Source organism: Agathobacter sp. LCP21S3_B2, from assembly GCF_052118705.1.
Taxonomy (GTDB): Bacteria; Bacillota; Clostridia; order Lachnospirales; family Lachnospiraceae; genus Roseburia.
The window spans coordinates 1-57671 of record NZ_JBQKGQ010000007.1 but is presented as its reverse complement, the minus strand read 5'-3'; the positions used below and the strand labels follow the sequence as shown (position 1 = coordinate 57671).

Annotated in this window: 52 protein-coding genes and 1 tRNA gene (1 of these 53 running past the window's edge); 6 read left to right on the top strand and 47 right to left on the bottom strand. The window is 43.2% G+C overall.

Annotation, left to right across the window (positions count from 1 at the left end):
- The 16 genes from ACTQ1L_RS06665 to pdxR form a co-directional block, all read right to left on the bottom strand.
- On the bottom strand, nucleotides 1-1815 hold the 5' portion of the coding sequence (locus tag ACTQ1L_RS06665; protein WP_441366126.1) for a RelA/SpoT family protein. It extends 537 nt beyond the left edge of the window; the window shows 1815 of its 2352 coding nt (coding positions 1-1815); it begins with the start codon at nucleotides 1813-1815; the stop codon falls past the left edge of the window.
- Nucleotides 1816-1890: 75 nt separating this feature from the next.
- Entirely contained in the window at nucleotides 1891-2835 is a 945-nt protein-coding gene (locus ACTQ1L_RS06660; RefSeq protein ID WP_321110478.1) for an ROK family glucokinase, read from the bottom strand.
- A gap of 58 nt (nucleotides 2836-2893) precedes the next feature.
- Nucleotides 2894-3667: a GNAT family N-acetyltransferase gene (locus ACTQ1L_RS06655; protein WP_441366123.1), complete on the bottom strand. Its 774-nt coding sequence runs from the start codon at nucleotides 3665-3667 to the stop codon at nucleotides 2894-2896.
- Complete coding sequence (locus ACTQ1L_RS06650) at nucleotides 3667-4188, bottom strand: peptidylprolyl isomerase (protein WP_012743691.1); 522 nt, start codon at nucleotides 4186-4188, stop codon at nucleotides 3667-3669. The genes ACTQ1L_RS06655 and ACTQ1L_RS06650 overlap by 1 nt, the downstream gene beginning before the upstream one ends.
- Before the next feature lie 106 nt (nucleotides 4189-4294).
- Nucleotides 4295-5689, bottom strand: coding sequence for a UDP-N-acetylmuramoyl-tripeptide--D-alanyl-D-alanine ligase (locus tag ACTQ1L_RS06645; RefSeq protein ID WP_441366121.1), 1395 nt, complete (start codon nucleotides 5687-5689; stop codon nucleotides 4295-4297).
- A 1-nt stretch (nucleotide 5690) separates the two neighbouring features.
- Nucleotides 5691-6746 (bottom strand): D-alanine--D-alanine ligase family protein, encoded by a 1056-nt coding sequence (locus ACTQ1L_RS06640; protein ID WP_441366120.1) that lies wholly within the window; start codon nucleotides 6744-6746, stop codon nucleotides 5691-5693.
- A gap of 167 nt (nucleotides 6747-6913) precedes the next feature.
- A complete protein-coding gene (locus ACTQ1L_RS06635) occupies nucleotides 6914-7177 on the bottom strand; it encodes a hypothetical protein (RefSeq protein WP_321110475.1) in 264 nt (87 codons plus the stop codon).
- 393 nt (nucleotides 7178-7570) lie between these two features.
- Nucleotides 7571-7747 (bottom strand): hypothetical protein, encoded by a 177-nt coding sequence (locus ACTQ1L_RS06630; RefSeq protein WP_321110474.1) that lies wholly within the window; start codon nucleotides 7745-7747, stop codon nucleotides 7571-7573.
- A 580-nt stretch (nucleotides 7748-8327) separates the two neighbouring features.
- Nucleotides 8328-8855 (bottom strand): ribosome hibernation-promoting factor, HPF/YfiA family, encoded by a 528-nt coding sequence (gene hpf, locus ACTQ1L_RS06625; RefSeq protein ID WP_117685942.1) that lies wholly within the window; start codon nucleotides 8853-8855, stop codon nucleotides 8328-8330.
- A 245-nt stretch (nucleotides 8856-9100) separates the two neighbouring features.
- On the bottom strand, nucleotides 9101-11164 hold the full coding sequence (locus tag ACTQ1L_RS06620; RefSeq protein ID WP_441366117.1) for an ATP-binding cassette domain-containing protein: 2064 nt from the start codon (nucleotides 11162-11164) through the stop codon (nucleotides 9101-9103).
- Nucleotides 11165-11194: 30 nt separating this feature from the next.
- Nucleotides 11195-12499, bottom strand: coding sequence for an ATP-binding protein (locus ACTQ1L_RS06615; protein WP_441366115.1), 1305 nt, complete (start codon nucleotides 12497-12499; stop codon nucleotides 11195-11197).
- 547 nt (nucleotides 12500-13046) lie between these two features.
- Nucleotides 13047-14369 carry an ATP-binding protein gene (locus tag ACTQ1L_RS06610; protein ID WP_441366113.1) on the bottom strand — a complete coding sequence of 441 codons (1323 nt, stop codon included), beginning with the start codon at nucleotides 14367-14369 and terminating at the stop codon, nucleotides 13047-13049.
- Between the two features lie 45 nt (nucleotides 14370-14414).
- On the bottom strand, nucleotides 14415-15083 hold the full coding sequence (locus ACTQ1L_RS06605; RefSeq protein ID WP_441366111.1) for a response regulator transcription factor: 669 nt from the start codon (nucleotides 15081-15083) through the stop codon (nucleotides 14415-14417).
- 176 nt (nucleotides 15084-15259) lie between these two features.
- Nucleotides 15260-15910: a phosphate signaling complex protein PhoU gene (gene phoU, locus ACTQ1L_RS06600; RefSeq protein WP_441366110.1), complete on the bottom strand. Its 651-nt coding sequence runs from the start codon at nucleotides 15908-15910 to the stop codon at nucleotides 15260-15262.
- The gene (gene pstB, locus ACTQ1L_RS06595) at nucleotides 15910-16671 is read right to left on the bottom strand and encodes a phosphate ABC transporter ATP-binding protein PstB (protein ID WP_441366108.1); all 762 of its coding nucleotides are present in this window, start codon (nucleotides 16669-16671) and stop codon (nucleotides 15910-15912) included. The genes phoU and pstB overlap by 1 nt, the downstream gene beginning before the upstream one ends.
- A 210-nt stretch (nucleotides 16672-16881) precedes the next feature.
- Nucleotides 16882-18279 carry a MocR-like pyridoxine biosynthesis transcription factor PdxR gene (pdxR, locus tag ACTQ1L_RS06590; protein ID WP_441366107.1) on the bottom strand — a complete coding sequence of 466 codons (1398 nt, stop codon included), beginning with the start codon at nucleotides 18277-18279 and terminating at the stop codon, nucleotides 16882-16884.
- A gap of 488 nt (nucleotides 18280-18767) precedes the next feature.
- Here pdxR and pdxS point away from each other — a divergent pair, with 488 nt between their 5' ends.
- From pdxS to ACTQ1L_RS06570, 4 genes are all read left to right on the top strand, one after another.
- Nucleotides 18768-19652, top strand: coding sequence for a pyridoxal 5'-phosphate synthase lyase subunit PdxS (gene pdxS, locus ACTQ1L_RS06585; protein ID WP_330021869.1), 885 nt, complete (start codon nucleotides 18768-18770; stop codon nucleotides 19650-19652).
- A 1-nt stretch (nucleotide 19653) separates the two neighbouring features.
- On the top strand, nucleotides 19654-20244 hold the full coding sequence (gene pdxT / locus ACTQ1L_RS06580; RefSeq protein ID WP_441366106.1) for a pyridoxal 5'-phosphate synthase glutaminase subunit PdxT: 591 nt from the start codon (nucleotides 19654-19656) through the stop codon (nucleotides 20242-20244).
- A 293-nt stretch (nucleotides 20245-20537) separates the two neighbouring features.
- The gene (locus tag ACTQ1L_RS06575; protein WP_441366105.1) at nucleotides 20538-20879 is read left to right on the top strand and encodes a nucleotidyltransferase domain-containing protein; all 342 of its coding nucleotides are present in this window, start codon (nucleotides 20538-20540) and stop codon (nucleotides 20877-20879) included.
- Nucleotides 20866-21282, top strand: a complete 417-nt coding sequence (locus tag ACTQ1L_RS06570) for a HEPN domain-containing protein (protein WP_441366103.1) — start codon at nucleotides 20866-20868, stop codon at nucleotides 21280-21282. Before ACTQ1L_RS06575 ends, ACTQ1L_RS06570 begins: the two co-directional genes overlap by 14 nt.
- A 76-nt stretch (nucleotides 21283-21358) precedes the next feature.
- Here ACTQ1L_RS06570 and ACTQ1L_RS06565 read toward each other — a convergent pair whose 3' ends face one another.
- From ACTQ1L_RS06565 to ACTQ1L_RS06525, 9 genes are all read right to left on the bottom strand, one after another.
- Nucleotides 21359-23782: a sensor histidine kinase gene (locus tag ACTQ1L_RS06565; RefSeq protein ID WP_441366101.1), complete on the bottom strand. Its 2424-nt coding sequence runs from the start codon at nucleotides 23780-23782 to the stop codon at nucleotides 21359-21361.
- A gap of 56 nt (nucleotides 23783-23838) precedes the next feature.
- Complete coding sequence (locus ACTQ1L_RS06560; RefSeq protein WP_012743710.1) at nucleotides 23839-24528, bottom strand: response regulator transcription factor; 690 nt, start codon at nucleotides 24526-24528, stop codon at nucleotides 23839-23841.
- Between the two features lie 387 nt (nucleotides 24529-24915).
- Entirely contained in the window at nucleotides 24916-25779 is an 864-nt protein-coding gene (pstA, locus tag ACTQ1L_RS06555) for a phosphate ABC transporter permease PstA (protein WP_441366098.1), read from the bottom strand.
- Nucleotides 25772-26674: a phosphate ABC transporter permease subunit PstC gene (gene pstC, locus ACTQ1L_RS06550; RefSeq protein ID WP_441366096.1), complete on the bottom strand. Its 903-nt coding sequence runs from the start codon at nucleotides 26672-26674 to the stop codon at nucleotides 25772-25774. The genes pstA and pstC overlap by 8 nt, the downstream gene beginning before the upstream one ends.
- Nucleotides 26675-26981: 307 nt before the next feature.
- Entirely contained in the window at nucleotides 26982-27875 is an 894-nt protein-coding gene (locus tag ACTQ1L_RS06545; RefSeq protein WP_441366095.1) for a phosphate ABC transporter substrate-binding protein, read from the bottom strand.
- Between the two features lie 144 nt (nucleotides 27876-28019).
- The gene (locus tag ACTQ1L_RS06540; protein ID WP_441366094.1) at nucleotides 28020-28199 is read right to left on the bottom strand and encodes a hypothetical protein; all 180 of its coding nucleotides are present in this window, start codon (nucleotides 28197-28199) and stop codon (nucleotides 28020-28022) included.
- A gap of 121 nt (nucleotides 28200-28320) precedes the next feature.
- Nucleotides 28321-29034, bottom strand: coding sequence for a hypothetical protein (locus ACTQ1L_RS06535; RefSeq protein ID WP_441366092.1), 714 nt, complete (start codon nucleotides 29032-29034; stop codon nucleotides 28321-28323).
- A gap of 944 nt (nucleotides 29035-29978) precedes the next feature.
- Nucleotides 29979-31868 carry an EAL domain-containing protein gene (locus ACTQ1L_RS06530; RefSeq protein WP_441366090.1) on the bottom strand — a complete coding sequence of 630 codons (1890 nt, stop codon included), beginning with the start codon at nucleotides 31866-31868 and terminating at the stop codon, nucleotides 29979-29981.
- Nucleotides 31869-32046: 178 nt separating this feature from the next.
- Nucleotides 32047-32120 (bottom strand) — tRNA-Pro (locus ACTQ1L_RS06525).
- 235 nt (nucleotides 32121-32355) lie between these two features.
- On the opposite strand from ACTQ1L_RS06525, the gene ymfI reads away from it, so the two are divergent.
- The gene (ymfI, locus tag ACTQ1L_RS06520) at nucleotides 32356-33108 is read left to right on the top strand and encodes an elongation factor P 5-aminopentanone reductase (protein WP_441366088.1); all 753 of its coding nucleotides are present in this window, start codon (nucleotides 32356-32358) and stop codon (nucleotides 33106-33108) included.
- Nucleotides 33109-33214: 106 nt separating this feature from the next.
- Complete coding sequence (locus ACTQ1L_RS06515) at nucleotides 33215-33505, top strand: helix-turn-helix domain-containing protein (RefSeq protein WP_321111335.1); 291 nt, start codon at nucleotides 33215-33217, stop codon at nucleotides 33503-33505.
- A 376-nt stretch (nucleotides 33506-33881) separates the two neighbouring features.
- Here the strand turns inward: ACTQ1L_RS06515 and glgX are convergent, their stop codons facing one another.
- The 22 genes from glgX to ACTQ1L_RS06405 form a co-directional block, all read right to left on the bottom strand.
- Nucleotides 33882-36014, bottom strand: coding sequence for a glycogen debranching protein GlgX (gene glgX, locus ACTQ1L_RS06510; RefSeq protein ID WP_441366086.1), 2133 nt, complete (start codon nucleotides 36012-36014; stop codon nucleotides 33882-33884).
- 129 nt (nucleotides 36015-36143) lie between these two features.
- Nucleotides 36144-37358, bottom strand: a complete 1215-nt coding sequence (locus ACTQ1L_RS06505; RefSeq protein WP_441366085.1) for a CapA family protein — start codon at nucleotides 37356-37358, stop codon at nucleotides 36144-36146.
- A gap of 18 nt (nucleotides 37359-37376) precedes the next feature.
- Complete coding sequence (locus tag ACTQ1L_RS06500) at nucleotides 37377-38174, bottom strand: class I SAM-dependent methyltransferase (RefSeq protein WP_441366083.1); 798 nt, start codon at nucleotides 38172-38174, stop codon at nucleotides 37377-37379.
- Between the two features lie 17 nt (nucleotides 38175-38191).
- On the bottom strand, nucleotides 38192-38560 hold the full coding sequence (locus ACTQ1L_RS06495) for an ArsR/SmtB family transcription factor (protein ID WP_012743722.1): 369 nt from the start codon (nucleotides 38558-38560) through the stop codon (nucleotides 38192-38194).
- Nucleotides 38561-39160: 600 nt separating this feature from the next.
- On the bottom strand, nucleotides 39161-41044 hold the full coding sequence (locus ACTQ1L_RS06490) for a heavy metal translocating P-type ATPase (protein WP_441366081.1): 1884 nt from the start codon (nucleotides 41042-41044) through the stop codon (nucleotides 39161-39163).
- A gap of 96 nt (nucleotides 41045-41140) precedes the next feature.
- The gene (locus ACTQ1L_RS06485) at nucleotides 41141-41359 is read right to left on the bottom strand and encodes a cation transporter (RefSeq protein ID WP_441366080.1); all 219 of its coding nucleotides are present in this window, start codon (nucleotides 41357-41359) and stop codon (nucleotides 41141-41143) included.
- A gap of 185 nt (nucleotides 41360-41544) precedes the next feature.
- Complete coding sequence (locus tag ACTQ1L_RS06480; RefSeq protein ID WP_055223291.1) at nucleotides 41545-41742, bottom strand: hypothetical protein; 198 nt, start codon at nucleotides 41740-41742, stop codon at nucleotides 41545-41547.
- A 153-nt stretch (nucleotides 41743-41895) separates the two neighbouring features.
- A complete protein-coding gene (thrH, locus tag ACTQ1L_RS06475; RefSeq protein ID WP_012743726.1) occupies nucleotides 41896-42495 on the bottom strand; it encodes a bifunctional phosphoserine phosphatase/homoserine phosphotransferase ThrH in 600 nt (199 codons plus the stop codon).
- 197 nt (nucleotides 42496-42692) lie between these two features.
- The gene (locus tag ACTQ1L_RS06470; RefSeq protein ID WP_441366079.1) at nucleotides 42693-43361 is read right to left on the bottom strand and encodes an HD domain-containing protein; all 669 of its coding nucleotides are present in this window, start codon (nucleotides 43359-43361) and stop codon (nucleotides 42693-42695) included.
- A 140-nt stretch (nucleotides 43362-43501) separates the two neighbouring features.
- Nucleotides 43502-44269 carry a tryptophan synthase subunit alpha gene (gene trpA / locus ACTQ1L_RS06465; RefSeq protein WP_441366077.1) on the bottom strand — a complete coding sequence of 256 codons (768 nt, stop codon included), beginning with the start codon at nucleotides 44267-44269 and terminating at the stop codon, nucleotides 43502-43504.
- Nucleotides 44262-45452, bottom strand: a complete 1191-nt coding sequence (gene trpB, locus ACTQ1L_RS06460) for a tryptophan synthase subunit beta (protein WP_441366076.1) — start codon at nucleotides 45450-45452, stop codon at nucleotides 44262-44264. The genes trpA and trpB overlap by 8 nt, the downstream gene beginning before the upstream one ends.
- Before the next feature lie 98 nt (nucleotides 45453-45550).
- Entirely contained in the window at nucleotides 45551-46339 is a 789-nt protein-coding gene (gene trpC / locus ACTQ1L_RS06455) for an indole-3-glycerol phosphate synthase TrpC (protein WP_441366074.1), read from the bottom strand.
- Between the two features lie 26 nt (nucleotides 46340-46365).
- Entirely contained in the window at nucleotides 46366-47382 is a 1017-nt protein-coding gene (trpD, locus tag ACTQ1L_RS06450) for an anthranilate phosphoribosyltransferase (RefSeq protein ID WP_441366072.1), read from the bottom strand.
- Nucleotides 47383-47502: 120 nt separating this feature from the next.
- On the bottom strand, nucleotides 47503-48069 hold the full coding sequence (locus ACTQ1L_RS06445; protein WP_012743734.1) for an anthranilate synthase component II: 567 nt from the start codon (nucleotides 48067-48069) through the stop codon (nucleotides 47503-47505).
- Entirely contained in the window at nucleotides 48066-49532 is a 1467-nt protein-coding gene (gene trpE / locus ACTQ1L_RS06440; RefSeq protein ID WP_441366071.1) for an anthranilate synthase component I, read from the bottom strand. Before trpE ends, ACTQ1L_RS06445 begins: the two co-directional genes overlap by 4 nt.
- Before the next feature lie 596 nt (nucleotides 49533-50128).
- Complete coding sequence (locus ACTQ1L_RS06435; RefSeq protein WP_441366069.1) at nucleotides 50129-50425, bottom strand: PDDEXK nuclease domain-containing protein; 297 nt, start codon at nucleotides 50423-50425, stop codon at nucleotides 50129-50131.
- A 906-nt stretch (nucleotides 50426-51331) separates the two neighbouring features.
- The gene (locus ACTQ1L_RS06430) at nucleotides 51332-51802 is read right to left on the bottom strand and encodes a GNAT family N-acetyltransferase (protein ID WP_118326971.1); all 471 of its coding nucleotides are present in this window, start codon (nucleotides 51800-51802) and stop codon (nucleotides 51332-51334) included.
- 185 nt (nucleotides 51803-51987) lie between these two features.
- Complete coding sequence (locus ACTQ1L_RS06425; RefSeq protein WP_441366067.1) at nucleotides 51988-52899, bottom strand: hypothetical protein; 912 nt, start codon at nucleotides 52897-52899, stop codon at nucleotides 51988-51990.
- A 486-nt stretch (nucleotides 52900-53385) separates the two neighbouring features.
- A complete protein-coding gene (locus tag ACTQ1L_RS06420; RefSeq protein ID WP_109258729.1) occupies nucleotides 53386-54312 on the bottom strand; it encodes a SufB/SufD family protein in 927 nt (308 codons plus the stop codon).
- A gap of 1 nt (nucleotide 54313) precedes the next feature.
- Nucleotides 54314-55048: an ABC transporter ATP-binding protein gene (locus tag ACTQ1L_RS06415; RefSeq protein WP_441366065.1), complete on the bottom strand. Its 735-nt coding sequence runs from the start codon at nucleotides 55046-55048 to the stop codon at nucleotides 54314-54316.
- A gap of 468 nt (nucleotides 55049-55516) precedes the next feature.
- A complete protein-coding gene (trxA, locus tag ACTQ1L_RS06410; RefSeq protein WP_441366063.1) occupies nucleotides 55517-55825 on the bottom strand; it encodes a thioredoxin in 309 nt (102 codons plus the stop codon).
- 204 nt (nucleotides 55826-56029) lie between these two features.
- Complete coding sequence (locus ACTQ1L_RS06405; protein WP_306783262.1) at nucleotides 56030-57283, bottom strand: aminopeptidase P N-terminal domain-containing protein; 1254 nt, start codon at nucleotides 57281-57283, stop codon at nucleotides 56030-56032.
- Nucleotides 57284-57671: the final 388 nt, after the last annotated feature.

Sequence of the window (57671 nt, the reverse complement as noted above, 5' to 3'; positions counted from 1 at the left end):
CACCGGCACCACATGATCCTTCTTGTACTCGTCGTACATCCTGTTGACTATCTGGCTCTCCTTGAGTCCGCCGTGGCCGACGGTTGCAAGGCATGAGTTCCAGTCGTGGAAGCCGTATTTGCGACGTATTTTCTCCTGATACTCAGGCTTGTTTATCTCAGCAAAGTTGATACCCTTTGCCTTGGCATAGGCTGCTATCAGATCCTTGCCGTGCTGTATATTCTCCTCCTTGAGCTCACTTCTGAACCACTGGTTGATCTTGTTCTTGGCCTGTGTGCTCTTTACGACCTTGAGCCAGTCACGGCTTGGTCCCTTGGAGTTCTGTGAGGTGATTATCTCTATCTGGTCACCGTTTTTGATGACATAGTCTATCGGCACCAGCTTGCCGTTTACCTTGGCTCCGACCATCTTGTTGCCGACCGCAGAGTGTATGCTGTAGGCAAAGTCTATAGGTGTGGAGCCCTTTGGCAGGTTCTTTACATCGCCGGACGGTGTGAATGCAAATACATTGTCGGAGAATAAATTTAAATCACTCTTTAATAAAGTCATAAACTCCTTATTATCCGACATGTCCTGCTGCCACTCGAGTATCTGGCGCAGCCAGCTGAGCTTTTCCTCCTCTGTGACAGTGGTGGTAGTGGCATTGCCGTTGTTTGCTTCCTTGTACTTCCAGTGCGCTGCGATACCGTACTCAGCTGTACGATGCATCTCATAGGTACGTATCTGTATCTCAAACGGCTGTCCGCTCGGGCCTATGAGTGTCGTGTGAAGCGACTGGTACATGTTCTGCTTCGGCATGGCAATATAGTCCTTGAATCGGCCCGGTATAGGCTTATACTTCTCATGTATGATACCCAGCACTGCGTAGCAGTCCGGTATGGTATCCACCAGAATTCTGATGGCAAATAGATCATATATCTGGTCTATCGTCTTATCCTGATTGACCATCTTCTTATATATGCTGAAGAAATGCTTTGCCCTGCCGTATATCTCTGCCTTGATACCGGCATCTGAAACATACTTCTTGACATCGTTTACTAAGCCCTGGATGTAGGTGTCGCGCTCTGCCTTTCTGAGGGCTACCTTCTCTACCAGATCATAGTATGCATCAGTATAGAGGTACTTCATACAAAGATCCTCGAGCTCTATCTTTATCTTGCTGATACCAAGTCGCTGCGCGATAGGGCAATAGATATCCTGTGTCTCTCTGGCGATACGCTGCTGTGCCTCCTTGGACTGGTACTTGAGTGTACGCATATTGTGCAGTCTGTCTGCCAGCTTTATGAGGATGACTCTGATATCCTTTGCCATGGCGAGAAACATCTTGCGCAGATTCTCAGCCTGCATCTCAAGCCTGTCCGCGTTCTTTTCCTTCGGATCCTTGGTGCTGTCTGTCAGATGCAGCTGCTTTAACTTCGTGACACCATCCACCAGATGTGCGACATCGTCTCCAAACTCCGCACGCATCTCATCCAGGGTCATGATGGTGTCCTCCAGCACATCATGGAGCAGTCCTGCTGCAATGGTTTCCTTATCCAGCTCGAGCTCGGCGAGTACTATGGCAACACACAGCGGATGTATGATATAAGGCTCTCCTGACTTACGCACCTGACCCTTATGGGCATCATAAGCTACCCTGTAGGCTTTGTCCACAAGGCTCGTGTCATCCGACGGATGGTACTTTTTGATTTCCTTTTTAAGCTCATCGTAAAGCTCCTCGGGACTCGTAAAATCCTTTATTCCCCTTATGCCGCTGGTATCTGAGCGAAATTTGTCCGCTATTTTTTCTAATTCTTCTGTTGAGTAATCTGCCAATAGTCTCACCTCGATTGTAGTGTATCTTTAGTAGCCATTATATTTTATTTCTTTAAAAATTGCAATCTTATGTTGTTAGCCGATAACCATCTTTACTCCGCCATACATGCCTGCTGAGTTGCCGAGTGTGGCAAGCTTGATTTCTGTCTCGCGGCTTGCATGGAAAGCATACTCTTTATAGTACTTTGCTGCTGTATCTATGATGATATTGCCTGCCTTTGAAAGGCCTCCGCCTACAACAAATACCTCAGGGTCCATAACGCATGCTACTGCTGCCATTGCCTTGCCGAGAAGCTTCATAGACTGCTCTACTGCCGCAATGCCCGCTGCATCTCCTGCCTTTGCCGCATCGCATACATCCTTGGCTGTGAAGCCTGCATTTAAATCAAGCTTTGTTGCCACATCCCTGTGTGCTGCAATGTATCTCTCTGCTACTCTTACAAGTCCGTTTGCTGATGCATACTGCTCTAAACAGCCCTTCTTGCCGCAGCCACAGCACTCTGACTCATCATCTACCATAGGCATATGTCCTATCTCTCCGCCTGCTCCGTTTACTCCGGCTACGATTCTGCCCTCGCGGATGATTCCTCCGCCTACGCCTGTGCCGAGTGTGAGCATGACTACATCCTGATGACCCTTTCCGCCACCCTGCCACATCTCACCGAGTGCAGCTACGTTGGCATCGTTTCCGGCCTTTACCTTGATGCCGCCGCACAGCACTGAGAGTGACTGTGCCACGTTGAACACGCCCCAGCCGAGGTTGACACATCTTAATACTGTTCCGTCATCCTTTACAGGTCCCGGCACTCCCATGCCTATACCCTCGATGTCACCCATCTCGATGCCATGCTTCTCGTTATTCTCCTTGATGGATGCTGCGATATCAGGCAGGATGAGCTCGCCGGAATTCTCTGTGCGTGTAGGAATCTCCCATGTATCGACAAGCTTTCCTGTGGTCTCGAAAAAGCCTATCTTTACAGTTGTTCCACCTATATCTACTCCGTATGCATATTGCTTCATTTTTCGTCCTCCAAATCGTTAAACTATGTTTATATTTTATTGCCTAATTGCATATTTTTCAATGTTTTTCATTGTTTTTTATATTTTTTCTATATATAGAAGCGTTTATATCATCATCCATATGCCCGCTATTTGTAAATCCAAGCCTTTTTGCAAGACGCACCGATGCCACATTTTTCTCATCTATCCGGCAGTAGAGCTCCTCAAAGTCTGTGTTTTTCCTCGCATAGTCTACGATAAAGCGGCACACCTCCGTGGCATAGCCCAGGCCCTGAAATTCCGGTGCTATCATATAACCCATTTCATTGTGCTCAAGTCCCGCCCGTCCTATCAGCTCCCCTGTTTCCTTTGAAAACACAAGCCACATGCCATACTCGTAAAAGCCATACATGTTCTCTATGTATGCTTTCTGGTATTCAAGCTCTGTCTCATAGTCATACAGCGGCTCCACAAAATCTGTCATGCCGGGCTTGTCATAAAGCTCATAGAGCGCCGGAAGGTCTGACAGTGAAAGCTCACGTATCAGGCATCTGTCTGTCTCGCCAATATCCCATGGGATATGATTATACCGCCTGCGCACCCGATCCAGATACTCAATATCAAGCTCTGCAAGGCTTTCCACTGCATAGCGCGTGCCACACTGCGGTTCTCCTACTGATGCTATGCCGAGTGAGTCAGCTATTTGCTTCTGCTGCCTGTTTGATACTATCCAGATGCAGTTGGCAGGAGCAGATGTCATCTCTACTGCACGCTTCCACTGTGGCTTAAATATCTCGTCATGATAGTAAAAAGAGGCAAGTTTTGCGCTTGCCTCATCGATAATTATTATCATCAAACTGTCTCCGGCTCCGGATAGTCCACTCCGAAGGTCTCAACTGTAACTGTCTTCATGACCTGGGCCTCAAGTGGTTTGTCCATGTAGTCTGTGCGCACCTCTGCGATCTTGTTTACCACATCCATGCCCTCGATTACCTTGCCGAATGCCGCATACTCACCATCGAGATGTGGTGCATCCTGATGCATGATGAAGAACTGGCTGCCTGCTGAGTCAGGTATCATGGTACGTGCCATTGAAAGTACACCGGCTGTGTGCTTTAAGTCATTTTTGAAGCCGTTGTGTGTGAACTCACCCTTGATTTCATAGCCAGGGCCGCCTGTGCCGTTTCCGTCCGGATCTCCGCCCTGGAGCATGAAGCCCTTGATTACACGGTGGAAGCATACTCCGTCATAGAAGTTGTGATTGATTAAGCTGATAAAGTTGTTTACTGTGTTTGGTGCGATTTCCGGATAAAGCTCCGCCTTGATTACATCGCCGTTTTCCATTGTGATTGTTACGATTGGATTCTGTGCCATTATTTTTTCTCTCTTTCTTTTATAATATTATGAGGCCTGGAGAATATCCATTCCTCGCAATTATTAAATATAGACTTAATTTCTACCCGATTGATTTTACCTGATTTTACTTACTCAGAGCCTCTACCACCTTCGGAAACTCCATAAAATGTGACGCCTTCACCAGTATGGTGTCGCCCTCCTTCACATATGAAAGAAGCTCCTGTGTCATGGTCTCCCTATCCTCGAAATAGTGGATGTCTACATCGAATGATTTCTCTGCGGCTCCGGCTGCATATTCCTTTGCAAGCTCTCCTGCGGCGAATAGTGTATGGATATGATTCTCTCCAACTGCTTCGCCTACCTCATGGTGCAGCTTTTTCTCATCGCTTCCCAGCTCGCCCATGTCGCCTAGCACTGCTATTGTCCTGCCCTTTGCATGTGAAAGTACCTCGATAGAGGATTTCATGGATACAGGGTTTGCATTATAGCAGTCATCTATCACTGTCATGCCGTGTGTTTTGATGAAATTGGTACGGCCTGCGATTGTCTCTGCTTTCTCGATTCCTGACTTTATCTCAGCTATTGTGAGGCCAAGCTGCAATCCGACAGCCGCTGCCGCCATGGCATTGTATACATTGTGCTCACCCGGGATGTGAATGTGTGCATCGAACTCGCCCTTTTGTGTGACAAAATGAGCCTTCATGCCGTCGAAGCCCAGGTTTTCAATATTTGTGGTATATACTGATTTATGAACGCCTGAAGCTGATTCCTTGCCATAGTATATGGCAGGCTTTCCATTTACCGTCTGCACTGTGGCCAGCTTGTCGTCATCTGCATTCAGCACTGCGACCGCATCCGGCATCATATGCTCAAAGCACTCTGTCTTTGCTTTAAGCACACCATCCCTGTCGCCCAAAAACTCCAGATGGCAGTAGCCGATATTGGTGATGACCATGACATCCGGGCAAGACATAGTAGAAAGTCTGTGCATCTCGCCAAAATCAGATATGCCCATCTCAAGCACTGCTACCTGATGGCTTTCCCTGATTCCGAAAATGGTGAGTGGCAGGCCTATCTCATTGTTGAAATTGCCTGCGGTCTTGTGGACGCTGTATTTCTGCTCAAGGACTGATGATATCATCTCCTTGGTGCTGGTCTTGCCGACACTTCCAGTGATGCCCACCACCTTGATATCAAGGCTTTTTCTGTAAAATGCCGCGAGCTTTTTCATGGCATCGGTGGTTGATTCAACAAGCACATATGGGCCTGCCGGATCTGTAAGCTCATGCTCAGAGAGCACAATTGCCGCCCCCTGCTCAAACACAGTCGGAATGAATTTGTGTCCGTCCACCCTTTCTCCCTTTATCGGGATAAAAAGATAGCCCTCCTTCACCTGTCTGCTGTCTATGACGGCGCCGGTGATTGTCGTATCAAGCTGTGTCTCATCGCCTATGTATGTGCCCCCGCAGGCCTTTGCGATATTTGCAAATGTAAGATTCTTCATGTACTTATCAGACATGCTACACCTCATATTTTTTCAAAGATATGTCAATCAGATGCTCACAGAGCTGATTAAAGCTCATACCGATAACCGCTGCCTCCTGTGGCAGAAGACTGGTCGGAGTCATGCCCGGCAGTGTGTTTGCCTCGAGGCAGAACATCTCATTTTTTTCATTGAGCAAAAAGTCTGAGCGTGAATATGTGTCAAGCCCGATAACACGCGCAACCTCCTCGGCATAGTGCTGCATATCCTTTGTCACCTGCTCAGGAAGCTCGGCCGGACATGTCTCTACTGTACTGCCCGCCTTGTATTTATTCTTATAATCGTAGAAGCCCTCCTTCGGTGCAATCTCTATAATAGGAAGAGCCTTGCCCTCGATAACGCCGACAGAGAACTCCCTGCCCTGTACAAATTCCTCGATAACCAGCTCATTTTCCCACTTGAAGGCATCGTCAAGTGCCGCCTTGAACTCTGCCGCATCCCTAACGACGGTGACACCGATGCTTGAACCACCGCAGCATGGCTTTACCACACATGGAAGTGTCAGGTCAAGCTTTGTGATATCGTCCTGTCTGGTCGCTCTTGTCATGGAAATACCCTTTGGAGTAGGTATACCATTTGCAAGGAAGAACTGCTTTGATGTCTCCTTGTTCATGGCGATGGCTGAGCTTAAATAATCGCTGCCTGTATATTTGACACCGAAGAGATCAAATGCTGCCTGTATCTTTCCGTTCTCTCCGTTTTCTCCGTGAAGAGCCATGAAAACAATGTCCGCCATCTGACACATTTTGATGACATTTGGTCCGAAGAAGCAAGGTGACTGGTCCTTTCTGGAAGCCTTTACCTTTGCGAGGTCAGGTGCCTCTGTCGGAATATCGCTGACCTGCACACTTATCTCGTCCGCGCGGTCAAATATACCTGTCAGGTCCTCCTCCCTGTCACTATATCCCATAAATACATCCAATAATATAACTTTGTGGCCGTTCTCTTTGAGTGCCTTAGCTACCATGCTTCCTGTCTTGAAGGAAACATCTCTCTCTGTGCTGAGCCCTCCGGCAAGTACTACGATGTTCATTTTTGTCCTCTTTTCACATTAACTATATTTCTGATAACACTCCTAAATCCAATCAAATATATCGGCTCCGGTAAGTTATCAATTTCTAAAATTATAACACCATTTATATAAAAAAGAAAGACCGGTTAAACCGGTCAAAAAAGAAATTCCCTTATTTTTCATATATCTTATATAACGTCTCGGCTATCCAACAGCATAACCATTCTTACAAAAAGCTTCCTACCCTGTAAATCCTTCTGGTTCAACGTCTCTCCATACTTAAAAACCAATTGCCGGCACTGCCCTACTGTAAGGTCAGGATTGCCAAACAACAGAATCTTAAGTGCCTCGTTTTCAAGATATTTTTGTACGTTTGATACCTCAGCTAAAATATCTATGATATCTTCGTAATTAATTAGTCCCCTCTGCTCTCGAAATACCGTACTATACAAATATTCATAACCCTCCTTGTGCTCATTATTTTGATATTATAATTCTCGAGAACTTCTTTTTTTGCTTTCTTTCCCCTATTGCAAGACTCATTTTATTGCAATATTATTTTTCCATATCTTTCGTAAAATTTCTAGGTGCGTTTCGCGCCTATGAATGGTATTATGTTAATTTCTGTAATATTTTTGCAACTTTTTAGTAATTTTTGACATATTTCGACAAAAACTATGTGTGTATCAGCTTTTTTATGTTTAAATTTGCAAGTTTTACTTACGAAATTTTGGAATGATGATTTCGTACTATTTTTTCTTTAATCACTATTCTACTCATAAAAATTAGTAAATCCTGGAATGTCTGTCTTGTCGTATTCATATTCCCAAGAAGTACTGTCTTCATTACGACCTATGCCTATATACATAAGCTGCCACAATTGCTACTGCTTTGTGACTTATAACTGCGGTTTTAGCTCCTGCACTTTTTACTGCTGATGATTTCGATATATTATTTTTGCCTGCAGAATTTTTCATATCTTCTATTTCATTACCTACACGCTGTGTAACTTCATTTCTCATGCTTGCTGATACAGAAATTTTCTTTGAATAAAGCATGTATATAAAAAGCAAGACTGATTATCATGCGACTTAGTTTGAAAAAATATTTGAAAATAATTTTGACATGATTAGAAATGAATGTTAAAATATAGATAACAAAAAGGTGCTACCTATAACAACGGTTCGCCTGATCATTTACTTAGTTAAAATAACCGTTCAGTTTCCAGGCTGGGGCGGTTATTTTTTTGTGGTCTTACTGCCATTGAAACCAATCGCATATCCAAGACCAAATGAGGTTAAACAGAGACTGAGCACTGCAATCAAGGTATCGACTGTAAGCATAAGCGAAGTCCTCCTTCCATCAGATTTCTCGAATGAGAGCATATCTATGTAAACGGAGCTATAGACTCCCCGCAAAAAGCGAACCGCCATCTACACGTCTACGTGTGGTAGCACCTATAATAATTATATCGAATATTTGTTCTATTTTCAAGATAATTAACTATAAATTTTATATAAATGGTTAATATCGAAAACCGGCAGCCAACGGCTGCCGGTTTTCGATGAAAGAAAGGTTAAATTATGATGAAAAACAAGAGTTCTAACATTCCGGTTCAATAAGTCCGTATGTATGTCCTTTTCTCTTGTAGACTACATTTACTTCGTCATTCTCTGCATTTCTGAATACGAAGAAATCGTGGCCTGAGAGCTCCATCTGGATGCATGCATCCTCAGGATACATAGGCTTCATACCAAATCTCTTTGTACGGACAATCTTGATTTCCTCGTCCTCTGCATCGTCTGCCTCCACGAAATCATCCTGGAATATCGCCGGTGCATACTTCTTTGCGGAAATCTTGGTTCTGTATTTGCGAAGTTGTCTCTCGATTACTTCCTCTACCAGGTCAATTGATACGTACATATCATTGCTGACCTGCTCTGAACGGATAACATGTCCCTTTGCCGGGATAGTAACCTCGATTTTCTGTCTATCCTTTTCTACGCTGAGCGTAACATATACATCTGTGTCCGGTTTAAAAAACTTCTCCAGCTTTGACAGCTTCTCCTCTACTGCCTGCTTAAGCCCCTCTGTTAATTCGATGTTTCTTCCTGAAATTGTTATTCTCATGATGTCCAACCCCTTTGTCGTTTATTTGATACGTTGTCTGTATCATGTAAATATTATACCATAAATTTCTTTTTCATCAATCATTTTTATGCATTTTATATAAAAAATCAAGATTATATTTATGATTCGACGCGAAATCACTTGATTTCGTTATAATTAGGAATTTCATCAAGATAAAAAACATCAAGTCAGATGATTTTTTATACACTATCGTAGCGTCTCTATACTATCACAGCGCCTATGTTTTACCCAAGCGCCTCAAGCTGAGAGGAAAGCTCCTCCCACGCCTCCATATCTATAAGGATTTCTTCCTCGAGAGCGTCTATTTCGTTCTGGATTTCCGTGAGCTTTGAGTAGCTTGACTGATACTCCGGCTTCATAAGCTCAGCCTTGAGCTCATCCAGCTTTGCTTCCTTGACCGCCAGGTCCTCCTCGGCCTTTTTGACCTTTTTTTGTATCTTTGAGCGCTCCTTGCCCGGGTTGTAGTATGCCTTGCCAGTTGATGAGACAGCCATTCCGCCTGCCTGGGCTGCGCTATTTGCATTGGTGCTTTCGCCCACATTACCTGCTGCAGCGTTTTGTGACGTGCTCCGGTTTGCATCACTGCCGGTCTGACTGCCGCCGGTCTGACTGCTGCCGTTCTGGCTTATCGCGCCGCCAAATATCGCATTACCTCTGTATACATTTTTGCTCTCCGAATCCTCCCTGTCGAGCTTTTCCTGATACTGCTCATAGCCAAACTGATAGAGATTGGTCGTGCCATCCTCGAACACAAGCAGCTGTGTGGCTACCTTTTTCACAAAATATCTGTCGTGTGATACAAAAATCAGTGTACCCTTGTAGTCCTTAAGCATGCTCTCTAGCGTTTCCTTGCCTACGATATCCATATGGTTAGTTGGCTCATCGAGCACGAGCACGTTCGGTCTGGTCTTTAAAATCTTGCAAAGCGCCAATCTGACCTTTTCTCCTCCGGAGAGCATATTTACGTTCTTGAACACGTCCTCCCCGGAAAAAAGGAAGGCTCCGAGTGCATTTCTGGCCTCGGTTTCTGTAAGATTCGGATACTCATCCCAAAAATCATCGAGCACAGTCTTGTTGCTTGTATACATGGCCATCTGCTGGTCGAAATATCCTATCTGCACGTTGGTTCCAAAGCGGTACTCGCCTGAAAGTGCAGGGATCTTACCCACGATAGTCTTTAAAAATGTCGATTTTCCAAGTCCGTTTCCGCCGAGTATGCCAAGCTTTTCGCCTCTTTTCAAATCAAGCGACACTACGGAGAGCGGATGGTCATAGCCGATTGCAAGCTCTGATGTATACAGCACATCGTTTCCGGTCTCCTTTTCGGGCTGGAAATTGGCATGGAAGGTCTTGTTGTCGTACTTGTCCGGTGCCTCGATAATCACCATGCGGTCGATAGCCTTCTGCTTTGACTGCGCCATGGCTGTCTTGGTCGGCTTGCCCTTGAAGCGCGTAACCATACGCTGCAAACGCTCTATCTCCTTCTGCTGGGCGATGTGATCCTTCATCTGCTTGTCGTAGTTTTCCTTTTTGCGGGCGATAAAATTGGTATAATTGCCCGGATAGCGCCTTGCTGTGCTGTACTCTATCTCGTATACCACATCTACCACATTGTCGAGAAACATACGGTCATGGGATACGACAACCACTGCCTTCGGGTACGACTTCAGATAGCCCTCAAGCCACTCAATCGTCGTGACATCGAGGTGGTTGGTCGGCTCGTCCAAAAGCAGTATGTCAGGCTTTGACAAAAGCAGCTTTATGAATGCTATCTTGGTCTGCTGACCTCCGGAAAAGTCACGGATTGGCTTTTTGCGCTCATCATCTGAGAAGCCGAACTTGCGGATCATGACCTCATATTCCTTCTCATAATAGTAGCCGCCATCATCCTTGAAGGCTTCCTCCATCGCGGTATATCTGGCTACCTTTTCATCGGAATAATCATGCTCGAGCTCTGCCGCCGCGCGCGCAAGCTCTGCCTTTCGCTCGTCCATTTTCACGAAGCATTTGCGCACCTCCTGCTCGAGTGTCACATCAGGATCATCAAACGCAATCTGCTTCAGATACCCTATCTCAGGGTTTCCTGCCTTTGCAATAAAGGCGCTCTCATCGCTGTCGAGCTTTTCCATCTCAACCTCGCCTGAAATGAGCTTTAAAAGTGTTGTCTTGCCACAGCCGTTTCTGCCGACTATCGCTATCTTTTCTGTGTTTCTGATTTCAAAATCTATACTATGCAAAATGACGTCGTCGCCAAATGCGACAGCGCCATTACTTATCTGGTAGAGCATATACTATCCTTTCATGCTTATGCCTGCTGCTTAATTGTTAGCCATAATGTAGTTGACAAACTGTGTTGCAGTACGTCCCGAAATACCACCGTGGCTGAGCTCCCACTTGTTTGCCTCCCTGCACAGCTCCTCGTCTGAAAGTGTGCAGCCGCTCTTTCTCGCAAGCTCTGTTACAATGTTGAAGAACTCCTTCTGCGATGGCTTTGAGTAGCTGATTGTCACACCAAAACGGTTTACAAGTGACAGTTTCTCCTCAACCGTATCTGAGTGATGCTTGTCATTGCTGTTGTCCTGGTCATTGCGGTCATTCCATGTCTCCTTGATCAGGTGACGGCGGTTAGAGGTTGCATAAATCAGTATGTTGTCAGGCTTTGTCTCCACGCCGCCCTCGATAACTGCCTTTAGGAACTTGTACTCAATCTCGTGCTCCTCGAATGAGAGGTCATCCATATATATGATAAATCTGTAGTTTCTGTTTTTAATTGCTGCGATAATCTTTGACAGATATTTAAACTGATGCTTGTATATCTCAATCATGCGCAGTCCGTCATCATAATACTGATTGACAATGGCCTTGATGCTTGTTGATTTTCCGGTTCCGCTGTCTCCGAAAAGCAGCACATTGTTGGCCTTTTTGCCCTGTACAAACGCTTCTGTATTGTCTGTGAGCTTTTTCTTCTGGATTTCATAACCGATCAGGTCATCGAGCATGACCGCATCCATATTGTTGATTGGCATGAAGGAGAAGCCACCGTCCAGATGCTCCTCAATCCTGAATGCCTTGTTGAGACCAAACATGCCGACTCCGTATGCCTTGTAAAAGCCTGTTACCACATCAAAGAACTCCTGCTCATCCTTAGCTGCCTCAAGCTTCTTGCTCAGCGCCCTTACCTTCTCGCTGACATTGTGATTGTACATAAGGTCCTTTTTCACAATAGCCTTATAATTGCTGATCTGTGTGAAGCAGTCGATTCCGAGTGCTGACTCGATTGGCTTGAAATCATAATCGAAAAGCTTCTTAAAAATCCTGAAATCGTTTGCCACAAGCCCGTTTACGCTGCCATCGCTGGCTCCGACCTTCTCACAGGTGATGGAAAACGGATTCTCACTCATCATAAGGTAGAAAGTGAGATAGTTGTGCCACAGATTGTCATCAAAGCCATAGTCTGTCGCTACCTTTAAGATTCTCTTGACCTGTGTATTGATGTCGCGCACAAGCTCTGTCTTGTTGTACTCGCCCACCTCAAACTGCTCAAAGAGCTGTCCCAATTTATAAAGTATCTCGTCCTGAGATAAATCTCCGTACATAAGTAATTTTGATATTTCCTGATACATGGCTGTTCCTCCTGGTTTTGCCTTGTTTTCGCTGCTAACATATGATTATAAACACTGCGCCTCGATTTTGCAAGAGCTTGTGTGCCTGGTTTTCTTATTACTACGGACTGAAATATGTGGAGCCAGTATGGCGCGGCGGAGGCTCTCATTCGAGCTAACGCTACGCAGCTAAGATACTGTACGAATTATGCTTTTTATGTTTTCTATGCCTGACGAAACCGTCGCTACTCGCCTTCCATGGCTCGATAGCTCCTTGACTTGCCCTCCATGGCAAGTCATTTCTGTACTTTAAAGCATAATTCTAAAGTATCTAACCTGCTTCGCTAGACGCTCTCACGAGAGCCTCCCCCCGCGCCATACTGGCTCCACATATTTCAGTCCTAACACTACGACAATAATCCACCAAAAATTGTACCACAACGTAAGTGACGTAAGCACCGGGCAGTGGGACGTACATCGTACTCCCGCTGGAGCGCATAGCGAAGTGTCTTAGAGTCTGTTGAATTATGCCTCAATAAACAGAAATGCCAAGCCATGGACGGCGGAGCTAAAACTCCACCTTTATTGTTGTGCCACGCCCCACCTCGCTGTCGAGCGTCAGCCCTGCATCATGCAGCTCCACTATATGCTTTACTATCGCAAGCCCAAGGCCTGTGCCGCCGGTCTCCTTCGAGCGGCTCTTATCCACTCTGTAGAAGCGCTCAAAGACGCGCTCCTGCTGGTCCTTTGGGATGCCTATACCGTTGTCCTCGACCGTGAGAACTGTCTTTCCACCTAGCTTGTGTACCGTCACATTTACGGTGCCGCCCTCATTGTTGTAGCGGATAGCATTCTGGCAGAGATTCTCAACGAGCTCCGTGAGAAGCTGCCTATTGCCTCGCACCATACAGTCAGTACCGTCAAAATTGAGTGCTACGTTTCTCTGCTCGGCATTCACCTGTAGATTTTCCATGCAGTCCTTGACCAGACCGTACAGGTTAAGCTGCTCAAAGCCCTGCTGTGCCTCGCTTGAATCAAGCTCCGAGAGCTTTATGATATCATTGATTAAGGAAAGCAGGCGCTGTGCATTTCTTCTGATTTCAGTGGCAAAATGAATCTGCTGTTTCTTTTCGACCATGCCGTTTTCTATGAGCTCTGCGTAGCCGGAGATGGCTGTGAGCGGAGTCTTTAGCTCGTGTGACACATTGGCTGTGAAGTCCTGTCTGCTCTTTGCCGCGGCAAGCACGCCCTCATGCTGTATCCTTATCGCATTCATGAACGGCACGAGCTCCTTGTACTCTGTCTTTTTCTGGATGACAGAGGCCTGCTCCAGGTTTCCTGCGAGTGTCTCGATTGGCTTCATGAGCTTTCTGGTCAGGCTCTTGGCGAGAACCACACATATTCCTACTATGATAATCGTCACTATAAGCATGGCAGGTATACTGCTTGCAAACATGTTCCAGATACTTCTCGCTGCAATAGAAACACGCAGTACCGTTCCATCATTGAGCTTTATGGCATGATAGAAGGTATTGCTGTTCATGGTGGCTGATGTTCTCACGCTGTCTCCCGTACCTTTATCAAATGCTGATTCAACTTCCGGTCTATCGCCATGATTTTCAAGGTTTTTCACGTCATTTTGATTGTCATACAGCACTGTGCCGTCCTTGTCAATCCAGGTGACACGAATCCCCTCCACATCAATCTGCGGGATTTCATTTATATCCTGTTTTAGTATTCCTGTGCTTTCTATTGTCTCTGCCATGACCTGCAGGTCTTCCTTTACCTGCTTCTGAAAGAGGTAATAGTTGATTACTGTCATGGAAACCATAGTGGCAATTGCTACAAAAAGTGCTGTTGCTACCAGATAATAGTTAATCTTCTTTTTCATGCTATACGCTCCGCTTATGTATATTAGAAATCATTATAACAGCTATTATTCTATAACATAGCCCACATTTCTGACTGTCTTTATCCTGCTGCCATAGTCACCCAGCTTGTGGCGGAGTGTCTTTATGTGCATGTCCACTGTACGTGTCTCGCCCTCAAAGTCAGTATCCCAGACGCTTCTCATGATGACCTCCCTGGTCATGACTATGCCCTGACTGCCCATCAGAAGCCTTAAAAGCTCGTACTCCTTGTATGTAAGGTCAACCTGCTCATTGTTCACTGTAACCACATGGCGCTCATGGTCAATCACCAGGTCATCCAGCTTTAAAAGCTTCGGCTCCTCCTTCGCTGTTCTCCTGAGCAGTGCCTTTACTCTTGTGATAAGCTCCATGATTGAGAAAGGCTTTTTGATGTAATCATCTGCACCTCCGTCAAGCCCTTTTATCATATCCATCTCTGTGGTCTTGGCTGTGACCATTATAATAGGAATATCCTGTGTAGCCGGACGTTTTCTGAGCTTTCTCACGATATCGTAGCCACTCTCATCCGGAAGCATCACATCAAGCAGTATGAGGTCCGGTACGAGCTCATCCAGCTTCTTGTAAAATTCCTTTGCGTTTTCAAATGCACTGACGATGTAATTACTGTTTTTTAAAGCAATAGTCTCTATCTCACGTATGCTCTCGTCGTCCTCTACAATATAAATAAGTGCCATAGCTTTCTCCATTTCAAAAAATCCTATGTAAAATTTTTACCTGCTTTTTACTTTCGATTATACATTACTAATGTAAAACAGACGATGGTTTTATGTAAAATTTATGTAAAATCCATCGTCTGTATCAATTTTGTCTGTATATAACTATGATTTAATTTTTCAGTTTAAAGATTAAATCATGATTTGTGAACCTTGTCATCAAGCGCAAACTCAACCCACTCAGCAATATTTGTCGCATGGTCTCCGATACGCTCAAAGTATTTTGCAACCATGAGAAGATCCTCTGCCTGCTCACCATCCTCCGGATGCTCCCTGATGAAATCAATAAGCTCAGCCTTTACCTTATCAAAAAGCTCATCAATCACATCATCCTGCTTCATCACTATGTGAGCCTTGTCATTGTTCTTCTCAACATATGCCTCGATTGCCCTGATAAGCATAAGCATTGTCTCTGAAGCCATGCTTTTGACATGCTCTATATTGACCCTGTATGGCTTGTCACTGCTCATCAAAATGGTCATCTCGCTGATATCGGCTGCGTGGTCTCCTATACGCTCCATATCAGTAACCATCTTCATCGCTGCAGAAATTGTTCTAAGGTCTCTTGCTACAGGCTGCTGCTGCATGAGCAGATTAAAGCACAGGCTCTCTATCTTTTTCTGTTCTCTGTCTATCTCTGAATCGCCCTCCATGATGGCTTTGGCGCTATCGGCATCCTGATGTATAAATGCCTCGATTGCTTTCTGGATTGACTCCTCAATCATGCTTCCCATGTGCATCATTTCTTCATTCAGCGTCTTAAGCTGCTCGTCGAATTTCGATCTCATTAACCAAACCTCCCTGTGATGTAATCCTCTGTTCTCTTGTCCTGTGGATATGAGAAAATTGTCTTTGTGTCATCAAACTCAACCATATCTCCCACAAGGAAGAAGGCTGTATCGTCTGACACACGCACTGCCTGCTGCATGTTATGTGTTACAACCACAACTGTGTACTTTTTCTTTAAATCCTCCATGAGCTCCTCTATCTTTGAAGTAGAGATAGGGTCGAGCGCTGATGTTGGCTCATCCATCAAAAGCACCTCCGGCTGTACGGCAAGCGCTCTCGCAATACACAGTCTCTGCTGCTGTCCACCCGAAAGTCCCATAGCAGATTTCTTTAATCTATCTTTAACTTCATTGAATATCGCAGCACCCTGAAGACTTTCCTCAACTATCTGGTCGAGTGTCTTTTTATCCTTGATGCCATGCACCCTCGGGCCATATGCGATATTGTCATATATGCTCATCGGGAACGGATTCGGCTGTTGGAAAACCATGCCGACCTTTTTGCGAAGTACGGTTGTATCAACTGATGGTGCATATATATTCTCACCATCTATCTCTATGCTTCCATCGATTCTGACGTTGTCAACCAGATCATTCATTCTGTTGATGCACTTTAAAAATGTAGACTTACCACATCCTGACGGTCCGATCAGCGCTGTCACACTGTTTTCTTTTATGTCCATATTGACACCATGCAGTGCATGATTCTGGCCATAATACAGATTCAGGTCGCGAACCTGAATTTTGATTTTTTTCTCCATTTGTATCTCCTGCAACATGTAATAAATTTCTTGTCTTCGAGAATACATTATATGGATGCTTTGTAAAATGCTCTATCAGATGTATGTAAAATCTATGTCAAATTTTTACACACATAAATTATTCACACTGTTTGTATTTATTGTTTGTATTTATTATTTGTATACACTATTTATATGCTTTATAGTCGGCTTTATTAAAGTACTGTCTGGTTAAAGTATTGTATCTTTAATAATTAGTAGCTTTTCCATTATCCTGTCTGCATCAATATTTGAATAATTGATAATAAACTGATGCCTGTCTTCCTTTGGCTTACTCAGATTGAAATATGTAATCGCCTGAAGCTTTATACCTTTTTTCAATAGCAGCTCTTCAACTGTTTTGTCCGGAAGGTTCGTGTCAAACTGTATGATAAAATGCAGTCCGGAGTCATTTTCTATTACCCTGCATTCCTTTTCAGTGAAGCAGCCTTTTATGGACGCAAGCACGCTCTGGCGCTTTCTGCCGTAGTGCAGTCTCATCCTGTTTATGTGCTTTTCAAAATAGCCCTCGCTGATAAATCGTGCCAGCGTATACTGCTCGAAGGTGGATACCGTACATGAGTAAAATGAAAGCCTCCTGTAAAACTCATTTGCCAGATGCTCCGGCAGTACCATGTAGCTGATTCGGATGGTGGATGTGAGAGATTTTGAAAATGTATTTATATAGATGACCTTTTCACACGCATCTATCGAGAGGATGGGCGGTATCGGGTGTCCGTTCATGCGAAACTCACTGTCATAATCATCCTCTATGATGTATCTGTCGCTGCTCTCGTTGGCCCATGCCAAAAGCTCATAGCGGCGGTTCACAGGCATCGTGATTCCCGTCGGAAAATGGTGTGTCGGGCTGATATGTGCTATCTGCGCGTTCGCTTTCTTTATAAGCTCCACGCTGATGCCCTGCTCATCCATCTGCACCGGCAGGCATTTTGCATTGTTACACTCGTATATCTGGCTGATTTTCTTATAGCCCGGATCCTCCACGCAGTATACCTTGTCCGTACCCAAAAGCTTCACAAGCAGTCCGTACAGATACTCTGTTCCCGCTCCGACTATTATCTGGTCCGGGTCCACATTCATACCGCGAAACGATGACAGATGGCTTGCTATCGCTTCCCGAAGCTCTCTCACTCCGCCACACGGCGACACCGACAAAAGCTCCTGTTCCCTAAGGGAAATCGTCTCTCGCATGAGCTTTGCCCATATGGAAAACGGAAAGTTACCCGAGTCTGTCCTGTTTGATGAGAAGTCAAATATGCTTTCATCCTGCTCAGGCGGCAGCTTTATGCTAAGCTCCTTCTGCACCGGTGCCTTGATTACCCTGATATCTGACACATCGGCTATGAAATAGCCCCTCTTTGGTCTTGCAAACATATAGCCCTCGCCTATCAACTGGTCATATGCATTTTCAACCGTAATGGTACTAACCCCCAGATTCTTTGCGAGGGCACGCTTTGATGGCATTTTCTCCCCGGAGCTTAATTTTCCCTGTGATATATCGTTTTTGATGCACTCATAAAGGCATTTGTAGAGTGGTCCGTCTGTTTTTGTGAGGTCGTAGGTCAGCATTTGATTCACCGCTTTCTGGCATTTTTATTTTCCTTATTTTGAATATTTTAATATTACCAGATGTGGCGTATTATTGCAACCATGATATGCGGTTGGTGTGAGCAAATGTATCGCGGTGGCGCAGGTGGCGAGTACACTCTCGTGTTCGCTACGCTTTGCTGCCAAGATACTGTAAGAATTATGCCTTATAGGTTTTCTATGGCAGACGAAACCGTCGCTACTCGCCCTCCATGGCTCGATAGCTCCTTGCCCCGGCTTCCATGCCGGTGCATTTCTGGTTTTCTTGGGCATAATTCAACAGTATCTAAGCAGCTCCGCTATGCGCTCTCACGAGAGTGTACTCGCCGCCTGCGCCACCTAAACATATCTGCTTACGCCTGACTACTTTCGTCATATAAATGATTAAAGGGGCAAAATACCTTTTGACCCTCATATCATATAAATTGATGCAAAAATACAAATGCAAAAAACAAAAGGAGATTTAACAAATGGAGAACAATAAGAATACTCAATACGAACTCAACAAAGGTCTTGCGCAGATGCTAAAAGGCGGTGTCATCATGGATGTCACGACTCCGGAGCAGGCAAAGATTGCCGAGGCTGCCGGTGCATGTGCTGTCATGGCACTTGAAAGAATCCCTGCTGATATAAGAGCCGCAGGCGGTGTTTCGAGAATGAGCGATCCTAAGATGATTAAAGGCATTCAGGAGGCTGTCAGCATCCCCGTCATGGCAAAGTGCCGTATCGGTCACTTCGTGGAGGCTCAGATACTTGAAGCTATCGAGATTGACTATATTGACGAGTCTGAGGTGCTTTCACCTGCTGATGATGTGTACCATATCAATAAGAGAGATTTCAAGGTGCCTTTCGTATGTGGTGCAAGAGATCTCGGTGAGGCTCTCCGCCGTATCAACGAGGGAGCTTCCATGATTCGTACAAAGGGTGAGCCCGGTACAGGTGATATCGTGCAGGCTGTCAGACATATGAGAAAGATGAATTCTGAGATTGCAAAACTTACTTCCATGCGTGAGGATGAGCTTTTCGAGGCAGCTAAAAATCTTCAGGTGCCTTTCGAGCTGGTCAAATTCGTTCATGACAACGGCAAACTTCCGGTTGTAAACTTTGCGGCCGGTGGTGTAGCCACTCCAGCCGATGCGGCTCTTATGATGCAGCTCGGTGCTGAGGGTGTGTTCGTCGGTTCAGGTATCTTCAAATCAGGCGATCCTGCCAAGAGAGCTGCCGCTATCGTAAAAGCTGTGACAAACTTTACTGATGCAAAGCTCATCGCAGAGCTTTCTGAGGATCTCGGTGAGGCTATGGTCGGAATCAACGAAAGCGAGATTAAAATCATCATGGAAGAAAGAGGCAAATAAAATGAAATCAGGACTTAAGATTGGTGTTTTAGCCGTTCAGGGAGCGTTTATTGAGCACAAGCGCATGCTTGAGTCTCTCGGGTGCGAATGTGTAGAGCTGCGCCAGAAATCAGATATCTGTGACTTAGACGGACTCGTGCTGCCTGGAGGTGAGAGCACTGTGCAGGGCAAACTGCTACGTGAGCTTGATATGTTTGATGAGCTTAAGGGAAGAATCGCAAACGGACTTCCGGTGCTTGCAACCTGCGCCGGTCTTATCCTTTTAGCTTCACATATCAGCAACGATGACAACGTATATTTCGGCACTTTGCCTGTCACTGTTAAAAGAAATGCCTACGGCAGACAGCTCGGAAGCTTCGAGGCTACAGCAAGGTTTGACAATAGCTTCGACTTTACCATGACATTTATCAGGGCGCCTTACGTGGAAGCTATTGATGCTTCAGCAAAGAATGATGTGCGTGTACTCGCAGAGTATGACGGCAAAATTGTCGGTGTGCAGTATAAGAACCAGATTGGGCTGGCTTTTCATCCGGAGCTTAATGATGATACACGGATTCATGAGAGGTTTTTGGAGATGATATCGGTAAATTAAATCACGTCTATATTATGATTAAAGGGTCAAAATATCTTTTGACCCTCATATCATATTATTGAATGTCTATATGTGATATTACACATCTAATATGAAACATGTGATATAGAGCATAGATGAAAAGCATAATAATATTACGCTTACACAATTGAAATGTTTGCGTGTAAAGGCCGGGGCAGATGCCTCGGCCTTTTTATACCGACTTTTTGTGGTAAAATATAAAATGCATTTTTTTTAATATATGGTATAATAAAATAGTAGAGTGAAAATTATTTTTTAAGGAGGGGTAGCATATGACAAAAGCTATGTATAATCTTATTGGACAATACATTGAAGAAATCAAAAAAATTTATGGTTCACATGTCAGACAGATTATTTTATATGGTTCGTATGCCAGAGGCGATTTCAGACCCGACTCAGATATAGATATTATGATTTTGGTTGATATGTCAGATATTGATCTTAAATCTTATGGTGAGAAGCTTTCCTATATGACATATGACTTTAATCTGGATCATGACATTGACATAAAACCAATTGCCAAAAGTGAAGAGATTTTTAATAAGTGGGTAGTAAATTATCCATTTTATTCAAATATTCATAAAGAGGGGGTTATACTATATGGAGCCGCATGATGTAGAAATTGGTACAAGAAGAGATCTTGTTCTATATAGAATTGAAACCTCAAAGAATGACTTAAAATCCGCAAAGGTGCTATTGTCTATTGATGATTATAAAGGAGCTAATAACAGAGCCTACTATGCAATTTTTCATGCTATAAATGCAGTACATGCTACTAGTGGAAAAGCATATAAGAGACACAAGGATGCAATAGCTAATTTTAATAAAGACTATGTTAAAACAGAAATTTTTCCCAGAGAAATAGGAAGAAAAATTGGAATGGCAGAGGAAATTCGTCATGCAAGCGATTATGATGATTTTTATATTGCAAGCAGAGAAGAAGCAGAGCGGCAAATTACAGTTGCAGAAGAATTTATAAATCTTGTCGAAAAATATTGTGAGAAACAGCTCGATTAAAATCCGGGGCATCTGCCCCGGATTTTGTTGTTTCTTATGTCGTATAAGTTCAATATATAATATAGTTTTAAAAAGGTTAAAACTCCAAAGTCACCTTAAATAGATCACCATCCACAGTCAGCTCCAAAGTACCATTCATAAGCTTCATGAGGCTTTCTGCAATAGACAATCCCAGTCCGCTGCCCTCGGTATTTCGTGAGCTGTCTCCTCTGACAAAACGCTCCTTAAGCTCATCGCTTGAAATATTAAGCGGTGTAGCTGATACATTCTTGAAGGTTATGATGGCTCCGCTGTCCTTTGGAATGATGTCAATGTACACTCTCGTGCCCGGCTGGGCATATTTGTTGATGTTGTTCATCAGATTATCAAACACTCTCCACAGATGTCGTCCGTCTGCCTGAATCATGACAGGTGTAACGTCATTTTTAATAATTAAATCAAGATTATTTTTCTCGAATTTTTCTTTGTATTCCCCTGCTACCTGTGACAGCATAACAGCCGCATCCAGTTCCTCCAGCTCTACGTTTATGCTGCCCGTAGATGCCTTTGACGCTTCGAGTAAATCCTGAATTAATTTTTTCAGACGTGATGACTGTCTGTCGAGAACGTCAAGATATTCGCGTACCTTCTCGTTATCTATATCCTCCTTCTGCAACAGGTCCACATAATTGATAATGGAGGTGAGCGGTGTCTTGATATCATGCGACACATTTGTGATGAGCTCCGTCCTGAAGCGCTCGCTCTTCATTTTTTCAGAGACCGCCGCCTCTATTCCATTGCTCACATTATTCAAATCCTCGCCATGCTTTCTGAAAAACAGCATAAGCCTTGATGTATCAACCGGCTGTGAAAAATCACCGTTTGCTATAGCCTTTGCGGCGCATCTTATCCTGTCATACTGCATGATAAATGCGATAAGCAGTGCAAGCTCTATAAGCTTTATAATAAATACAAAGCCAATAAGCTCCATGCAAAAGCCTATAAGCTCAAGCAGACATAAAAGGCCGAATGCCAGCATACTAATCAGAAACAGCGGTACATTTCTTTCTATCCATGAAAAGCCGTATCTGATTGGGGCAAATACCATCCTGCATAGCTTTTTGACAGGCTTTAAGAAAAAACTCACAACATAGTAGCACAATGTATGCTTCCAGAACTCATGTGCCCTGATTCTTACGTATGTTGACAGGATTGCTTCAAGCGAAACCATGGTTGCTGCCAGACAAATGAGTGCCACCACCGGAAGCTGCTTTATAAGCAAAAAGCATGCCGGAAATACCATAAAGTCTGCAAGCATTGTCACTCCAAGCATCACCTCATACGGCATCCTGTCATATAATCGTAATTTAATTTCCTCTGACTCTGCACGTTTTCCGGCAACTGCCAGCAGATATCCCGCTGTAATCACAAAACCAAGTATAAATACGACAAACAATACACTCAAATGAGCCTCTGTAAATTCCATGACGTCAAGTAAGCTGTCTGCCTGATTGAAGTAATCGCCCTTTGCCTGAAGCTGCTGCGGAAGCTTTGCATACACATAATAGTACTCAGGCTGCTCTTCCGTTGGGGTGTATGGATAGTACACAATTCCGGTATCCGATATATTAAATGTATCCGGTAAAAGCTCATAGCTCTCATTCACCTGCTCCACAACTTTTATGATTTCATAACGGTCATAATAAATATCCTCATTATAATTGTAGTAAGAGCCGTCACTATCAAAGCGTGAATCATCGTTAACACTCAGATTCATGCCGCACTTTATATGATTTCCTTTTTCATCGTAGCACTTTACATTTTTCCACTCGGCAAAGCCTGTAATATCGAGTAACTGGCCTGTAAACATCTCCTCGTAGGCAAAGTAATTATTTCCATTCTCATCAGTTTTCTCAACTGCCTTATATAAGCCAAGCGAGCTGTTATCGTTAGAGCCTGTCATCACCCTCACCTTTGGAATGACATAAGCTGTACCATCATTCAGGCACAGATAAAAGAGCCCATTTGTCCTGGAATACATGATTGAGCTGATTCTCTCACTGTTCATATCGTTTGATGCATCGTCTGACTCTTCATAGCTGCCACTCATTGCATCCCACAGATTTGATAGCCTGTTCCGCGTTAAGTCCTTTGCCTTGTAGCTAAAAATAAAATCCGGATTTGATATTTTATCCACGCTTGAATACACCTTTGCAGCATCAGATTTCACATCCACCTTGTCCTCTGATGTTTCATTGCTCTTTACCACTGCGGCCTGCAGATTGGTATCATTAGTCATCTGCGAAAATGCAGTGTCATCACCGGATTCATAATTGTACACCATCTGTCTGCTATAGGCTGATGCAATATTCGCATGAATCTCATCCCTTAGCTGTGCTGTACTTTCATAATTGTTTGTATACACTGCAACTAACGTTGTTACAACAAGCCCTGCCGCCATGACCGAGCAGACTATAAATGCCGCAAGCTTAAGCCACAGATTCCTTGATATTTTTTTCATATCATTCACCTTCCATTTTATAGTGCTTCACCTGACAAACTTTATCAAGCATGCACCTATTCAGCGTCAATTTTGTATCCGCGACCCCAGATGACCTTTAAGTACCTTGGCTCAGCCGGATTTATCTCAACCTTTTCTCTGAGATGACGGATATGTACCGCCACCGTGTTTTCTGTCCCATACGGCTCATCCTTCCAGACCTTTGCATATATCTGATTCGGCGAATACACCTCGCCCGGATGCTCCATGAGAAGCTTCAAAATATCGTACTCTGTACGTGTGAGATTTGCTGCCTCGCCATCAACTGTCACTGTCTTTGATTTGTCATCCAGCTCGATGCCGCCGATTACCAGCTTTCCTGCGCTTGTATTGCCTGCGCCGAGAAGCATGTATCTCCTGATCTGCGACTTCACCCTTGCCTGCAGCTCTACCGGGTTAAACGGTTTCGTCACATAGTCGTCTGCTCCGACCGTGAGTCCGAGTACCTTGTCAGTGTCCTCACTTTTGGCAGTGAGCAGTATGACCGGCACATTAGATATTTTTCTGATTTCCACCATCGCCTCTATGCCGTCCATGACAGGCATCATGATGTCCATCAGGACAAGATGCACATCATTGTGTTTTACTATATCGAGCGCCTCCAGTCCGTTTCGCGCCGGGATTACCTCGTAGCCATCGCTGGTCAAATAAATGCTGATTGCTGATACAATGTCTTTCTCATCATCACATACTAATACTTTATACATAATTGCCTCCGGAAGTTTTATGTTGGTCTTATTGTATCAATTGTAACATTAAAATCCAATTATGTAACACATTAAGATTTGTTTAAGAAATAATCTTAATGAAACTAAAAAGAAGCTCCGATTTACTGATATCAAATCGAAGCTTCTTTTCTTAGTTTGATTATTATATTGGTTATTTACTACATACGTTAATTTATTATTATGATTAAAGGGGTAAAATACCTTTTGGCCCTCATATCATTATAATAACCGGTTGATTTGTTTACTAATTTTGCTGTGCCAAATTTACTTTCATTGTCCGGCCGTCTTAGATTACCTTACCGGGCTTACTTTGCTTTATTTACTTTGCTTTATTTACTTTACTTAGCTTTATCTGCTTTACTTAGCTTACTTCGCCTGGAATTTCTTTGCCAGCACCTTTGTCAGTATATTGATAAGGAATACGATTACGAGAAGCACAACCGCAATTCCAAATGCCTGGTCGAATTTTCCCTCACTTGTCGCTGCAAGGTAGAGCTTGATGGTAAGTGTTCCACCCGACTGCATTATCTTTGAGAAATAACCGCTGGCAACCTTTGGAAGCATTCCTGCACTTCCTGCTGTAAAGAGGAGTGCTGCTGACTCACCTACTATTCGGCCGATTGCAAGGATAACACCTGTGATGATTCCCGGCATGGCTGACGGCAGCAGAATGGTGCGGATGGTGTACCATTTTCCGGCTCCAAGTCCGACTGCTCCGTGTCTGTAGCTGTCCGGTACAGTTTTAAGCGCCTCCTGTGTATTTCTTGTGATGAGAGGCAGCACCATGAGTGTCAGTGTCAATGAACCTGTCAGGATACTGTAGCCAAAGCCAATTGTCTGTCCGAAAAACATCATTCCGAAGAGGCCAAAGATGATTGACGGTATTCCTGCAAGTGTCTCTGTGGCAAACTCTATTGTGGATACGAGCTTACCCGGCTTTGCATACTCATTCAAGTACACGGCTGCTCCCACTCCGACAGGAGTTGCTATGAGCATGGTGATAATTATGATGTAAAGTGTATTGAGCAAGTTGCCCGCTATTCCGACAGTGCCTCTTAAGACAGATGTCTCGCTGGTCAGAAACTGCCAATTTACCTGGCCGATTCCCCTGACAAATACATATATGATGATTCCCGCAAGCAGCACTACCGATAATGCTGCACACAGATATATGAAAAAGTATACTACATCATCGCCTATTCTGCGGCGTTTTCCATTTATACTAGTCATTTTCCACAGCTCCTTTCTTTTTGAGTTTCATAAGGGTGAGGTTGATTATCATGATAAACACAAAAAGCACTAGACCTACTGAGAAAAGCACCTGTCTGTGAAGTCCGCTGGCATATCCCATCTCGCTGACGAGCTGTGTGGTAAGGAAACGCACTGAGTTGAACGGAAGTGGAAAGCTTACCGTTCCACCGGCTACCATGTTGATAGCCATCGCTTCTCCGAGCGCACGACCTATTCCGAGTACAATTCCTGTCATGATTCCTGACTTTGCTGCAGGAACCGTCACTTTAAATATTGTCTGTATCTTTGTTGCTCCAAGAGCAAGGGATGCCGCTCTCATCTGCTGCGGTACTGCCTGTATTGATGATACGCTCATGTTGATTACCGTAGGAAGAATCATGATTGCAAGCACTATGATTGCTGCAAACAGATTTGATCCGCCGGTAAACTGATGTGTTGCTGAGTTTGCAAAAATATGTTTCTCCAGCTTGTATAATACCGGATTAAGTATCATAAGTCCCAAAAGTCCATAGATTACTGATGGAATGGCTGCAAGCAGCTCTACTGCCGGCTGCACTACTGCTGAGAGCTTTTTGTTTGACACCTCAGTGAGAAATACTGCCGTAAGAAGAGCAATCGGTACTCCTATGAGTATAGATACTGCTGTTCCTATAATGGATGTGAGGATTATGTACAATATTCCGTAGTTTGGGTCTGCCGCAGTCGGCGCCCATTTTGTTCCGAATAAGAGATTTAACACTCCGACCTTGAAAAATGCCGGTGCGCCTTTAAGGAACATATAAATTGTTATTGATAATACTGCGAATATTGCCACAACCGCACATATCGTGAATATTATTTTGGCAACATTCTCTACTATGGATTTATGTTTCATTTGATACTCCTTGTTTCAAAAATTCCCCAGGAAACCTGCCATTTCCTGAGGAAACCCTGTATCTTATCGATATGTATTAATACTGATGTCTAATATCGATGTCTGTATTTTGTATTATTTTTTATACTTATACTTACTAGCGATGTCTCGTATCGATGTCTGTATTTTTGTATTATTTTTATACTTATACTTACTAGTTATGTCTCGTATCAATGTCTGTATTTCGTATCATTTTTTATACTTATACTTACTAGCGATGTCTCGTATCGATGTCTGTATTTTGTATCATTACTATGACCGATAATTTCTACTGTGGGAGGATAAGGCCTACCTTCTTGATAACTGCCTGTCCCTCATCTGAGTTTACATAGTCAAACCAAGCTTTAACAATATCGTTCTGCTCGTCAATCTTGCCCTTTGTAGCCATTACGAATGGACGAGAAAGGAGATATTTGCCTGCTACAATGTTTTCCTCTGTTGCCTCTACTCCGTCAATTTTCATTGCTGTTACTGTATCATCAAGCACGTCAAGTGAAACATATCCGATTGCTCCCGGTGTTGAGCCTACCTTTGCAAGAACTGCTCCTGTTGAGTCAAGCTCCTGTGCATATTTGCACTGATCCTTTACATCAAGAAGCTCCTCGAAGGCTCCTCTTGTACCTGAAGCTGCCTCACGGCCGATTGCTACGATTGCCTCATCTTTTCCACCAAGGTCTTTCCAGTTTGAAATCTCACCTGTGTAGATTTTCTTTAAGTCATCTGATGTAAGCTCTGTTACTGAGTTGTCCTTGTCTGTGATTACTGCGATTCCGTCGATTGCTACGATGTTTTCCTCAACGCCGTTTGCTTTCTCATCATCTGTAAGTGCTCTTGATGAATCTCCGATATCTACGCTTCCTGCTGTTACTGACTCGATTCCTGAACCAGAGCCTGTATACTCAACTGTTACTGTTACTCCAGGGGTTTTCTCCATGAATGACTCCTTGAGTGCCTCACAAAGCTTCTCCATTGAAGTACTTCCTGCAAGTGAAAGTGAACCGCTTAAGTTCTCATTTGATGCACCTTCATCTGCGCTCTTATCTGCGCTTGTATCTGCATTGTTGTCTGCTCCGTCTGAGCTTGAGCCACATCCTGTAAATGCTGCTGTCATCATTGTTGCAGCAGTTGCTAAAACTAAAAGTTTTTTCATACGATTTTTCATTTTAATTTCCTCTTTCATTTCTTTCTTGAATTTATTTCTTTGTTTGTTACAACTCATATAGTAATGGGGAAATGTAAAATGCAAAATCATTAGTGTGTAAAATGCATGTAAAAAAATATTTTAATCTACAATACAATTATAAATTCATATCCTCCGGTGGCTATACATCTGTTCTGCCGGATGGTGGCTCTTTGAGCGTGGAAGTCCCTTTATTTGTACTTTCATCTGCTGTATTGCCGAATGTATCTGTGTTTGCGTTTTCTGTTCTAAAAGATCCGGGAATGTTCCTCCGTTTCCGGCAATCAGCTTAAGACGTGCATCCAACGCCTCGTTTGTACTTATATAGTTTGCGATGTTTATCGTGCCTACAATTGCAATAAGAACAATTGAAACTCATAACATTGCTATGGCTATAAATTTTCTTCGTAATTTTTTGAGCATTTTATCATCTGCACATTTTTTCTATTTCATGTTCTACATCCATTGGGTCCAATGGACTTTCCGCTGTTTCATATGTCAATATAAGATTTTTTCCCTGATAATATCCATTTTCGTTATATTTCAATATCTTTCGATAAGCTTTATTTCGATAATCAGGATTGTCTATCAAGCCAAGATGCTCCCATAGAATTATGTCGCCATTTTTCTTCTCAACCGTAAAATCGGGATAATAAATAACATCTGAGATTTTAATCGCCTTCTCGTACTCAAACTTTATATTATTATCATACAAGGCTGTCGCAATAATTACTTCTGATTTTGACCGCACTATAATTCCCATTTTAGTATAAAACTTGAGAGCTTCAGGGTTAGGAACCTGTGTCTCTTCATTTTCCTTCTTATCAACCGCTAAAAGTATACTGCTATAATGTTTTTGCTTTAACATTTTCTGGGCATAATCCGTTTTATATTTTTTCCGAGCCTTCCTGTTTGTCTCAAGTAGTCTGAGCTCATTTATTGTGTCCTTCAGATAAAGCTCCAGATATTTTTTATTGACAAGATTTTTGATTTCTTTATCATTTTTCTTTGATAAATACTCTCTTCTGCCATTTTTCCAAACATACCATTTAACATTTCCATCCTTTTGTGTTGAATAGATTGTCCCTTCCTCAGTGATGGTCTCCAGCCTTTCCTGAATCTCTAATATCTCACCTTCCAACCATTGGATTCTATTATCTATTGAACTTATTTTATTTTCCTCCTAACTCTTTGCATCATGTGATGCCATATATGTGATTCTAACAGTAATTCAATTGTTTTTGTGGGGAATATGATAAATGAAAGCTTTCATTTATCTTCAAAAGTGGAGATTATGGTCTCCATTTGTTTGATAGCACCATATAAATATAGAAACCGACTATAGTTTGGAGCTGTTTTGCGGATTTCTGCGGTTTCAGCTACTTTTTTCTGCTTTTTTCCGGATTTTTGGGCGGGTTTGGGGTGCTGTTTCGGGGATTTCTGCGGTTTCAGCTACTTTTTCCTGCTTTTTTCCGGATTTTTGGCTGGGTTTGGGGTGCTGTTTGGGAAATTTCTACGGTTTCAGCTACTTTTTTCTGCTTTTTTCCGGATTTTTGGGCGGGTTTGGGGTGCTGTTTGGGGAATTTCTGCGGTTTCAGCTCCACAAGACCCGCTTTCTATGCTATCAACCTATGGCTATTGTACATTATGATAATTTAAAAATCCAGCATTTTCTAAATAAAAAGACAAAAAAGTGAATTTTCAGAAAAAATAAAAATAATTACTGCTCAAGATTCATAGATGCCCCTGCCATATGGAAACATTTCTACCCAAATATTATGATTAAAGGGTCAAAAGGTATCATCGATGCCCGCTTGCATGCAATTCGATGTATACCTTAGTGACCCGCACTACACAGAGAAAATAACAGTTTGCTGCGGGGACGCAGAAAATTAGCGGATTTCGAGGTGTAGTCAGATTACGGGAATGCGTAACATGTAGTAATCTGATTAATCATAAATGAGGGGCAAAATACCTTTTGCCCCTCATATCATTATTATCTTGTATGAATAAAATAAACCATGCATTATTGCTTTCTATGAATGAAATAAACTATGCATTATTGCTTTCTATGAATGAAATAAACTATGCATTATTGCTTTCTATGAATGAAATAAACTCAGCAGCATTTCTCGGTTTTGAGAAATAATAGCCTTGAATGTAATCTATTCCAAGCTCATCCAGCTTTGCAAACTGCTCCTTCTCCTCAATTCCCTCAGAAACAATCTCAAGCTTTAGCTTTTGAATCATGCCCATTGCGGCATCCATAACCGGCTTGCCCTTTCCGTTGTCAAAATATGCATTTGTCATGCCTCTGTCAAACTTGACAATGTCAATCGGCATATCAACAATATAGCTTAAGTTTGACTGACCTGTGCCAAAATCATCCAGCGCAAACCTCACTCCCACCTTACGCAGGGCATTCATATTATCAAGCAGTATCTTTTTTTCAGTGATAGATGCAGACTCTGTAATCTCAAGCACAATATCTTTTGCATCCACATGATATTTCTCCATAATTGCAATGAAATCCTGTGCTAAATGGTCATAGGCACACTGCACCACTGACAGATTGCATTCAATATACTCAAGCCCCATTGCATGTATATCATGCTGTACAATAAATCTGCACACCATCTCAAACACGCGCTCTCCAAGCCGTAGAATGATTCCCCGCTTCTCAGCCACAGAAATAAATCTGCCCGGAGGTATGATATTTCCCTCACGCGACCTTATTCTGACAAGTGCCTCCGCAGAAGTGAATTTATGTGTTTTAGTATTATAAATAGGCTGGTAAAATACTTCAACACGATTATCGCGCAATGCCTCTATTATCTCATTCTCAATCGAATTTTCATCATATATGTGCTCAATAACCGCATTATTAATTAGCATCACGCCACGCCCTGTAAACTCAGCTCTGTTACGCTTGGCATATTGAAAAAGCCCCAGTATATCCGATGGTCTCCGCACAATCTCAGTAGACCTTAGATAATATATCTCCCCAAACAGCATCGTCATATTGTCACCGCCCCATGGCTTGTCGAACCTGCGTTCCAATATTCCGATTGTTTTTTCTGCACAATCAATATTCTCAAAAACCAGCAGATACTCGTTTGCCGAGCTCCTAAAAACATAATTATCAGGTATATTTTTTATAAATGAAACAACCTCAAAAAAAATACTGTTTTCCATCTTGCTGGAAAAAACCTCATTTCCGTTGCTGCCGTAACGAACACACACTATCGATACGTCCTTTCCCTGTCCATATACCTCCTTCATGTATTCAAAAAAAGCATTGAGGTTGAAAAAGCCTGTATCTCTGTCAATATTTGCCATCGGATTCTCAAGCATAATAAAAATTACAAGCACACCTATCATACTTGCAAAGCCAACAATCAATAATTTATTATTAATAAACTGAATAACCGCCGCCGAAAACATAAGGGTCACCCAGACCAGCATACTCTTTCTTCTTCTTGAGTTTATAACCTGCCTGTATTTTTTGGTCAGCAGTAAAATAAGCCCCAACAGAGTTACTGTTACCGCATATGTTATAAGAACTGCCGGACCATACGTATAAACTATATTATCGGAATCATAAATTTTAATCGGTACAACCATTATCAGAATGTCGGTTAAAATTCCAAATATCCACAACCACTTTCTCCACTTGCACTCAAGCTCTTTTTTTCTGAAAATATCCACACAAATATACCAGAATGCCACTATGGCAACCCATGTAATCGTCAAGAGGTACAATTTGCAAATAAAATTTGTAACTGCGAGAGGATATCCGTCCCTTTTTTCAATTGCAACAAGTGAAAAAATATCGAAGAAAAGTGACAGCATGCCTGCAATCCATACCTCAACAAATACCCGCGATGTGTGTAATATAATCTTTTTCTGTGAAACATAAAAATATATTATAACAAACATTACCGCTATGGCACACATTTGTGAAACAATATTCATATCCCCCTATTTCCTGTCCCTTTCTTAAAACAAACCAATACGTTGGTACTATATTACCACCATTTTATCAATAATACAATATATTACTTTGATTTTCAAAGAACTAAAATAAAAACACGCTATGCGCGTGTTCTAAAATGAAATAGCCGGTAACTATTCAGATATATTCATAAATAAATCGGCGTGACAAGATTCGAACTTGCGACCTCTACGTCCCGAACGTAGCGCTCTACCAAACTGAGCCACACGCCGTCTGCAATTTGTTTTGCAACTATTAAATAATATCACAATGTAATAATTTTGTCTACCCCATAATATATATTTGTGATATTATTTATGCTGTAATTTGTTAAAAGTTTTGCAATAATTTACACTGATGTGCCCAGCCTAACAACGGGGTGTCATGCCTGTAGCTAAACTGTAATTTAATCACGTAATTATTTGTAACTATTCAGAACCAGGGTATGAAAATCATAAGGAGAATGTCATGACAAATCAGACAAATCATATAAATAAAACTGCTATAATAACCGGAGCTTCCCGCGGTATCGGTGCTGCGATTGCCAAAAAGTTTGCTTCCTGTGGCTATAATCTCTCGCTTTGTTGCCGCAGTTCATCCGATACACTAAAAGAGCTTGCAGGAGAGCTGCACGGTAATTACGGAGTCGATGTGCTCTGCTACACGGGAAATGTGGGAGACTTTTGCTTTGCCCAGGATATGATTACAAAAACCATTTCCCATTTCGGTCATATAGATGTACTCGTCAACAATGCCGGCATATCGCATATCGGTCTGCTCAGTGATATGACACCTGAAGAATGGAGCAATATCGTGTCCGTAAATCTGACCGGTGTTTTTAACTTTTCAAAGCTCATCATCCCTCACATGGTTGCAGAAAAAAGTGGCCGCATACTACAGATTTCATCTGTCTGGGGCAATGTCGGAGCCTCCTGTGAGGTGGCATACTCTGCCTGCAAGGGCGGTATAAATGCATTTACCAAGGCACTCGGCAAGGAGCTTGCGCCATCGCACATTCCGGTAAATGCCATTGCCTGTGGTGTCATAGATACAGACATGAACCGCTGCTTTGACGAGGCAGAAAGAGCTGAGCTTGCCGATGAAATTCCTGCCGGACGCTTTGCCACAGCCGATGAGGTCGCAGATATGGCTTACTCTGTCATCACTGCGTCTGATTATCTGACAGGACAGATAATCACCTTCGATGGTGGATGGATTTAGATTGCATAGCCGGAATATATAGAATCTTATCATTTATTTTGTAATATTGTCTTATTTTAAAAGAACTATAACGCGTTTCGCGCTTTTTAGGTGCTATACGCACTTCATGGGCTACAATCAGCTCATGAGAGAATTACATAAACCATTAACCAAAAAGGAATTATCAAAAATCCATGAAACACTTCCGGAAAGACTTGACTACCTGATGAGACTTCACGCTTTGACCAATAAGTCTCTTGCCGAAATCTTATGCTGCTCTGAATCAGCCATATCAGGCTACCGAACCGGCAGACGGACACCGGACTATCTGATTATATGCAATTTGTGCACAGTTTTCGGTGTCACTCCCGATTATCTTCTCGGATTCATCGACGAAATTTGTCCAACTCACAACTGATTATGTGATATATACAAGGCCTTCCGGTATCACTTCACAACCATCACCGGCTGCTGCCACAACTGTCACATAAAATATATTAAAATGAAAGGAGGAATGTTACTGTCTAAGCCAAAACAGTAACGAAAAACAGCCCGGTGCACATATCACAATGTGTGCCGGGCTGTTTTTACTATATATATGATATGAGGGGCAAAAACTATTTTGCCCCTCATTTATGATTAATCAGATTACTACATGCTACGTATTCCCGTAATCTGACTACACCTCGAAATCCGCAAATTTCCTGCGTCCTCGTAGCAAATTGCTACTTTCTCGGTGTAGTGCGGGTCAATAAGGTATACATCGAATTGTATGCAGGCCGCAGATTTTATTGTTATTCTGCCACAAGTATTATCGTGGTCCTCGCAGGAACTCTTATGGTGTTGACACCCAAAAGCTCTGTCTTTGCCGTGAAGTCCTCTCCGTCAAAATACTCTGCATTGGTGTTGGTGTCCACATGCCAGTGTTTTCCGTTCGGAAGCACCGGAAGCTGCGTCACAAGTGGCTCCCAATATGCATTCATGCAATAGAATACAATATCATCCTCCGTGTCCTCCTCATTTCTTCCGGCATACATGATGCCGATAAGCTTTGTCTTGTAATCCGTTGAGGCATTGAACGGTGTACCGTTGTGCACACTGATTTCCGGGAACTGGCAGGATGAAGGCTTTGTCATCTTTCTGAGTATAGGATGCTCTTTCCTGAACTGAATCATATGACGCACGAAATCATGGATTTCCTTGAATTCCTCAAGCCTGCTCCAGTCGAGCCATGAAATGATATTGTCCTGACAATACGCATTGTTGTTTCCAAACTGGGTGTTGCAGAACTCATCGCCCGCAAAAAACATTGCCGGACCACGGCTGCACAAAAGCGCTGCAAATGCATTCTTTATAAGGCGCCTTCTAAGTCCGTTTACATTTGGATCGTCTGTCTCACCCTCTGCGCCACAGTTCCAGCTATGTCCGTTGTTGTCTCCGTCTGTGTTATTCCAGCCGTTTTTCTCATTGTGCTTTTCATTGTATGAATAAAGATCATACAGTGTAAAGCCATCATGACAGGTCATGAAATTGACTGATGCCTTGTGTCCTCTGCTCTCCGGGCTGTAAAGGTCGCGTGAGCCGGTGATACGTGCGATGGCATTTCCCGCCATACCGTCATCGCCCTTTAAAAAGCTTCTCATGTCATCCCTGTATCTGCCGTTCCACTCAGCCCATCTGTTCCATGACGGGAAACTTCCCACCTGATACAGTCCGCCTGCATCCCAGGCCTCTGCGATGAGCTTCATCTTGCCAAGTACCGGGTCGAATGCCAGCGACTCAAGAATCGGCGGATTGGCCATAGGTGCACCGTTTTGGTCTCTTCCGAGAATGGAAGCCAGGTCAAATCTGAAGCCATCCACTCTGTACTCAATGGCCCAGTGTCTCAGACAGTCTATGATAAAGCTGCGCACAACAGGATGATTACAGTTCATAACGTTTCCACAGCCACTGAAATTGTAGTAGTGTGCATCCGGTGTCAGCATATAGTACACGTTATTGTCTATTCCCTTGAAGGAGAAGCACGGTCCCATCTCATTTCCCTCAGCGGTATGGTTGAACACCACATCAAGAATGACCTCTATGCCATTTTCCTTTAAAGCCTTTATCAGCGATTTCAGCTCATCTCCCTCGTGGTTGTGCTCCTCGTTGAAGGCATAGCTGGTATTCGGTGCAAAAAATGATACTGTGTTGTAGCCCCAGTAATTGTAAAGCTGCACACCATCGACCACTCTCGCGCTCTCCATCTCATCAAACTCAAAAATCGGCATGAGCTCCACTGCATTTATTCCAAGGTCCTTAAGATACGGAATCTTTTCCTTCAAACCGGCAAATGTGCCCGGTGCGCTGACTCCAGAGGACTTATCCTTTGTATAGCCCCTCACATGTGTCTCATAAATCACAAGATCCTCAAAGGGCTGCTCAAGCTGCTTTATGTTGCCCCAGTCAAAGCTGCTTTTTACAACTCTGGCTCTGTACTCAAAATCCTTGCCACCCTCCGGCTTTTCTCCCCATTTTCGCTGTCCAGTGACCGCTCTGGAATATGGGTCTAAAAGGACATTTTCCTCGTTAAACAAAAGTCCCTTTGCCGGCTCATAAGGTCCGTCAAATGAAAATGCATACTCAAATTCATCCGGCTTTATGTCGTAAACTAGCATGGAGTAGGTATCTCCTATCCTATATGAATCAGGAAACGGAATCCTCGCATACGGCTTTGGTGCCTGTGGCTTGAACAATAAAAGAGTGCACCTTGTTGCTCCATGGGAATTGATGGTAAAGCTCACTCCGTTCGATGCCACGCACGCTCCGTACATTCTGAAAAAGCCCGGACGTATCTTAAATCCCTCTACCACATCAAGCGGCTGCAGGCCTGTATTTACTACATCCTCATGCTTTTCTTCTTTACTGCGCTCTCTCCACATATACATATTGCTCTTTGCTCCCTTACTATATTTGTATGATGGTACATGCCATTTGTTGCATGACTGCTTTTTATCTTAATTCGTTAAAAATCGTAACTAATCTGTTCAGTACCTTCACAGTTGCAAAATCTGCTATTAATTTACATGCAGATTTCCAAGCTCATCAATCTCTATATTACTACAATTTTGTGAATATGTGTTCATTAAACTGCATATCTCCTGAGCTTTTTCGCCAGAAGCCACTGTCGGTCTGAAATCATTGTATGCGCTCGTGCTGCTTAAGGTGCATGGAATAATCTGCGCTTCTATGCCCGGCTGCAATTCACCGTTTATCAGAGTAAATGCCTGCTGATAAATTGCCGTATTCTTGTCTGCCGGATTTTTATTGCCTCCGAAGCAGAAATTTCCAAGGCTGTAGCATATCATTTTGCCGTTATAGACCTCCATCCCCTGCAGTACATGAGGGTGGTTTCCGACTACCAGGTCTGCTCCCCAGTCGATGATACGGTGTGCCGCCGCCTGCTGATAGTCATTAGGGTAATGGTCACCCTCTATGCCCCAGTGGCAGCATGCGATAACTATCGCCGCTCCCTGCTCGCGAAGCTGCGCTATACCGTTTTGGATATATGCCTCTCGGTCACCGTTTTGTGACAAAAGGCTGACCGACACTATTCCAATCCTTGTCCCATCAGCAGTCTCATAAATACCGGTATGATCATTGAAGCCGTACACTATCCCGGCATTATCGAGCACATTTCTCGTATCGTCCAGTCCCGCCTGACCATAGTCGTATGTGTGATTGTTTCCAAGACTGCAGGCCTCGATGGAGCTGCCCGTCATAATTCCAATGTACTCAGGCTTTCCCTTAAGGTTCCAGCGCTTTTCGACGCGCTCCGTGGCATCCGACAGCACACACTCCAGATTGATGAGTGTCATATCGTCAGCCTCAAAAATATCTCTCACGCCGCCGAAAAAGTAGTCCTGTCCCTTTGAGTCATAATAAGAATTAAAGCTGCCGTCATAGCTTTGCTCCTGATTGTTGCCGAGTGTACAGTCTCCTGTAGCCGTAATCACTATGGTTGACATCTGTGGCTGCTGTGTATCCGCTTCTGTTGCCTCAGCTTCGGCTGCATCAGACTGTGTATTCGCTGTGCCTTCTGCCATACTGTCAACTGCGTTATCCCCTGCTTTTCCGGCATCCGATGTGTCTTTAACTACATCCACACCATTCCGGTTAGAGGCTTCCTTTATATTATCTCCAATATATTCTTTTCCTATGAGTGCTCCCGCCATAATGATGCATAAAACCAAAAGCACAGATAATAGAATTTTTAATCCCTTGTTTTTCATAATTTCTCCTCATATTCCTCACACCCTTAGAATGTCAACCGTGTGCGCACTTGCTCCCATCAGGTCTGCTCTCTCACATGTTGAAAGATGATACTGTACAAACATATCAAACTCTTCCTCGTCAAGAGCATTCAAAAATGGCCTGATATAATTTGCCGCGCCATCGGCTGCTATTATCTTTTCGCGTGTAAGCGCTGCCTGTGCGTTTAATGCCTCTATATCTTCTAATCGGACAAAACTGTACAAATCATTAGCTTTTTCTGTACAATGGAAGCTCTCATCGAGCATTCCGCCCTCTATGCCCTCTTTTATATGCTTCTCCTTTATGGCATAGGTTATCACGCTGTACTCATTCATAATGTATGCTACAAGTATGTAACCGCCCGGTTTTGTCACTCTTTTTGCCTCATTCAATGCGGTAAGCTTTTCCTCCGCCGATTTAAGATGATACATAGGTCCGAATACGAGTGTGAGGTCAAATTCATCGTTTCCAAACTTTTTAAGCCTTGTGGCATTGCCCTGGTATGCCTTTACTTTATCGCTCTTTTGCTTCAGTCTGCCGAGGTTATGCTTAACTAACTCGAGTGCTGTCACATCATAGCCTTCCTCGGCAAGAGGCACTGAATATCTGCCTGTTCCCGCACCTACATCCAGTATTTTGATTTGTGAGTGAAGATCAAGCTGCTTCTCATTCATCAGGCTGCCAAGACAATCGTGTATATACTTCATGGAGGTGATAAACTCTACCCTGCCGTGACGGCTGTTCAGGCGCTTTTCCTCGTTGAATTTGTTATAGTATTCTTCTAATTCTGTCACGTATATTCCTCCCTGTATTATTCCTCGATATGCTCACGTCCCTGCGCAATGATTGTGCGCACATGTCCGTCGGCAAGTGAATAAAACACTGATTTGCCCTCACGTCTGCTGTTTACAAGCTTGTTTGCCTTTAATATCCTAAGCTGGTGTGATATGGCGGACTGTGTCATGTTGAGCACCTTTGCAAGGTCGCAGACGCATACCTCCGCTTCAAACAACACAAAGAGGATTCTGATACGGGTGGAATCGCCAAATACCTTAAAAAGCTCTGCAAGGTCGTAGAGCTCGGTTTCCTCCGGCATTGTATCATTTACTATTTTCAGAAGGTCTTCGTGGATTTCGTTGCAGTCGCAGCATTCTATCTGTTCATTTATGTTTTCGCTCATGGTGGTGTCCTTTCTACGTTATTCTTTCATTATTTTTGCGTTATTTTTACTTTATTGGCTATGGGGCGGGTGCTTGCAGAAATTGCATGTGCCCTCGCTCAGTATTTCGATATTAAGACTCTGTAGGAATTATGATTTAGGTTTTGGCTATAGGACGCAACCGGCTTTTAGCGCCGTCCGTGGCGCTAACGCCTTGTCCGTGCGTCCATGCACGGACATTGCTGCGTTGTGACATAATTCCAACAGACTCTAAATATCTCCATATTCGCGATGTCTCATGCAATTTCTGCAAGCCCCCTTAGGTTTTGGCTCATTGAAGGGTGTTGACGCGTCGTATTGGCGGGAGCGTAACTGCTCAGTGCCTTCGCAGTTACGGGGCTGGTCCGGATGCGTGTAAGGGCACTGCAGGAATTTACTTAGCTTTTGTTTATTAGCTATTGCCGTTTAATTGTCTTTTGTTACTGTCACACTTTCGTGTGAACAGTAACTTCTTTTATTATACGCGAAAGACAGAGTGCACCTCTTGGGTGCATTCTGTCTGGTATTTTTTATATAGTAGTTTCATCATGCTTTGATATCTGCTTTTTGGGCTCTATGCATTTAGAGCTTGTGTACGAATAATGCGCGGATTGCATTTAGCACTGCGATCACCATTACTCCTACATCTGCAAATATTGCGAGCCACATATTGGCTATTCCGACTGCTCCGAGCACGAGGCAGATCAGCTTGATGCCTATTGCGAAGTATGTGTTTTCATATACTATTCGCAGGCATTTGCGCGATATTTTTATTGCTTTTGCTATCTTTAGCGGATCATCATCCATGAGGACGATATCTGCGGCTTCGATTGCTGCATCTGAGCCCATGGCGCCCATTGCAATTCCGATATCTGCTCTTGAGAGCACCGGTGCATCGTTGATTCCGTCTCCGACGAAGGCGAGCTTTTCTTTGCTGCCCTTTCTTGCAAGCAGTTCTTCTACCTTTGCCACTTTATCGCCCGGTAAAAGCTCACTGTAGACTTCATCAATTCCCAGCTCTGCCGCTACTGAGTCGGCTACTGTCCTTGAATCGCCTGTAAGCATTATTGTACCTTTTATTCCGGCTTTTTTCAATGCCTTTATTGCTGCCGCTGAGGTTGGCTTTATCTTATCTGAGATAAGGATATAGCCCTCATATCTGCCGTCTATTGCGATATGGACTATGGTGCCGACCTTGTCAGTTTCACTGTAGCTTAAGCCCAGCTTTTTCATAAGCTTATAGTTTCCTGCCGCTACAGATACGCCATCTACCTTTGCAGTGATTCCGTGGCCACTGATTTCCTCAACGTCTGTCACGCGGGTTCTGTCGATTTCCTTTCCATATGCCTTCTGTAAGCTCCTGCTGATTGGATGCGATGAGCTGCTCTCTGCAAGTGCTGCGTACTCGAGCACCTTTTTTCTATCGAGCGTATTGTCGTAGACTCCTGCCACCTCGAAAACGCCCTCTGTCATGGTGCCGGTCTTGTCAAATACAACGTATCTGGTCTGTGATAAGGTCTCAAGATAGTTTGAGCCCTTTACAAGAACACCCTCGCGGCTGGCGCCTCCGATTCCTGCAAAAAAGCTGAGCGGAATACTGATGACCAGCGCGCACGGACAGCTTATTACAAGGAAGGTAAGTGCCCTGTATATCCAGCTGCCCCACTGTGGTGCGGCTGACATGAAAAGTATTCTGACAAGCGGTGGCAGTATCGCAAGTGCAAGTGCACTGTAGCAGACTGCCGGAGTGTAATACCTGGCAAATTTTGATATGAAGTTTTCTGATTTTGATTTCTTTGAGCTTGAATTTTCAACGAGGTCAAGTATCTTTGAAACCGTTGATTCGCCAAACTCTTTGGTGGTTTTAATCTTTAAAACACCGGACATATTGATGCATCCGCTGATTATCTCATCACCGCATTTTGCATCCCTCGGCACGCTCTCACCTGTAAGCACGCTGGTGTTTAATGTAGATGAACCCTCAACTATCACGCCATCAATAGGAACCTTTTCTCCGGGCTGTACCACGATTACTGAGCCGATAGCAACCTCATCAGGGTCAACCCGGGTGAGCTTTCCGTCCACCTCAATATTGGCATAGTCGGGTCTGATGTCCATGAGCTCGCTGATATTCTTACGGCTCTTTCCGACTGCATAGCTCTGAAACAGCTCTCCTATCTGGTAGAAGAGCATAACGGCTATAGCCTCTGTATAGTCACCATTCTCATAAAGTGCAACCGCTATCGCACCTACAGTGGCAACCGCCATCAGGAAGTTTTCATCAAATACCTGCTTGTTTTTGATTCCCTTAAATGCTTTTTTCAGGATATCGTATCCTATAACCAGATAAGGCACCATGTAAAGCAGGAACCTGATAATTCCCTTAACCGGTATGAAATGTAATATAATCATGAGTACCGCTGCGATTATGATACGCGCAAGTACTTTTTTCTGCTTTTTATTCATACGCCATAGCTCCATTCATTATAATCTCTTAATAATCACCCTTACTATAGCGCAGGCATTGAAATAATATCGTTTGTCATTCCTGCGCCCGGCAATTTATAAGAAAATCTCGCAGTCGTCCTCTACCTTTTTACAGTTCTTAAGAACCTCCTGCATAACAGCCTTTGCATCCTGTCCCTCTTCAAACTCAACGCTCATCTTGAGTGTCATGAAATTGACTGTAGCATCCTTTACACCTGCTGTATTCTTTGCGGCATCCTCCATCTTGTTGGCGCAGTTAGCGCAGTCTACATCGATTTTGTAAGTCTTCCTCATAGTGGTGTTCTCCTTATTTTCATGAATTATTTGTTTTACTGTACGTTTTTTATTGAACATATGAATGATTGTTCATATGTTGATTTTATTATAGCACCTTTTGCACGGTTGTCAATACACAATGTGCATCTACACAAAATTTATTCACATACTCTAATCACATAATTAATCTCATAGTTTATGATTCAGGCTTCATCTGTGATATTTTCTTTCCAGCTGCTTCCCTCTTCTATCCCATTTGCCGTAAGCCATTCATCCTCAACCTCTACATGACGCTGTCTGCCGTTTTCGTCCTCGAGATAAACCACGCATTTTGCTTTTGCGCCGTCTGCTCTTTCCTCACAGCCAAAATCAGCCTCATATATGTGTGTTACCGTATACATCTTCACTCTACCTTCTTTCATATGATTTTGCATGACATAAATATATAGAAACTTCCCACATGTACAGGTGGATGTATCCACTCCAAAATATCATGTGGGAAGCTGTTTATCAACTATATTTATTACTTTCCGAACAAATAATTATCCGGTTTATTATAATGCTGCTTTAATCGCTGCAAGCAGCTCATCATATGTCTCATATGCAGGAAGCTCAGGGTAGTCCTTCTTGATGGCATCTGTGCTTCTGAAAAGGAAACCTGCCTTGCTGGCCTGTATCATACCTAAATCGTTGTGGCTGTCACCGCTTGCGATGGTATCGTATCCGATAGACTGCAGTGCCTTTACAGTTGTAAGCTTTGACTGCTCACATCTCATTCTAAAGCCTGTAATCTCGCCATCTTCAGCAACCTCAAGCTCGTTACAAAAGATTGTCGGCCAGCCGAGCTTCTTCATGAGCGGACCTGCAAACTGTGAAAATGTATCACTGATGATGATTACCTGTGTGATTGAACGAAGCTCATCCAAAAACTCCTTTGCGCCAGGCATTGGATCTATCTTTGCGATTGTCTCCTGGATTTCTTTTAATCCGAGTCCGTGCTCCTTTAAAATATTTATTCTATAGTTCATGAGCTTATCATAATCAGGCTCATCTCTTGTTGTCTTTTCAAGCTCAGGAATGCCTGTCTCCTTTGCAAATGCAATCCAGATTTCAGGTACCAATACTCCCTCAAGGTCTAAGCATACAATATTCATTTTGATTCCTCCGTGTGTTTTATTCTGTGGATTTCGATGAAGCTCAATATAATTGTCATGTAACAATTCGAGCCACCTTGAATAATTACATTTGATTTATAGTTCACCGATTTAATCCAATAAAGTATATCATACAAGACGACTGTCTACAATAGAATTATACGTGATTTTTCAAAGGATTTTTCAGTAAATCATTATTACCGTCCATTACGCTCGCCGGCTTTTGCACACGCACCGGCTTCCACAGAGAAGACGCCCTCATCATCTATGATGTTTCCGCTCTCAACATGCTTTTTCAGTATATTGTTAAACGCATAATCCCATATTTTCTCTGAGCCAAGTGCTGTGCACTTATTTCTGCCGAGTATCTGCGACAGCTTTACACTGTGCTCACGCCATGAAAGCCCGCCCGATGCATCGTTTAGGAGCATTGGCTGGATATTGTCCATGGTGTGGGCAAATCTGGCTTCCGGTGTCTGCTGCGCCTCAAATTCCTCCCACAGCTTTAAAAGCGGCTCGCCCTGTTCCTTTGGCAAGAGTCCGTATATACGCTCCGCTGCCTTCTGCTCACGCTCATGCTGTGTGGCCTTGCCTGCCTCATCATAGGCATATGTGTCTCCTGCGTCAATCTCTACTATGTCGTGTATCAAAAGCATTCCTACTGTCTTTAGCACGTCTATCTTCTCATTGGCATACTCGCTCAAGAGCATGGTCATGATAGCCATATGCCAGGCATGCTCCGCATCATTTTCCTTGCGGCTTGCATCGGCTAAATAAGTCTGGCGGAATATCTCTTTTTCCTTGTCGATTTCTCTGATGAAATCAAGCTGTTTTTCTAATCTTTTGTCTTTCTCATTTTCCTGCATTATTGTATCTCCACGTTAATTCTCATCATATTTGCAAATCTGCATCTTTTTACTATTATGATTAAAGGGTCAAAATACCTTTTGACCCTCATATCACTATTATGAATTAACCAATAATTTTGTCAAGCGGTCAATACAAATTACAGCGCATCCTTCATTGCTTTAACATACTCACCGACATACTTTGGTGAAGCCTCACCATACTCATCGATTATCTTGATGATGGCAGAGCCCACAATGGCACCATCCGAGATATCAGCCATCTTCTTTGCCTGCTTGGGTGTTGAAATACCAAAGCCTATAGCACATGGCACATCTGTGTTTTCTCTGATTACCTTGACTATTGAAGCCAAATCTGTCTTAATCTCGCTTCTTGTACCGGTGACTCCGAGGCTTGAAATCACATAAATGAAGCCGGTTGCCTCCTTTGCTATCATCGCAATGCGATCCTTTGATGTAGGTGCGATAAATGAAATAAGGTCCACATCATATTTCTCGCAGAGTGGTAAAAACTCTTCCTTTTCCTCATATGGGATATCCGGCAGAATGAGTCCGTCAATGCCTATTTCCTTACATGTACTGATAAAATTTTCTGCGCCGTAAGAGTAAACCACGTTTGCATATGTCATGAAAACCATAGGAATTGTGACATCTTTTCTCAAATCTCTCACAAGGTCAAAAACCTTGTCTGTTGTAACTCCGGCTGCAAGCGCCTTTATGTTGGCGCCCTGGATTACAGGTCCCTCTGCTGTAGGATCAGAGAATGGAATTCCAAGCTCTATAAGGTCTGCTCCGTTTGCAACTGCTTCTCTTACGATTTTTGCAGTTGTCTCTAAATTTGGATCACCACAGGTGATAAATGGTATAAATGCCTTGCCGTTTTCAAACGCACTTCTTATCTTACTCATAAATATTCTCCCCTCTGTATCTTGCTATTGCCGCGCAGTCCTTGTCTCCTCTGCCTGAAACAGTAACAACGATTATCTTGTCCTTGTCCATTGTAGGCGCCAGCTTCATGGCATATGCCACTGCATGTGAGGACTCGATTGCAGGGATGATTCCCTCTGTCTTTGCGAGGTATTCAAAAGCATTTACCGCTTCATCATCTGTTACCGGTACATATTTTGCTCTTCCGATATCGTGCAGATATGCGTGCTCCGGTCCGACTCCCGGATAGTCAAGTCCTGCAGAAATTGAATAAACCGGAGCAATCTGTCCGTATTTATCCTGACAGAAATATGACTTCATGCCGTGGAAGATACCAAGACGGCCTGTATTTACTGTAGCTGCAGTCTCAAAGGTATCTATTCCTCTTCCTGCTGCCTCGCAGCCGATGAGCTCAACTCCCTCATCCTCTATGAAGTTGTAAAAGCTTCCAATGGCATTTGAGCCGCCGCCCACACATGCGATAACCGCATCAGGCAGTCTGTGCTCCCTTTCAAGCATCTGCTCCTTGATTTCCTTTGAGATGACCGCCTGGAAATCTCTTACGATGGTAGGGAACGGATGTGGTCCCATAACTGAGCCAAGGCAGTAATGTGTGTCTGAAATTCTCTTGGTCCACTCTCTCATTGCCTCCGATACGGCATCCTTTAACGTGGCTGTGCCTGATGTAACAGGGATAACCTCTGCTCCGAGCAGACGCATGCGGTATACATTGAGCGCCTGACGCTTTGTGTCCTCCTCGCCCATGAATACAACACATTCCATACCCATAAGGGCTGCGGCCGTTGCTGTTGCCACGCCGTGCTGACCGGCTCCGGTCTCAGCTATCAGTCGGGTTTTGCCCATTTTCTTTGCAAGAAGTGCCTGACCTAATACGTTGTTGATCTTGTGGGCTCCTGTATGGTTTAAATCCTCTCTCTTAAGGTATATTTTTGCTCCTCCGAGATCCTTTGTCATCTTTTCTGCGTAGTACAGTCTCGATGGTCTTCCTGCATAATCGTTGAGAAGCTCTGTAAGCTCTCTGTTAAATTCAGGATCGTTTTTGTAATAATTGTATGCTTCTTCTAATTCTTTAACGGCATTCATGAGGGTTTCAGGAATGTACTGTCCTCCGTGAATACCAAATCTTCCGTTTGGATTTGTCATGATGTTTTCCCTTCTGATGTATATTTGTAAATATTTTGTTTTCTGTACTGAATAGTTACAGATATTCTTAAAACCATGAAGATACTTATATATCTCTATTAGCTTAATCGCAATTCATCAAGCTTAGCCTTTTTGTCGTCCGCTCTCATCAGCGTCTCTCCGATAAGCACTGCGTCAGCTCCGATTTCACGTATTGCCCTGATATCGTCTGTGCTCTTTACACCACTTTCCGATACAAATATGATGTCATCGGGAATCAGGTCGCGCAGCTTTTTGCTGTTAGCTGTATCAACTGTAAAATCCTTCAGATTGCGGTTGTTGACACCTATTATTCTGGCACCGGCTCTTACCGCCATCCCTGCCTCTTTTTCATTGTGTATCTCCACAAGGGCGCTTATGCCAAGGCTGTCACAGATTTTTATGTATTCACCAAGCTGCACATCTGACAGTATAGAGCAGATTAAAAGCACCGCAGCGGCACTGAGTGTCTTTGCCTGATATATCTGATATTCATCGACCGTAAAATCTTTTCGGATGCACGGAATCGAAACCGTTTTTGCAATCTCCTTAAGATACTCATCCGAGCCTAAAAACCACTTTGGCTCTGTCAGTACCGAGATGCAATCCGCACCTGCCTCCTCGTATTCCCTTGCAATTTCAAGATATCTGAAATCCGGCTCTATAAGCCCCTTTGACGGCGAAGCCTTCTTGCACTCGCATATGAAGCTCAAGCCATCCTTTTTGAGTGCTTTTTCAAATGCAAAATCACAAAGCTTTTCGTTTTTCGTCTGAGTCGCGATATTTTTTATTTCATCAAGGCTTATTTTTTTCTTGTCCTCTGCCACGCGAAGCCTTGAATATTCTGCAAGCTGGTCTAAAATATTCATCGCTTATCCTTTCCTGTTTTATGTGCCTAGCTGTTGCTTACCTCGATGAGCTTATCGAGTGTTTCAAGTGCTTTTCCTGAATCAATGATTTCTGCTGCAAGCTCGATACCATCTTTCATGCTGTCGGCCTTTCCTCCTATATAAAGTGATGCGCCTGCGTTCATGAGTACTGCATTTCTCTTATGACCCTTCTGTCCGCTTAAGATATCACGTACGATTTTTGCATTTTCCTCAGGTGTACCGCCTTTTAAATCCTCCTTTGTACAGCGCTCAAAACCGAAATCCTCCGGTGAGATTACTGTGCTTCTGAACCATCCGTCCTTTATCTCGCATACCTTGGTCGGTGCGCTCATGGAAATCTCATCGAGCTTATCCATGCCATATACTACCATTCCGCGCTTTACTCCGAGGCTTACAAGCACCTGTGCAAGCGGCTCTACAAGATACTCATCATACACTCCCAGAAGCTGCATGGCCGGTGAACCCGGATTTGTGAGCGGTCCTAAAATATTGAATACTGTTCTAAAACCAAGCTCTTTTCTGATAGGTCCGACATATTTCATTGATGTATGATATTTCTGTGCAAAGAAGAAGCACATGCCGACTTTATTTAAAAGCTCTACACATTTCTCAGGGCTCTGGTCTATATTGACGCCGAGTGCCTCAAGGCAGTCTGCTGTGCCGCATAATGAAGAGGCTGCCCTGTTTCCGTGCTTTGCCACCTTCATGCCACCTGCTGCTGCAACAAGTGCTGAGGTTGTTGAAATGTTGAAGCTCTGTGCATTGTCTCCGCCTGTTCCTACGATTTCGAACACATCCATACCTGTTTTCACCTGTACCGCATGCTCTCTCATGGCTGCTGCACAGCCTGCGATTTCGTCTGTTGTCTCAGCCTTTGCGCTCTTTGTGGAAAGAGCTGCAAGAAAAGCTGCATTCTGGGTTGGTGTTGTCTCACCGCCCATGATCTCATTCATCACTGCATATGCCTCGTCATATGTGAGGTCTTCTTTATTTACGATTTTTACTATGGCTTCTTTTATCATGATTATGTCCTCCTGTATTCCGATGATATTTCGTTTATAATTTTGTTTATGATTTTATTCTGCTATTTGTTTTCAATTCAACAACTAATATATAAATTCATTAAACGCTGCAATTTTCAATTAAGCTTTGATAAAATTACTAAGCATCTGCTTTCCGTCCGGTGTCATGATTGACTCCGGGTGAAACTGCACACCGTATATCGGATATTCCTTGTGCTCAACAGCCATGATCTCACCATCATCTGTAGTGGCTGTAATCTTTAGGCAATCAGGCATTGTGTCCGCATCTGCAGCAAGCGAATGGTAACGTGCTACCTTTGCTTTTTTGGGGCAACCCTTGAATAAAAGGCTTTCTGTGTCAAACGATACATCCGATTGCTTTCCGTGCATGAGCTCCTTTGCATATGTAACTGTCGCACCGTATGCTGCACATATTGCCTGATGGCCGAGGCACACGCCAAGGATTGGGATTTCCTTTCCAAGCTCCTTTGCCACAGCTATTATCACGCCCGCATCCTCAGGCCTTCCCGGTCCCGGTGATAATATGATGCGGTCAGGCTTTAAAGCCCTAATCTCTTCAACTGTCATCTCATCATTTCTGATTACTCTGATATCAGGCTCTATCTCGCCGATTAGCTGATACAGATTGTAGGAAAAGCTGTCGTAGTTATCAATCAGTAAAATCATTCTTCCACCTCCTGTGAGACTTCTAGTGCCTTAAGAGAAGCCTTTGCCTTGTTTATGCACTCCTGAAATTCCTTCTCAGGATCTGAATCCGCAACGATTCCCGCTCCGCTTCTCACGAAAACCTTGCCGTTTTTCTTGTAGGCAATACGGATTGCAATACATGTGTCCATATTTCCTGTAAAATCTATATATCCAATCGCGCCACCGTAAATGCCTCGCTTGTTGTCCTCAAGCTCTCCGATAAGCTGACACGCTCTGATTTTTGGTGCTCCTGAAAGTGTTCCTGCCGGGAGCACGGCCTCAATTGCATCGAGTGCGTCATACTCTTCTCTTATCTCTCCACGCACTGTCGAGCCTATATGCATCACATGTGAATATCGCTCTATGGAATGAAGCTTTTCTACCTGTACACTTCCGAATTTACTTACCTTTCCGAGGTCATTTCTTCCAAGGTCCACCAGCATATTGTGCTCTGCGAGCTCTTTTTCGTCCTTAAGCAGCCCTTCCTCAAGCTTTTTGTCCTCCTCTGCTGTGGCACCTCTCGGCCTCGTGCCTGCCAGCGGGAATGTGTGAAGCACTCCATTTTCAAGCTTCACAAGTGTCTCCGGAGATGCTCCCGCAACCTCCACATCGGTTCCCGAAAAATAAAACATGTACGGCGAAGGATTTATCGTTCGAAGCACGCGGTAGGTATCAAAAAGGCTTCCCTCAAACGGTGCGCTCAATCTGTTGGATAAAACTATCTGAAAAATATCCCCCTCTTTGATATGTTGCTTTGCCTTCTCGACCATCTCACAATACTGCTCCTTATCAAAAAGCGGTGTGACCTCGCCCAGCAGCTTGCCACCCATATTCTGTTTTTTCTCTCCGTGCATCAGAAGCTCCCTAAGCTGCTTTAGCTCAACAATCGCTTTGTTGTAGCCTGTTTCCGGAGCATCAAGTGACATATTTGCGATTAGTATTATCTTTTGGCACAGATTGTCAAATGCTATTACCTTATCAAAAAGCATCAGATCAACATCCTTGAAATCCTCTGTGTCCCTTGCTTTTCCTCTGATGCTTTTCTCCTTGTAGCCCAGATAATCATACGAAAAATAACCTACAAGGCCACCTGTAAACGAAGGCAGATAATCAAATTTAGGACTCTTGTACTCTGAAAGAATCTGTCTGATGTACTCTGAAGGATTTTCCGTCTCCACCGAAAGCTTTCCAAGTTTCATGTGACCATCTATGCAGTTAATCTCAAGCTTTGGATCATATCCCAAAAATGTATATCTTCCCCAGGCTTCATTGGCCTGTGCTGATTCAAGCAGATAACAATGTGTTGAAACATTCTGCAAAATCCTCATAGCCTCTATAGGTGTGATAAAATCTGATAATATCTCACAGCTTACAGGGAGAATGTCATACTTCCCGGTTTTTGCTATTTCTTTAACTTCGGTCAGTGTAGGTGAAATTTTCATATGCTTACCTCCAAATTTTGTGTTTGTGTGAACAAAACGTCCAACATACAGCTTTCATTTTTTGCGGTGAACAAACGTCCAACATACAGCTCGAATTCGCCTCTTCGAGGCTTCTGTGCAGCTTGCACTGCTACAATTCTCGCTTTATGTTGTGCAGTCCAATGTTCGTTCGCAAGCTTGCATGCGAGCATGCAGACTTGCAAACTCCATTGTACCTCTTTGTTCACTAAAAAACGCCCCTGACAGAATTTTAGTTCTGTCAAGGACGAATAATCTTAACTATCCGCGGTGCCACCTTGAATTCACGATAAAGCTCGTGCGCTTGGCAGGATACCAACATATCCCGGACAAATGACGTATGCCCTCACGTCGCAGAATACTCTGGATATCTGGATGAAAAATAAATCCATTTGACTGCGCCCTCAGCGGTCCATTTGACAACTTGTTTCACACCTGATTCTCAGCACCACAGGCTCTCTGTAAGGGCATCATTGCCGTTATCTCCGCTTCAACGGTTTACAATTTATTTAATTGTGCAAACTTTTATACTGTTTGAATTTCTTTAACGATTTAATGCTTTATCTCGCTAAATTTGTTTAAAGTTTATCACTCCTTTTTGTATTTGTCAACATACATTTTAAAATAAATTGTATGTTTAAAGGACCAACAACTACATAACAGCAAAGCTTAATATGATAAAAAAGCATATCTATTTTTCTTGTTTTAACAGCGACGATAATCTCTTTCTGTCTTACTATAAAGGCAAACCCTAATCCATGCTCTAACAAGAAGCATGTAATATTCTGCTCTAATGCATCTTCCAACTCTTCCTCATCATATCCTACAGAAAGTGATACAAAACCGAAATCATAAGCATCTTTTACTGTTTCCACATGATGTCTCCATAGTACAAATCCGAAATTGCTGGAAATTCATTTTGTAAATAGAGACTTAACTGCTCTACAATTCCTTTTCCCATTTTTCTTCAAAAGCGGAGATTATGGTCTCCATTTGTTTGAAAGCACGATGTAAATATAAAAAACAGGCTTTATTTTTGAGCTGTTTTGGGGTTTATACTGATTTCAGCTACTATTTGCCTGGTCTTTTCCGGATATTTTGCTGGGTTTTGGGTGCTGTTTTTGGGATTTCTGCAGTTTCAGCTACTTTTTGTCTGGTCTTTTCCGGATATTTTGCTGGGTTTTGGGTGCTGTTTTTGGGATTTCTGCAGTTTCAGCTACTATTTGCCTGGTCTTTTCCGGATATTTTGCTGGGTTTTGGGTGCTGTTTTTGGGATTTCTGCAGTTTCAGCTACTTTTTCTCGGATTTTCCCAGGCTTTTGGGCTGGATTTGGGTGCTGTTTTTGAAGTTTTAGAGATTACAGCTCCCCAAGTCCTTCCTACTATGCTATCAACCTATGGCTATTGAACATTATGCTAATTTAGTCCTACTTTCTTAATAAAATCTATTAAATTGCCACCTCACTCGGATGCACGGACCACAGCTCAGGTCATGACTCCTGAATTGCTTGTGCTGTGTTCGAATTTCGGTTTGATTTGTCAGTGTGGCCTTATCATATACCGATTTATACTTTCCTAATAACTCAGATCCTGCAATACTTGTCATAGTTTCATGTATATGCAGATAACGTGGATGGCATTATGTGGCATAATAGTATCCTGGCTTTCATATCACAAGCCTTTTATTCTACTCTATCAACTTCAAGATCCTCTGCGCTCTAATCAATCAAAAACACCGACTAATCTAAAGTCTGATTTTAGATTAGTCGGCATTCTGGTTTTCTATAAAATATACTCCATCTGGCGTTCCTTTGTCTTAAGCCCCATCTTCTCATAAAATTTCTCAGCAGATGTGTTTCCGCTCCATACATTGAGAGTGACCTCGTAGCAGCCGAGATGCTTTGCCTCATTCTTGACATATTCAAAAAGCTGCTCTCCGATATGCTGTCCTCTGGTCTTTGCATCTACACACAGATCATCTATGAAAAGTGATGTAAACGGCACCATATTGTTAGAAAACGGCTGCTGTCTTATCTGACAGAATGCATATCCCATGCATACATCGTCATCATCTGCCGCAACATATATCGGCTTTGTATCGTCCTTTATCATTTCTGCAAGCTCTTCATTTGTATATTTTGTCGTTCCCGGGATAAAAATATCCGGTCTGATATCGGCATGGATCTGAAGCACCTGCTCTAACAATTCTATAAGTCTTGGTATGTCTTTTTCTTGTGCTCTTCTAATATTCATTTTTGAGAATCATCCTTCCTGTTATCGTTAATGTATAGCAAATTGCTACTTTCTCGGTGTAGTGCAGGTCAAAATGTATACATCGAATTGCATGCAGGCATGCATCGATGATACCTTTTGACCCTTTAATCATATTATTTACATTATAATGCAAATAATCTTAAAAAAATAATAGTTTTTATATTTCAAAATAAATCCAGCATATTATCGAGATAAATGTGCTCTCTGACATGTATCTGATACTGTGGCTTCGTCATATAGTAGAGCAGAAATTCAAGTACCATGGCACTTCCAAGCCCTCTGCCCTCTATTTTAAAATTGCTAAAGCCCATCGGCAGATAAGTGTTTTTTATATCATCTATTCCGATAAAGCCGGGATTTTCCATCGCCTTCGAAAAGAGATATCCCTGCCCCGCATCAGGTGCAGTGCAATAATGCTCCGGGCAATCCTCGCCCAGATTTTTGCGGCTAACCGTCTCGTAGCATTTCTTCCTGTCCATGCAGCCAAACCAGCAGCACTCATTGCACAAAAATTCTACTTTATCCTTTTGATGCTGTGATAATGCTTTCAGTTTATCAAATGATTTGTTCAGCCTGAAATCCGGTACTACATAGCGGAATTCCTCTCTGTTTAGCTCATTTTCAAATTCACAGAAATCCGTCAGAACCTTTGTGGTTGAAGACACAAAATAAAAGTCATGGTAGTTTTCTTTTATGTAATCAAGCAGAATATCTGAGTAGATGATTATGCCGTTTCCAAAGCCCCTGCTTCGCTCATTATCTCCGCCTATATCAAATATCCTGCACAGTTCGTTACATTTTTTGTCAGGAAGATGCTCCTTTGTAAGCAATGAATTGCTAAAGGTAAGTCTCGCGGATATCCCATATTCCTGCATCAGCCTAAGCACTTCCTTCGAATCGTGCTCACCAAAACCAACGCGGCCTCCGCCCCATATGCAGTCTGCCGGTGCACCGTATATTGAGCCTATGTCGCACCAGTCATAGAAATATTCCCGGTGCTTGCGGTACAGTGGGAGAAATTCTTTGTATAATTCATAAAATTCAAACAATCCCGGTAGATGATAATACGCTTTCATTTTGACTCCTTATTTTAATCCGTACCAGACTCTCAACAGACTCTAGTACAGCGAAAATTAAGTTGTTGATACATTGAGCGAGGATGCGGTTTCGAGAGTGCATGTCAAAAAACGCAGGCGTAGCGGGCTACGTCAAGGCTTTTTGGCATGTGCTATCGGAATCGCAGACCGGTCAATATATCAATTACTTATTATTCGCTGTACTAGTATACTTCTCCCAAATGTAAGTGTAAATGGATTTTGCATATCGGTCTCCCATTTTTACTGTTGTTTACTGTTTTAATTTTATTTTACTGTTGTTTACTGTTTATGTCAAAATTACAAGTTTATGCTAATTTGCATTTTTGTAGTAACCGGTTGCCGTTGTAAAATAGCTACTGGTCACACTGTTAGGCGTGAACAGTAACATAAAATAAACCCCGGAGCGTATTGTATGCTTTGATAGCATATCAATATCACACTCCGGGGTTTCTATTTACGCCTGATTTAGTTTAAGAAATTCTGTATGATAACTTCCTCTGCCTCTTCCTCTGTAAGCCCGAGTGTACGGAGCTTGAGAAGCTGCTCGTCGTTTATCCTGCCGATTGCTGCCTCATGTATGATAGCCGCATCGATATTTTTTGCCCTGATTTCAGGGATTGAACCGACCTCTGCATGATCCATGATGATAGAATCACACTGGATATGAGCCTGGCATTTGCTGTTGCCGATGGCATTTGGATGGAAGGTCTGGACAGAATTTCCTTTTCCTACGGATCTGGAAATAATCTGCGCAGAGCTGTCCTCTCCGTTTAACTGCACCTCGATGTTCGACTCCGCCTTCTGCTCTCCATCTGTCATGAGACGCTCTGTGACATAGAGCTTTGCGTCCTTTCCAAGCTCCACATTGGTCTCACGGACTGTAGAATCAACACCCTTTATCTGTGCTGTATCGAGTGTGAAAACAGAATTCTCACCCACAAATATATTTGTTACAGGGTTGAGCACTCTCGCACCTGTTCCGTTTCCCTCGCCGTAGTGCTTTTCCTCATATCGGACATTCGCATTTTTGCCTACATGGAAGGTATGGATGCCGTCGTGTCTGCTCTCGTTGCAGCCGCTGTTGTGGATTCCGCAGCCTGCCACAATCCTTACATCTGCGCCATCCTCCACATAGAAATCGTTGTATACAAGGTCTGTCATGCCTGATTTGCTGAGCACTACAGGGATATAGACAGCCTCTCCGTCCGTCTTTCCATCAATATAAATATCAATGCCGGGCTTGTCCGTCTTTTTCTTTATCTTGATGTGCTCGCTGTCTCCATGGCAGATTGATGTGCCGTTTTCACGCAGATTAAAGGCACCGGTCTGACTGAATTTATTATCATTTATGACGTCCAATACGCCCTCTGTTACGTTGTCAAGCTTTACCATATTATGCTCTTCCCTCCAGTCTCTCTACGCATTTGTGACATTTCTGTACACCATTGAGATAAGGCAGTACCTCGTCCTTTATGCCGATTTTCTTGATTTCTCCGCCATCAATTATCATGATGCGGTCTGCCATATTTATGATTTTCTCCTGATGTGAAATCACTATGAGGCTCTGCTTTTTCTCAGTATGGATTTCCTCGAATTTCTGTATGAGCATTGAAAAGCTCCACAGATCGATTCCGGCCTCCGGCTCGTCAAATATACAAAGCGAATGCTCCTTGGCAAGCACTGATGCAATCTCAATTCTCTTCATCTCTCCACCTGAGAGTGTGCTGTCAATCTGGCGGTAAATGTAATCCTTTGCACAGAGTCCTACTGCGGTGAGAAGGTCACAGCACTCCTTATCTGAAAGCTCATCCTTTGCGGCAAGCTTAAGCAGCTTCATGACTGTCATTCCCTTAAATCTCGGTGGTTGCTGGAATGCAAAGCCTATTCCCGCATTTGCCCTGTGATTGATGTCGAGCTCTGTGATATCCTGTCCGTCAAGTATAATCTTTCCGCTGTCCGGTGTCTGAATACCTATCAGGGTCTTTGCCAGAGTGGATTTTCCACCTCCGTTTGGTCCGGTAATGACAAGCATTTCTCCGTCCTCTACCTGAAATGATATATTGTTCAGAAGGCATTTCTTTCCGCCCTCATCATCTACGTTTAAAGTTAAGTTTTCTGCTTTAAGCACGATTTTCACCTCATTTTTATTTATGATACAGCATAAAATCCTTCTCCTGCTGTTCTTATTACTTTTTCCGTTTACCGTTCACATTCACACATTAGTATGCCCGGCAATGATTACAGTATAACATAATAGTAAACGTTTACAAGGTATAAACTCTCTGGTACTCGCTAAAATACATACCTGGTACGCATAAACGCTTTGCTTATCTATTAAGAAAAATGCCAAAGAACAGATTACAGGAAACCGGTTTTATTCTCGATACATTCATTGCCGGACCACTTGTTAGATTCATCTTTGGAAAAATCTTCCGGGAGAACTAATTTAAATGTAAAAAATGTAAAACCGGGCACGATATCCTGCCCGGTTTACACTATCCATAATAACTGTTAAGCATCACACCTTGCATATTCACATAAAAGCTCATTGCAGGTATCTTCTCGCTTCTTAGAAAGCTTCATAAAACGCTTTGTCTTAGAAAACTCCGTCTATAAAGCCCTTCATCTCATCCTTAGACACAAGACCAATCTGCTGACCGGCAACCTGACCGCCCTTGATTGCAATAACTGCCGGAATATTCATTATACGATACTCTCCTGCCAGATCAGGATTCTCGTCCACATCAATATTGTAAAACTCCACATCTGTGATTTCATCAGAAAGCTGCTCCATTACCGGCGCAAGCATCTTGCATGGACCGCACCACTCTGCCGAAAAATCAACAATGATAGCCTTATTATTTTTAACCTGTTCAAATTCACTGCTATTAATCTTCTTTACCATAGTTGTTCTCCTTTCATCTGTCGAACGAATTATTTTTGTTGTACCTATACAGCAATAAAAAATAACTGCTGTACTAGTACACCGAATAAGAAATAACAATGCATCAGAAACTTATTATTCGATGTACTAACACTACTATAATACATAAATCAGATTATGTCACATAAAAATATTATAAACCGCAAAATTTATCATTTATCACGATTAATTCTTTTTGTGCTCTGCCATGTAGGCCTCTATATCCTCCGTGGTTCTGATGATATCCTCCGACAGACACACTGCACCATCCTCGGTGATAAGCACATCATCCTCAATCCTGATACCTATTTCCCATTCATCTATATACAGTCCCGGCTCGTCACTGATGATTGCACCCGGACGAAGCCTGCTGTTTGAGTCAACTGTCACGTCATGCACATCAATTCCCAGATGGTGTGACACGCCATGCATGTAATACTTAGAAATCTCTACAGAATTCTTTATCAGTCCAAGCTTCATAAGCCCGTCTGCAAGCACATCCTTACATACTTCATTTAATTCCTTTGTAGTCATTCCCGGCTTTGCAACCTCGACAATCTTTCGGTTTGCGGCAAGCACGATATCATAAACCTGTTTCTGGCGCTCGGTGAACCTGCCATTTACCGGATATGTTCTCGTAATATCCGAATTGTAGCCATCGATTCTGGCTCCAAGGTCAAGAAGCACCAATGTTCCATCCTCCATCGTCTCACGATTTGTGTCATAATGAAGCATGGTTCCATTCATTCCGCTTCCTGCGATTGTAGGGAAAGCTGTCCACTCTGCACCGCCACGTCTTATGATATATTCAAAATCTGCCTGTGCCTGATATTCCTTCATGCCCGGCTTTAAATTGGCCATCACATTGCAAAGTCCGTCCTTTGTTAGAGCGATTGCCTTTTTGGTCAGCTCAATCTCATCCTCATCCTTCTGCATACGCTCCTCTGCCACAAGTGGGAATAGATTCTTCACAGCAACTCCCGGATAATCTGTCTTAAATTCATTGGCTTTTACCACATTGTAATCCGGCAAATCCACTTTCTGATGACGGTACGTATCAAAATATGCTGTGTATACATCCTCACGCGTCATTATCCTGTCCAGTGTGCTCTCAAGCTCATAAATATATTCTACTTCATCAATTCCTGATATTTCCTCGGCTTCCTCCATAGTCACCTTTCTGCCGTACCAGCGCTCCATCGTAGGGTCTGCCTCCTCTATGAAGAGCATCGTCTTAGCAGGCTCTACACATTTATCCAGTACAAGGACCATGTTGTCACGTCTAAGTCCGGTCAGATAGAAGAAATTGCGGTTAGCCTGTGCTGTGAATAAATCATACTCATCTGCACTCACATGGTGCTCGATGCCTGAGTACAATATTGCTATAGAATTGTCCTCCATCTTGTCTAAAATTCTTTGTCTTCTGCTTTCAAAATCCATTTTGCTGCCTCTTATTCATTATTTGTAATGTCTGTCTTCAAAAATCGCTGACATTCATACGCCCTTACGTTATCACAATATGTGGATTTTTACAAGCTATTTGAACCCGCTAATACAGTCATAGGATGCCAATGTTGACTTTTAAAGGTCTCATTGCAGTATTAATCTATTTCTTCTTAAATATACACATATACTGTGTAGTCTTTCATAGGTACTACCTGAACTACCTTCGGAAACATAGACAAACACCTCCTGATAATCTGATGACAATAATATTCCTGAATTATTCACGGAATAACAGCATCAGCAGCTGAATTCCGCGCAGTTACTGTATTTTAATTGAATATTGCTTTTCACCTATTTAGTGAATAGAAAAAGACCACTATCT

Coding starts and splice junctions, on each gene's coding strand:
- phoU (WP_441366110.1), bottom strand. CDS start 15,910: ATGAGATCGAAATTCGACGAGCAGCTTAAGACGCTGAATGAAGAAATG.
- trpB (WP_441366076.1), bottom strand. CDS start 45,452: ATGACAAATCCAAACGGAAGATTTGGTATTCACGGAGGACAGTACATT.
- trpD (WP_441366072.1), bottom strand. CDS start 47,382: ATGATAAAAGAAGCCATAGTAAAAATCGTAAATAAAGAAGACCTCACA.
- ACTQ1L_RS06470 (WP_441366079.1), bottom strand. CDS start 43,361: ATGCAGGAAAATGAGAAAGACAAAAGATTAGAAAAACAGCTTGATTTC.
- ACTQ1L_RS06640 (WP_441366120.1), bottom strand. CDS start 6,746: ATGAACATCGTAGTACTTGCCGGAGGGCTCAGCACAGAGAGAGATGTT.
- ACTQ1L_RS06560 (WP_012743710.1), bottom strand. CDS start 24,528: ATGTATAAAGTATTAGTATGTGATGATGAGAAAGACATTGTATCAGCA.
- ACTQ1L_RS06605 (WP_441366111.1), bottom strand. CDS start 15,083: ATGGCACTTATTTATATTGTAGAGGACGACGAGAGCATACGTGAGATA.
- trxA (WP_441366063.1), bottom strand. CDS start 55,825: ATGGTAAAGAAGATTAATAGCAGTGAATTTGAACAGGTTAAAAATAAT.
- ymfI (WP_441366088.1), top strand. CDS start 32,356: ATGACAAATCAGACAAATCATATAAATAAAACTGCTATAATAACCGGA.
- ACTQ1L_RS06575 (WP_441366105.1), top strand. CDS start 20,538: ATGACAAAAGCTATGTATAATCTTATTGGACAATACATTGAAGAAATC.
- ACTQ1L_RS06490 (WP_441366081.1), bottom strand. CDS start 41,044: ATGAATAAAAAGCAGAAAAAAGTACTTGCGCGTATCATAATCGCAGCG.
- ACTQ1L_RS06620 (WP_441366117.1), bottom strand. CDS start 11,164: ATGCTCTACCAGATAAGTAATGGCGCTGTCGCATTTGGCGACGACGTC.
- pdxT (WP_441366106.1), top strand. CDS start 19,654: ATGAAATCAGGACTTAAGATTGGTGTTTTAGCCGTTCAGGGAGCGTTT.
- ACTQ1L_RS06405 (WP_306783262.1), bottom strand. CDS start 57,283: ATGGATTTTGAAAGCAGAAGACAAAGAATTTTAGACAAGATGGAGGAC.
- ACTQ1L_RS06530 (WP_441366090.1), bottom strand. CDS start 31,868: ATGAATATTGTTTCACAAATGTGTGCCATAGCGGTAATGTTTGTTATA.
- trpA (WP_441366077.1), bottom strand. CDS start 44,269: ATGAGTAAGATAAGAAGTGCGTTTGAAAACGGCAAGGCATTTATACCA.
- ACTQ1L_RS06570 (WP_441366103.1), top strand. CDS start 20,866: ATGGAGCCGCATGATGTAGAAATTGGTACAAGAAGAGATCTTGTTCTA.
- ACTQ1L_RS06645 (WP_441366121.1), bottom strand. CDS start 5,689: ATGTCTGATAAGTACATGAAGAATCTTACATTTGCAAATATCGCAAAG.
- ACTQ1L_RS06505 (WP_441366085.1), bottom strand. CDS start 37,358: ATGAAAAACAAGGGATTAAAAATTCTATTATCTGTGCTTTTGGTTTTA.
- hpf (WP_117685942.1), bottom strand. CDS start 8,855: ATGAGAATAACAATTTCAGGAAGAAACATCGAATTAACAGAGGGGCTT.
- trpC (WP_441366074.1), bottom strand. CDS start 46,339: ATGAATATTTTAGACCAGCTTGCAGAATATTCAAGGCTTCGCGTGGCA.
- pstB (WP_441366108.1), bottom strand. CDS start 16,671: ATGGAGAAAAAAATCAAAATTCAGGTTCGCGACCTGAATCTGTATTAT.
- ACTQ1L_RS06565 (WP_441366101.1), bottom strand. CDS start 23,782: ATGAAAAAAATATCAAGGAATCTGTGGCTTAAGCTTGCGGCATTTATA.
- ACTQ1L_RS06425 (WP_441366067.1), bottom strand. CDS start 52,899: ATGAAAGCGTATTATCATCTACCGGGATTGTTTGAATTTTATGAATTA.
- ACTQ1L_RS06630 (WP_321110474.1), bottom strand. CDS start 7,747: ATGAGAAATGAAGTTACACAGCGTGTAGGTAATGAAATAGAAGATATG.
- ACTQ1L_RS06655 (WP_441366123.1), bottom strand. CDS start 3,667: ATGATAATAATTATCGATGAGGCAAGCGCAAAACTTGCCTCTTTTTAC.
- ACTQ1L_RS06650 (WP_012743691.1), bottom strand. CDS start 4,188: ATGGCACAGAATCCAATCGTAACAATCACAATGGAAAACGGCGATGTA.
- ACTQ1L_RS06515 (WP_321111335.1), top strand. CDS start 33,215: ATGGGCTACAATCAGCTCATGAGAGAATTACATAAACCATTAACCAAA.
- ACTQ1L_RS06420 (WP_109258729.1), bottom strand. CDS start 54,312: ATGGTAAAGCTTGACAACGTAACAGAGGGCGTATTGGACGTCATAAAT.
- pstC (WP_441366096.1), bottom strand. CDS start 26,674: ATGAAACATAAATCCATAGTAGAGAATGTTGCCAAAATAATATTCACG.
- ACTQ1L_RS06660 (WP_321110478.1), bottom strand. CDS start 2,835: ATGAAGCAATATGCATACGGAGTAGATATAGGTGGAACAACTGTAAAG.
- ACTQ1L_RS06495 (WP_012743722.1), bottom strand. CDS start 38,560: ATGAGCGAAAACATAAATGAACAGATAGAATGCTGCGACTGCAACGAA.
- glgX (WP_441366086.1), bottom strand. CDS start 36,014: ATGTATATGTGGAGAGAGCGCAGTAAAGAAGAAAAGCATGAGGATGTA.
- ACTQ1L_RS06445 (WP_012743734.1), bottom strand. CDS start 48,069: ATGATTTTACTGATTGATAACTACGACAGCTTTTCCTACAATCTGTAT.
- ACTQ1L_RS06430 (WP_118326971.1), bottom strand. CDS start 51,802: ATGAATATTAGAAGAGCACAAGAAAAAGACATACCAAGACTTATAGAA.
- pdxS (WP_330021869.1), top strand. CDS start 18,768: ATGGAGAACAATAAGAATACTCAATACGAACTCAACAAAGGTCTTGCG.
- ACTQ1L_RS06480 (WP_055223291.1), bottom strand. CDS start 41,742: ATGTATACGGTAACACACATATATGAGGCTGATTTTGGCTGTGAGGAA.
- ACTQ1L_RS06615 (WP_441366115.1), bottom strand. CDS start 12,499: ATGTATCAGGAAATATCAAAATTACTTATGTACGGAGATTTATCTCAG.
- trpE (WP_441366071.1), bottom strand. CDS start 49,532: ATGAAAATTTCACCTACACTGACCGAAGTTAAAGAAATAGCAAAAACC.
- pdxR (WP_441366107.1), bottom strand. CDS start 18,279: ATGCTGACCTACGACCTCACAAAAACAGACGGACCACTCTACAAATGC.
- ACTQ1L_RS06485 (WP_441366080.1), bottom strand. CDS start 41,359: ATGAGGAAGACTTACAAAATCGATGTAGACTGCGCTAACTGCGCCAAC.
- pstA (WP_441366098.1), bottom strand. CDS start 25,779: ATGACTAGTATAAATGGAAAACGCCGCAGAATAGGCGATGATGTAGTA.
- ACTQ1L_RS06610 (WP_441366113.1), bottom strand. CDS start 14,369: ATGAAAAAGAAGATTAACTATTATCTGGTAGCAACAGCACTTTTTGTA.
- ACTQ1L_RS06545 (WP_441366095.1), bottom strand. CDS start 27,875: ATGAAAAATCGTATGAAAAAACTTTTAGTTTTAGCAACTGCTGCAACA.
- thrH (WP_012743726.1), bottom strand. CDS start 42,495: ATGAATATTGTATGCTTAGACCTTGAGGGAGTATTGGTACCTGAAATC.